The 48,674-nt window shown below is 72.6% G+C and carries 41 protein-coding genes and 1 tRNA gene (1 of these 42 only partly in view); 5 read left to right on the top strand and 37 right to left on the bottom strand.

The window, feature by feature from the left end; genetic code table 11:
• From ACIA8O_RS29370 to ACIA8O_RS29390, 5 genes are all read right to left on the bottom strand, one after another.
• Nucleotides 1–2,203: the 5' portion of an ATP-binding protein gene (locus ACIA8O_RS29370; RefSeq protein ID WP_396296996.1), read on the bottom strand. Its footprint begins 5 nt before the window's first position; 2,203 of the gene's 2,208 nt are visible here — the first part of the coding sequence; the start codon lies at nt 2,201–2,203; its stop codon lies beyond the left edge, outside the window.
• 380 nt (nt 2,204–2,583) lie between these two features.
• The gene (locus ACIA8O_RS29375; protein WP_396296997.1) at nt 2,584–2,919 is read right to left on the bottom strand and encodes an STAS domain-containing protein; all 336 of its coding nucleotides are present in this window, start codon (nt 2,917–2,919) and stop codon (nt 2,584–2,586) included.
• Nucleotides 2,920–3,165: 246 nt separating this feature from the next.
• Entirely contained in the window at nt 3,166–4,032 is an 867-nt protein-coding gene (locus ACIA8O_RS29380) for a 3-hydroxyacyl-CoA dehydrogenase family protein (protein WP_396296998.1), read from the bottom strand.
• A 144-nt stretch (nt 4,033–4,176) separates the two neighbouring features.
• Complete coding sequence (locus ACIA8O_RS29385) at nt 4,177–4,863, bottom strand: response regulator (RefSeq protein WP_396296999.1); 687 nt, start codon at nt 4,861–4,863, stop codon at nt 4,177–4,179.
• Nucleotides 4,864–4,868: 5 nt separating this feature from the next.
• Nucleotides 4,869–6,068: a sensor histidine kinase gene (locus ACIA8O_RS29390; RefSeq protein WP_396297000.1), complete on the bottom strand. Its 1,200-nt coding sequence runs from the start codon at nt 6,066–6,068 to the stop codon at nt 4,869–4,871.
• Between the two features lie 147 nt (nt 6,069–6,215).
• Here ACIA8O_RS29390 and ACIA8O_RS29395 point away from each other — a divergent pair, with 147 nt between their 5' ends.
• Entirely contained in the window at nt 6,216–6,764 is a 549-nt protein-coding gene (locus tag ACIA8O_RS29395; protein ID WP_396297001.1) for a hypothetical protein, read from the top strand.
• Nucleotides 6,765–6,771: 7 nt separating this feature from the next.
• On the opposite strand, the gene ACIA8O_RS29400 is transcribed toward ACIA8O_RS29395, so the two are convergent.
• The 27 genes from ACIA8O_RS29400 to ACIA8O_RS29530 form a co-directional block, all read right to left on the bottom strand.
• Nucleotides 6,772–7,344 carry a cob(I)yrinic acid a,c-diamide adenosyltransferase gene (locus tag ACIA8O_RS29400; RefSeq protein WP_396297002.1) on the bottom strand — a complete coding sequence of 191 codons (573 nt, stop codon included), beginning with the start codon at nt 7,342–7,344 and terminating at the stop codon, nt 6,772–6,774.
• A gap of 32 nt (nt 7,345–7,376) precedes the next feature.
• Entirely contained in the window at nt 7,377–7,754 is a 378-nt protein-coding gene (locus tag ACIA8O_RS29405) for a VOC family protein (RefSeq protein WP_396297003.1), read from the bottom strand.
• A 95-nt stretch (nt 7,755–7,849) separates the two neighbouring features.
• Entirely contained in the window at nt 7,850–8,350 is a 501-nt protein-coding gene (locus tag ACIA8O_RS29410; RefSeq protein WP_345290116.1) for a DUF2550 domain-containing protein, read from the bottom strand.
• Between the two features lie 135 nt (nt 8,351–8,485).
• A complete protein-coding gene (locus tag ACIA8O_RS29415) occupies nt 8,486–8,866 on the bottom strand; it encodes a F0F1 ATP synthase subunit epsilon (RefSeq protein ID WP_396297004.1) in 381 nt (126 codons plus the stop codon).
• Nucleotides 8,867–9,077: 211 nt separating this feature from the next.
• On the bottom strand, nt 9,078–10,523 hold the full coding sequence (gene atpD, locus ACIA8O_RS29420; RefSeq protein WP_396297005.1) for a F0F1 ATP synthase subunit beta: 1,446 nt from the start codon (nt 10,521–10,523) through the stop codon (nt 9,078–9,080).
• Nucleotides 10,524–10,525: 2 nt separating this feature from the next.
• Nucleotides 10,526–11,440: a F0F1 ATP synthase subunit gamma gene (locus ACIA8O_RS29425; protein WP_396297006.1), complete on the bottom strand. Its 915-nt coding sequence runs from the start codon at nt 11,438–11,440 to the stop codon at nt 10,526–10,528.
• Between the two features lie 32 nt (nt 11,441–11,472).
• Nucleotides 11,473–13,047 carry a F0F1 ATP synthase subunit alpha gene (gene atpA / locus ACIA8O_RS29430; RefSeq protein WP_396297007.1) on the bottom strand — a complete coding sequence of 525 codons (1,575 nt, stop codon included), beginning with the start codon at nt 13,045–13,047 and terminating at the stop codon, nt 11,473–11,475.
• A 152-nt stretch (nt 13,048–13,199) separates the two neighbouring features.
• Entirely contained in the window at nt 13,200–14,015 is an 816-nt protein-coding gene (locus ACIA8O_RS29435; protein WP_396297008.1) for a F0F1 ATP synthase subunit delta, read from the bottom strand.
• The gene (locus ACIA8O_RS29440) at nt 14,012–14,581 is read right to left on the bottom strand and encodes a F0F1 ATP synthase subunit B (protein ID WP_396297009.1); all 570 of its coding nucleotides are present in this window, start codon (nt 14,579–14,581) and stop codon (nt 14,012–14,014) included. The genes ACIA8O_RS29435 and ACIA8O_RS29440 overlap by 4 nt, the downstream gene beginning before the upstream one ends.
• Nucleotides 14,582–14,628: 47 nt before the next feature.
• Nucleotides 14,629–14,862, bottom strand: a complete 234-nt coding sequence (gene atpE / locus ACIA8O_RS29445) for an ATP synthase F0 subunit C (protein ID WP_345290108.1) — start codon at nt 14,860–14,862, stop codon at nt 14,629–14,631.
• 83 nt (nt 14,863–14,945) lie between these two features.
• Nucleotides 14,946–15,776: a F0F1 ATP synthase subunit A gene (atpB, locus tag ACIA8O_RS29450; RefSeq protein WP_345290107.1), complete on the bottom strand. Its 831-nt coding sequence runs from the start codon at nt 15,774–15,776 to the stop codon at nt 14,946–14,948.
• Nucleotides 15,777–16,040: 264 nt separating this feature from the next.
• Complete coding sequence (locus tag ACIA8O_RS29455) at nt 16,041–16,466, bottom strand: hypothetical protein (RefSeq protein WP_396297010.1); 426 nt, start codon at nt 16,464–16,466, stop codon at nt 16,041–16,043.
• A gap of 301 nt (nt 16,467–16,767) precedes the next feature.
• The gene (locus tag ACIA8O_RS29460; protein WP_396297011.1) at nt 16,768–18,060 is read right to left on the bottom strand and encodes an MraY family glycosyltransferase; all 1,293 of its coding nucleotides are present in this window, start codon (nt 18,058–18,060) and stop codon (nt 16,768–16,770) included.
• A gap of 193 nt (nt 18,061–18,253) precedes the next feature.
• The gene (gene glyA, locus ACIA8O_RS29465; RefSeq protein ID WP_396297012.1) at nt 18,254–19,513 is read right to left on the bottom strand and encodes a serine hydroxymethyltransferase; all 1,260 of its coding nucleotides are present in this window, start codon (nt 19,511–19,513) and stop codon (nt 18,254–18,256) included.
• A gap of 117 nt (nt 19,514–19,630) precedes the next feature.
• Nucleotides 19,631–20,272: a protein-tyrosine-phosphatase gene (locus tag ACIA8O_RS29470; RefSeq protein ID WP_396297191.1), complete on the bottom strand. Its 642-nt coding sequence runs from the start codon at nt 20,270–20,272 to the stop codon at nt 19,631–19,633.
• A gap of 47 nt (nt 20,273–20,319) precedes the next feature.
• Nucleotides 20,320–20,967: an L-threonylcarbamoyladenylate synthase gene (locus ACIA8O_RS29475; RefSeq protein ID WP_396297013.1), complete on the bottom strand. Its 648-nt coding sequence runs from the start codon at nt 20,965–20,967 to the stop codon at nt 20,320–20,322.
• A 166-nt stretch (nt 20,968–21,133) separates the two neighbouring features.
• Nucleotides 21,134–22,000, bottom strand: a complete 867-nt coding sequence (gene prmC, locus ACIA8O_RS29480; protein ID WP_345290100.1) for a peptide chain release factor N(5)-glutamine methyltransferase — start codon at nt 21,998–22,000, stop codon at nt 21,134–21,136.
• Between the two features lie 18 nt (nt 22,001–22,018).
• A complete protein-coding gene (gene prfA / locus ACIA8O_RS29485; RefSeq protein ID WP_396297014.1) occupies nt 22,019–23,095 on the bottom strand; it encodes a peptide chain release factor 1 in 1,077 nt (358 codons plus the stop codon).
• 120 nt (nt 23,096–23,215) lie between these two features.
• The gene (gene rpmE, locus ACIA8O_RS29490; protein ID WP_345290098.1) at nt 23,216–23,443 is read right to left on the bottom strand and encodes a 50S ribosomal protein L31; all 228 of its coding nucleotides are present in this window, start codon (nt 23,441–23,443) and stop codon (nt 23,216–23,218) included.
• A 146-nt stretch (nt 23,444–23,589) separates the two neighbouring features.
• A complete protein-coding gene (locus ACIA8O_RS29495; protein ID WP_396297015.1) occupies nt 23,590–24,684 on the bottom strand; it encodes an LCP family protein in 1,095 nt (364 codons plus the stop codon).
• A 160-nt stretch (nt 24,685–24,844) separates the two neighbouring features.
• Nucleotides 24,845–26,926: a transcription termination factor Rho gene (gene rho / locus ACIA8O_RS29500; protein ID WP_396297016.1), complete on the bottom strand. Its 2,082-nt coding sequence runs from the start codon at nt 26,924–26,926 to the stop codon at nt 24,845–24,847.
• A gap of 534 nt (nt 26,927–27,460) precedes the next feature.
• On the bottom strand, nt 27,461–28,378 hold the full coding sequence (gene thrB / locus ACIA8O_RS29505; protein WP_396297017.1) for a homoserine kinase: 918 nt from the start codon (nt 28,376–28,378) through the stop codon (nt 27,461–27,463).
• A gap of 277 nt (nt 28,379–28,655) precedes the next feature.
• Nucleotides 28,656–29,741: a threonine synthase gene (gene thrC, locus ACIA8O_RS29510; protein ID WP_396297018.1), complete on the bottom strand. Its 1,086-nt coding sequence runs from the start codon at nt 29,739–29,741 to the stop codon at nt 28,656–28,658.
• 8 nt (nt 29,742–29,749) lie between these two features.
• The gene (locus tag ACIA8O_RS29515; protein ID WP_396297019.1) at nt 29,750–31,042 is read right to left on the bottom strand and encodes a homoserine dehydrogenase; all 1,293 of its coding nucleotides are present in this window, start codon (nt 31,040–31,042) and stop codon (nt 29,750–29,752) included.
• Between the two features lie 144 nt (nt 31,043–31,186).
• Entirely contained in the window at nt 31,187–32,578 is a 1,392-nt protein-coding gene (gene lysA, locus ACIA8O_RS29520; RefSeq protein WP_396297020.1) for a diaminopimelate decarboxylase, read from the bottom strand.
• A gap of 80 nt (nt 32,579–32,658) precedes the next feature.
• A complete protein-coding gene (gene argS / locus ACIA8O_RS29525) occupies nt 32,659–34,320 on the bottom strand; it encodes an arginine--tRNA ligase (RefSeq protein ID WP_396297021.1) in 1,662 nt (553 codons plus the stop codon).
• Between the two features lie 107 nt (nt 34,321–34,427).
• The gene (locus ACIA8O_RS29530; RefSeq protein ID WP_396297022.1) at nt 34,428–34,853 is read right to left on the bottom strand and encodes a response regulator; all 426 of its coding nucleotides are present in this window, start codon (nt 34,851–34,853) and stop codon (nt 34,428–34,430) included.
• Nucleotides 34,854–35,001: 148 nt separating this feature from the next.
• On the opposite strand from ACIA8O_RS29530, the gene ACIA8O_RS29535 reads away from it, so the two are divergent.
• Nucleotides 35,002–35,073 (top strand) — tRNA-Arg (locus ACIA8O_RS29535).
• A 157-nt stretch (nt 35,074–35,230) separates the two neighbouring features.
• On the opposite strand, the gene ACIA8O_RS29540 is transcribed toward ACIA8O_RS29535, so the two are convergent.
• Both ACIA8O_RS29540 and ACIA8O_RS29545 read right to left on the bottom strand, forming a co-directional pair.
• Complete coding sequence (locus tag ACIA8O_RS29540; RefSeq protein ID WP_396297023.1) at nt 35,231–36,058, bottom strand: trypsin-like peptidase domain-containing protein; 828 nt, start codon at nt 36,056–36,058, stop codon at nt 35,231–35,233.
• Between the two features lie 127 nt (nt 36,059–36,185).
• Entirely contained in the window at nt 36,186–36,899 is a 714-nt protein-coding gene (locus ACIA8O_RS29545) for an ABC transporter ATP-binding protein (protein ID WP_396297024.1), read from the bottom strand.
• Between the two features lie 123 nt (nt 36,900–37,022).
• Here ACIA8O_RS29545 and ACIA8O_RS29550 point away from each other — a divergent pair, with 123 nt between their 5' ends.
• Genes ACIA8O_RS29550 through ACIA8O_RS29560 form a run of 3 tightly spaced genes read left to right on the top strand, consistent with a single transcriptional unit; the run spans nt 37,023 to nt 43,953 of the window.
• The gene (locus tag ACIA8O_RS29550) at nt 37,023–40,268 is read left to right on the top strand and encodes an FtsX-like permease family protein (protein ID WP_396297025.1); all 3,246 of its coding nucleotides are present in this window, start codon (nt 37,023–37,025) and stop codon (nt 40,266–40,268) included.
• Nucleotides 40,265–43,000, top strand: coding sequence for a hypothetical protein (locus ACIA8O_RS29555; protein WP_396297026.1), 2,736 nt, complete (start codon nt 40,265–40,267; stop codon nt 42,998–43,000). The genes ACIA8O_RS29550 and ACIA8O_RS29555 overlap by 4 nt, the downstream gene beginning before the upstream one ends.
• The gene (locus tag ACIA8O_RS29560; protein ID WP_396297027.1) at nt 42,997–43,953 is read left to right on the top strand and encodes an ABC transporter ATP-binding protein; all 957 of its coding nucleotides are present in this window, start codon (nt 42,997–42,999) and stop codon (nt 43,951–43,953) included. Before ACIA8O_RS29555 ends, ACIA8O_RS29560 begins: the two co-directional genes overlap by 4 nt.
• A gap of 238 nt (nt 43,954–44,191) precedes the next feature.
• On the opposite strand, the gene ACIA8O_RS29565 is transcribed toward ACIA8O_RS29560, so the two are convergent.
• From ACIA8O_RS29565 to ACIA8O_RS29575, 3 genes are all read right to left on the bottom strand, one after another.
• Nucleotides 44,192–45,091 (bottom strand): carbohydrate kinase family protein, encoded by a 900-nt coding sequence (locus tag ACIA8O_RS29565; protein ID WP_396297028.1) that lies wholly within the window; start codon nt 45,089–45,091, stop codon nt 44,192–44,194.
• A 94-nt stretch (nt 45,092–45,185) separates the two neighbouring features.
• Nucleotides 45,186–46,673 (bottom strand): MFS transporter, encoded by a 1,488-nt coding sequence (locus ACIA8O_RS29570; protein WP_396297029.1) that lies wholly within the window; start codon nt 46,671–46,673, stop codon nt 45,186–45,188.
• Nucleotides 46,674–46,769: 96 nt separating this feature from the next.
• Complete coding sequence (locus ACIA8O_RS29575; protein WP_396297192.1) at nt 46,770–48,482, bottom strand: DUF885 domain-containing protein; 1,713 nt, start codon at nt 48,480–48,482, stop codon at nt 46,770–46,772.
• Nucleotides 48,483–48,674 lie beyond the last annotated feature (192 nt).

The following is a 48,674-nucleotide window of genomic DNA, read 5'->3' on the forward strand; positions in this document are numbered from 1 at the left end:
ACGCCGAGGGCGATCCCGGCGCCGTACTGCTCTCGGTCGGCGTCGGGGTGGGCGTGGGAGTGGGCGTCGGGGTGGGCGTGGGGGTCGTGCCCGGCGGGGTGGTGGCCGGCCTGGTGGTCGGCGCCTGGGTCGTCGGCTGCGGCTGGCTCGGCTGCTGGCCGGTCGGGGTGGACGAGGACTTGCTCGGGCTCGAACTCGGCTTGCGGGTACCGCTCTTGGACGGGCTCGCGGACGGGCTCGGGCTCTCCGACTCGGTCGGCGAGGGGGACGGCACAGTGGCCGTCGGGCTCGGGGTGGGCGCGGGCGTGGTGCCCGGGGGGATGCTGACGTCACCGGTGTAGACGCCCTCGTCCACCACCCCGTTGCGGCCGCCCCGGCCCGGCTCCTCGCTCCGGGCCAGGCTCAGACCGACCGCCGTGCCGAGCACGCCGACCGCGAGCACCGCCGCCCCGGCCACCACCGCCGCCCGGCGGCGGCCGCCCCGCGGCATCTTGCGGAAACGCAGCGGCACCTGGGCGGCGATCGCCCGCATGACGGGCCGTCGGCCGCCACCCGGACGGCCCGAGCCCTCGATCGCCCGGCCCGTCCCGGCCCGCAGCAGCGCCAGCATCCGGCGCCCGGCCGCGGTGCCCCGGGCCTCGTCCACCGAGGCCCGCAGTGAGAGTGCCGCCTCCAGCTCCCCGATGGCCGGACCGGCCACCCCGGTGCAGGCCGCCAGGACGCCCAACTCCTGGTGGTACCAGGCCTCTTCGGTCGCGGAGCCGATCTCCCGGGCCGCCTCCAGGCCGATCTCCAGCACCTGCTCCCAGGCGCCCCAGCGCAGCGAGAGGGCGAAGGCGGGCGCCGCCGCACGGGCCAGCCGGAGCACCTCCTCCGGCCGTCCGGCCGCCTGGTCCGACAGCAGCGCGCCGATCACCACCTCGGCCTCGGCGGCCAGTTGGGCCGGGCTGACCGAGCTGTGCCCCACCCACCAGGAGAAGTGCCGGGCCGCCCCGAAGGCCACCTCGCCGGTCTCCCAGTGCTCCGCCAGGGTCTCCAACACCCCGTCGGTGAGCCGGTGGTGGCCCCCGATCGAGACCGCGAGACCGCATTCGGTCAGCTCCTGCAGGGCGCTCTCGCCCAGGCCCACGTCGATCAGCGCGGGCAGGTGCGGGGCGGTCGGGCACTCCCCGCCGAGTGCCACCGCCAGCAGCAGCACCGCCCGGGCCGCCTCGCTCAGCCCGGCCGCCAGCCGCAGCGTCGGCGCGGCGGACTCGGCCACCGAGGGCAGCGGCACCGAACGGCGCAGCTCCCCCTCCAGCTCGGCCGGGTCGTCCGGCTGGGCGACCTCCTTGACCAGGCCGAACACCCGCCCCCGGTCCTCGTGTTCGGCCACCAGGGTGTCCACCTCGGCGTCCCGCTGGCGCAGCAGCGCGGCCGCCTGCACGAAGCGCAGCGGCAGTCCCTCGGACTCGAACCAGAGGTCGATCGCCCAGGCCCGCTCGTGCTCGTCCAGCGGGCGGCCCGCCAGCCGGCTCACCAGGTTCAGACAGGCGGGCCGGGAGAGCCCGGCCACCAGGTGGTCCAGCAGCCGTGAACCGGGCGGCAGTTGAGGACTGCCGGGGGCGACCGTGACCAGGAACGCGCAGTCCGGCGCGGCGGCCAGCAGCTCCTCCAGCTCGGGGCCGCTCGGCTCGACGTCGTCGATCACCACCACGGCGCCCAACGGGGCCAGCAGGTCGCGCAGTTGGTCCTGGTCGGGGCGGAACGGAGCCGACCGGTGGGTGGCCGCGTAGAGGTCCTGGAGCAGATCGGCCGAGGTCCGGCGGTGACCGGTCAGCCGCACCACCCCGTCCGGGGCAAGGTCACCGGCGGCATCCGCCACCGCCCCCAGCAGCGCGGTCCGGCCGGAGCCGCCCTGGCCCACCAGTCGTATCGAACGGCCCTCCGCGAGCAGGCCCAGCAGCTGCGCGACGTCCGCCTCGCGGTCCAGCAGCGGCTGGTCCGCGGCAGCGCTCCCCAGTGCGAGCGGCCCCACCGCCGCGGCGGTCGGCCGGTGGCTGTCCGCCACCACCCGCCGCGGCTGCGGCCGCCACTCCGGCGGACACGGCCGGAACTCCGACCCGTCCACCCCGCCCACCGCGAGCAGCCAGTCGCCGGTGACCAGCTCACCACTCCGCTGGCGCGGCGCCTCCTGCCGGACGTCACCGGATGGCTGGTTCACGATCTCGCTCCGCCCCGTCTAGGCCGACTGTCTGACCGGAGACTCTCGCACACCCGCCCACGCCACCTCTACCCGGGGCAGCGGCTGCGGCCCGGAGGGCCGTCAGGGGCGCGGGGAACTGCGCGAATCGGAAGGCGGCCCAGCGTGAGATCGGGGCAGGCGAGCCAGTTGCACGTACTGCCGCTCCTCCGTGAGCGGCTACGTCTCCGGGGGCGCGGGGAACTGCGCGAGTCCGGAAGGCGGCCCGGTGTGGGGTCGGGGCACGTCAGCCGATTGCACGTGCTGCCGCACCCCTGCGCGCCCCGCGGCGGAGCCGCAGATCAGCAGAGCCTCCCGCCCCTGGGTCACTGCCCTACCGGGCGTCCGGCCGGAAGCGCGTCTCAGAGGACGACGGGCAAGGTGGTCCCGTAGGCGTCCGGGACGGTGCCCTCGACGGCGAGGATGCGGTGGAGGCGGGTGGCGACCAGGAGGCGCTGCAGCTGGGCCGGAACGGCGCGCAGCACCAGGCGCCGCCCGAGGCGGCCGGCCCTGCGGTGGGTGCCCATGATGACGCCGAGGCCGGTGGCGTCCCAGAACTCCAGGCCGGCGAGGTCGAGGACCAGGTCGCCCTGCCCGCCGTCGACCGCCTGGTGCAGGCGGGCGCGGGCGTCGGCGGCGCTGCGGACGTCGAGGCGGCCCTGGATGGCCAGGCGCCGGTGGTCACCGGTGATGTGCACGCTCTCCTCCTCCGCATGCGCCCGAGTGGTCAGGACAATCGGAATGCCGTCTCCCCCTCACCCATCTGACGGCGGATCAGCCGCTCAGGTTGCTGGTCCGCGCCGGTTCCGGGCCAACTTCACCCGTCCGGTGGAATAGAGGGAATATACGCAGTCGAGCCCCACACCCACGCTCGATTCCCACCCAAATCACCCGTGCGCGGCGGGGTCGTGAGCAAGCTCACCCACTCCCCCGCCGCCAGGGGCTCACTTCTGGTAGTCGTAGAAGCCCTGGCCGCTCTTGCGGCCGAGGTCCCCCGCGGTGACCATGCGGGCCATGATCTCCGGCGCCGCGAACTTCTCGTCCTGGGTCTCGGCGTAGATGTTGCGCGCCGCGTGCAGCAGGATGTCCACGCCGGTCAGGTCGGCGGTCTGCAGCGGGCCCATCGGGTGGCCGAAGCCGAGGCGGCAGGCGGTGTCGATGTCCTCGGCGCTGGCCACGCCCGACTCGTACAGCTTGGCCGCCTCGACCACCAGGGCGGTGATCAGACGGGTGGTCACGAAGCCGGCCACGTCGCGGTTGACCACCACGACCTCCTTGCCGACGCCCTCGGCGAAGGCGCGGGCGCGGGCCAGCGTCTCGTCGCTGGTCTTGTAGCCGCGGACCAGCTCGACCAGCTTCATCAGCGGCACCGGCGAGAAGAAGTGCACGCCGACCACGGACTCGGGGCGCGCGGTGGCGGCGGCGATCCGGGTGATCGGGATGGCCGAGGTGTTCGAGGCGAGCACGGCGCCGTCCTTGGCGAGCTTGTCCAGCTCGCGGAACACGCCTTCCTTGACGTCGAGTTGCTCGAAGACCGCCTCGACCACGATGTCGGCCTCGGAGACCGCGCCGAGGTCGGTGGTGGTGGTGATCCGGCCGAGCGCGGCCTCCGCCTCGTCGGCGGTCAGCTTGCCCTTGGAGACGAACTTCTCGTACGAGGCGCGGATGCCGTCCAGGCCGCGCTGCAGCGCGGCGTCGGTGACGTCGCGCAGCACCACCTGGTGCCCGGCCTGGGCCGACACCTGCGCGATGCCCGCGCCCATCAGACCCGCGCCGATGACGGCGATCCGCTGGTCCGCTACGTTGCTCATGGCTACCCCTAAGCTCCTGAAGGCGGCTCAGGGCAGGGATCACCCACCGGAGCCGCGCCGCTCACGCGCCGGACTCTAGTGCCCACGGAGCCCGAGTGGTGCGATTGCGCAGTGTGATGCTGCTGACGTGCCCCGGCTCACGCCCTACTCCGGCACCATCCCCAAGTCCTGCGCCAGGATGGCGGCCTGCACCCGGCTGCGCAGCTCCAGCTTGGCCAGGATCCGGCTCACGTGGGTCTTGGTGGTCGCCTCCGCCATCTCCAGCCGCCGGGCGATCTCCCCGTTGGAGAGCCCGGCGCCCAGGCAGGCGAGCACCTCCCGCTCGCGGGGTGTGAGCGCCGCCACCGCTTCCCGGGCCCTGGGCTGGTCGGGGCGCTCGGGCCGGGCGAAGGTGGCGATCAGGCGGCGGGTCACCGAGGGGGCGAGCATGCCGTCCCCGCGGGCGACCGTCCACACGCCCTCGATCAGCGCGTCCGCCTCCAGGTCCTTGAGCAGGAAGCCGGCCGCCCCGGCCCGCAGCGCGCCGTAGACGTACTCGTCGAGGTCGAAGGTGGTCAGCACCAGCACCCGCCCGGCGTCGGCGGCCACCACCCGGCGGGTCGCCGCGACCCCGTCCAGCCGCGGCATCTGAACGTCCATCAGCACCACGTCCGGCCGCAGCTCCAGCGCCAGCCGGACGGCCTCCTCGCCGTCCGCCGCCTCGCCGACCACCTCGATCCCCGGGTCGGTCCGCAGGATCATCACCAGCGCGGCCCGCACGGCCGCCTGGTCCTCCGCCACCACCACCCGCACCCGACCCGCCGCGCCCGTCACACCCACCACGCCCGTCATGCCCGTCACACCCGTCCCCCGGTCGTCCCCGGCTCGCGCGGCAGCACCGCGCGCACCACCCAGCTCCGCTCCACCGGCTCCGCGGCGAAGCTGCCGCCGAGCAGCCCGGCCCGCTCGGCCATCCCGACCAGCCCGGCCCGGGCGCCGGGCAGCCCGCGCCCCTCGCCGGCCCGGTACGGGCTCTCCACCCGGATCTCCAACTCCTCGGCCCCGTAGGCCAGCAGGACCTCCACCGAGCCCGGGGCGGCGTGCTTGAGCGCGTTGGTGAGCGCCTCCTGGACGATCCGGTAGGCGGCCAGCTCCACCGGGGCCGGCAGCTCCCCGCGCTCGCCCCGCTCGGTCAGCCGGAAGCCCAGCCCGGCGGCCCGGCCGCTCTCGGCGGCCTTGGCGACCAGGGCGTCCACGGCGTCCAGCCGGGGCGCGGCGTGGCCGTCCTCGGCGTCCCCGGCGCGCAGCAGCCCGATCATCCGGCGCATCTCGGTGAGGCCCTGCACGCTGTTCTCCCGGATCACCGCCATCGCGGCGAGCAGCGGGTCCTCCGGGTCGCGTTCCTGACGGCGCGCCAGGGCCTGGGCGCCGGTGGCGTGGATGGCGATCGCGGACAGGTGGTTGGCCACCACGTCGTGGAGTTCCCGGGCCATCCGGGCCCGCTCCGAGACCACCGCCTCGCGCCGGTCCAGTTCGGCCAGCAGCGCCGTCTGCTCGGCCCGCAGCCGCTCGGTCTCGGCCCGGTCCCGGTGCTTGCGCACCAGGTCCGCGGTCCACACCGGCCCGAGGAAGACCAGCACGCAGACCACCACCGCGAGCAGCGCCTGCGCCACCGAGGTGGTGTACAGCCCGGCCCAGGAGCCGAGCACCACGGTGGTGCCCATCCCGGTCAGGTGCAGCACCTTGGACATCCGGGGCGAGCCGTAGAGCACCGCGGCGTAGAGCAGGTCGGTGTACATCACCAGCGAGGCCGCCAGCGAACCGGCCCACACCACCGCACCGATCAGCAGCCCGCCCACGCTGACCGTCCAGACCGGATGGGTCCGGCGGAACAGCTCCAGCACCGCGAGGGCCACCAAGGGGACCAGCACCGCCCAGACCGGCAGCGTGGCGGAGCGGTCGTACGCGCCGAAGGCGATCAGCACCAGTCCGCCGAGCAGGCCGCCGAGCGCGATCGCCCGGTCCTCCTGGCGCGGGGTGAGGTCGAGGTTGAACACGGCCCCATCTCACCATCCCGCCACCCCGGCCACCGACCCGCCGCATGGAGGAGCCCCGTACATCGAAAGGTGCAGGCCGCCCTCGGCGCCGGCGACGATGCCCCGCACCCGGCCCCGCTGGGAGCCTGGGAGGCAGGGAGGTACACCGTGATCGTCACACTGATCGTCGCCGGCGAGGTCGGGTTCTGGGTCCTGCTCGCCCTCGCCCTGGCCGTCCGCTACCTGCTGAAGTGGCGGACCGTCAGCAACGCGCTGCTGCTCGGCCTGCCGCTGATCGACCTGGTGATCCTGGCGCTCACCGTGGTCGACCTGCGCGGCGGCACCACCGCGAGCTGGACGCACGGCCTGGCCGCGAGCTACGTCGGCTTCTCGGTCGCCTTCGGGCACTCGCTGGTGACCTGGGCCGACGGCCACTTCCAGCACCGCTTCGCCGGCGGGCCGCGGCCCCCGAAGGCACCGAAGTACGGCGCCGCGAGGGCCGCGCACGAGTGGAGGATCTTCGTCCGCACCGCGATCGCCGCGGTCATCACCGTCGCCCTGATCGCCGGCGTGACCTGGCTGGTCGGCGACGCCGAGCAGACCCGGGCGCTGAACGCCTGGTACCAGCGGATGGGCCTGGTCACCGGCATCAACCTGGTGATCGCCGCCAGCTACACGGTCTGGCCCAAGAAGGAGAAGGCCCCGAGCGGGGCCTGAGGGACCGTCAGCGGTTCTCGCCCGGCACCCAGAGCACGTCGCCGCGCTCCTTGTTGGCCGCCCGGGCCAGGATGAAGAGCAGGTCGGAGAGGCGGTTGAGGTACTTGGCGGTGAGCGGGTTCACGGTGTCCCCGTGCTCCTCGATCGCCGCCCAGGTGGCCCGCTCGGCCCGGCGCACCACGGTGCAGGCCAGGTGCAGGTGGGCGGCGCCGGCGGTGCCGCCGGGGAGGATGAAGCTGCGCAGCTTCTCCAGCTGCTCCAGGTAGTGGTCGCAGTCCCCCTCCAGCCGGTCGATGTAGGACTGCAGCACCCGCAGCGGCGGGTACTTCGGGTCCTCCACCACCGGGGTGGCCAGGTCCGCGCCGACGTCGAAGAGGTCGTTCTGAACCCGCGTCAGGACCGCGGCCACGTCCTCCGGGAGCTGCCCGACGGCCAACGCCACCCCGATGGTGGCGTTGGCCTCGTTGGCGTCCGCGTAGGCGACCAGCCGGGGATCGGTCTTGGTGGTGCGGCTCATGTCGCCGAGCGCGGTGGTGCCGTCGTCGCCGGTCCGGGTGTAGATGCGCGTGAGGTTGACCATGCGCCGCAGCCTAACGGGCCGCCCGTGGCGCGTTAATGCTCCCAGTGCATGAGACAGAGCACGTTTCCCTCGCTGTCCTTGAACCACGAGGACTCGCCCTGCGGCCAGCTGGCCACGCCGTCGGTGGTCTTGAGACCGGGCATGTCGTAGTCCTCGAAGACCACGCCCTTGGACCGCAGGTCGGACATCTCGGCCCGGAGGTCGCCGACCTCGAAGTCCATCTGGGTGTGGCCGGCCCGGTCGGTGATCGAGGTCTCGAAGAGGCCGAACTTGCCGTTGGCGGTCTCGTAGAGGGCGCCGCCGTCGAACTCGCCCACCGGGTCCATGCCGAGCTTGTCGTGGTACCAGCGCTTGGCCCGGGCCATGTCGGCGACCGGAAGCTGGGTGTGGAGTGTCGCTTGGGCCAACATCATTGGCCTCCCTCTAGGAGCGAGCGGTCCCCCTGTACCCAGTGTGATCCGGTCAGGCGACGTTCACACATCCCCCACCTGAGGGTCACCAGTCGCTACGCGACGTTGACCCTCTGTCCGGGGGGCGCGGCCTCCAGCCAGGCCAGGAAACCGGTGAGGGCGTCGTCGCTCATCGCCAGCTCCAGCGGGGCACCGTTGTGCAGGCAGCGCAGCACCACCGAGCCGGAGAGCAGCGCCAGCTCCTCCTGGCCCTCCGGGTAGCGCCGGCCCAGCACCTCGATCTCCCGGCGCGGCAGCACCCGGCGCGGGCGCGGGGCGTAGGAGAACACCCGGAACCACTCGATCGAGTCACCGCTGTAGCGGCCGATACCAAAAACCCACCCCTTGCCGTCGGTCACCGGGACCGGGGCGGAGGTGGGTTGGCCGTTCTCGTCGAGATCGGGCTGCGTCGAGGCGTCGGCGGGCATTTTGAGGCGGTAACTGCAGTCGAACGTTCCGCCTACTCGCTGGATCACCCGGCGGCGGACCGCGAAGGCCACCAGTCCGAGCACACAGAGCGCCACTACCGCCGCGCACACCAGAAGGGCGAGGACCATGCTCACCGACCTCCTCGCTACCCGCATCCCCGTTTGCCGGTCGTATCAACGACCCGGCACTGACCTACCAACTGATACGACAGTCCCGGGGTCACGCTCTCGCGTCCCCGGGACCGTCGGTCGTACTGATGGAACTCAGGCGGCCTTGCGGCGGCCGGCCGCGACGAGGCGGACCTCGGCACGGCGCTCGGCGTGCGCGTCGAGCTCGCTCTTCGCGTTCTCCAGGGCACGCTCGGCGCGGGCGACGTCGATCTCGTCCGCGAGCTCGGCGATCTCCGCCAACAGCGACAGCTTGTTGTCGGCGAAGGAGATGAAGCCGCCGTGCACGGCCGCGACGACGGTGCCGCCGTCGGTGGTGCGGATGGTGACCGGGCCACTCTCCAGCACGCTCAGCACCGGGGTGTGACCCGGCATGATGCCGGTGTCACCGGAGGCCGTACGGGCGACGACGATGGTGGCCGCACCGGACCACACCTTGCGGTCGGCTGCGACCAGCTCGACGTGCAGCTCAGCCAACGTGGGCTCCTAGGCTCTTGCAACCACCGGATGACCCGGCGATTGCGGTAAGAATAACGGGCCCGCGGCCCCGGCAGGAAACCAAGGACACGGAGATGACCGGGATCACAGCAGGAACTCCGGTCACACGGCGGGCTGTGTGAGCCGTGAGGGGTGGCCCCCAGGGACGGGGACCACCCCTCACGGTCAGTCAGCCATCAGGCCGGGCTGGTTACTTCTTGGCCAGCTCGGCGGCGTTGCGCTCGAGGTCCTCGATGCCACCGCACATGAAGAAGGCCTGCTCCGGGACGGAGTCGTACTTGCCGTCCGCGATGCGGTTGAAGGCCTCGATGGTCTCCGACAGCGGGACGGTCGAGCCGTCGACACCGGTGAACTGCTTCGCCACGTAGGTGTTCTGCGAGAGGAAGCGCTCGATCCGACGCGCGCGGTGCACGGTGATCTTGTCGTCCTCGGACAGCTCGTCGATACCGAGGATCGCGATGATGTCCTGGAGGTCCTTGTACTTCTGCAGGATCCCCTTGATGCGCACCGCGGTGTCGTAGTGGTCCTGCGCGATGTAGCGCGGGTCCAGGATGCGGGACGTGGAGTCCAGCGGGTCGACGGCCGGGTAGATGCCCTTCTCCGAGATCGGACGCGACAGAACCGTGGTCGCGTCCAGGTGGGCGAAGGTGGTGGCCGGCGCCGGGTCGGTCAGGTCGTCCGCGGGGACGTAGATCGCCTGCATCGAGGTGATCGAGTGACCGCGGGTCGAGGTGATGCGCTCCTGCAGGAGGCCCATCTCGTCGGCCAGGTTCGGCTGGTAGCCCACCGCGGAGGGCATGCGGCCGAGCAGGGTCGACACCTCGGAACCGGCCTGGGTGAACCGGAAGATGTTGTCGATGAACAGGAGCACGTCCTGCTGCTCGACGTCACGGAAGTACTCCGCCATGGTCAGCGCGGAGAGCGCGACGCGCAGACGGGTGCCCGGCGGCTCGTCCATCTGGCCGAAGACCAGCGCGGTCTTGTCCAGAACGCCCGAGTCGACCATCTCGTGGATGAGGTCGTTGCCCTCACGGGTGCGCTCGCCGACACCGGCGAACACCGACACACCACCGAAGTTCTCGGCGACGCGGTAGATCATCTCCTGGATCAGAACAGTCTTGCCGACACCGGCACCACCGAACAGACCGATCTTGCCACCCTGGACGTACGGGGTGAGCAGGTCGATGACCTTGATGCCGGTCTCGAACATCTCGGTCTTCGACTCGAGCTCGGAGAAGTTCGGGGCCTTGCGGTGGATCGGCCACTTGACCTCGACCTGGGCCTCGAACTCGGCCTTGTCGACGTTCAGCACCTCACCGAGGGCGTTGAAGACCTTGCCCTTGGTGATCTGGCCGACCGGGACGGAGATGGCCGCACCGGTGTCGGACACCTGGGCGCCACGGACCAGGCCGTCGGTCGGCTGCATCGAGATGCCGCGGACCATGCCGTCGCCGAGGTGCTGGGCGACCTCGAGGGTCAGGGTCTTCTTGCCGGTGCCGTCGGGGTTGTCCACCTCGACGTGCAGGGCGTTGTACATGTCCGGAATCGCGTCGACGGGGAACTCCACGTCGACGACCGGGCCGATGACCCGGGCGACGCGGCCCGTGGCCGTCGCGGTCTCAACAGTGGTGGTCATACTCATTCGCTCCCGCGGCTAGCGTCAGCAAGGGCGTTGGCACCGCCGACGATCTCGCTGATTTCCTGGGTGATCTCGGCCTGACGGGCCGAGTTGGCAAGCCGCGTGAGCGACTTGATGAGCTCTCCCGCGTTGTCGGTCGCGGACTTCATCGCGCGCCGGCGGGCGGCGTGCTCCGAAGCGGCCGACTGCAGCAGCGCGTTGTAGATCCGGCTCTCGACGTACCGCGGCAGCAGGGCGTCCAGGACGCCCTCGGCCGACGGCTCGAAGTCGTACAGCGGGAAGATCTCGGCCTTGGCCGGCTTCTCCGTGCTGAGCTGGACCTCGTCCAGCTTCAGCGGCAGGAGACGCGCGTCCTGGGCGGTCTGCGTCAGCATCGACTCGAACTTCGTCGACACCAGGTGCAGCTCGTCCACGCCACCGACCTCGGCCGTGAAGGCCTCGATCAGGTCGCTCGCGACGGCCTTGGCGTCACCGTAGGTCGGCTTGTCCGAGAAGCCCGTCCACGACCCCGCCACCTCAAGGTTGCGGAAGTTGTAGTACGAGACGCCCTTGCGGCCGACGATGTACGTCGCGACGTCCTTGCCCTCTTCGCGGAGCCGCGCGGTGAGCGCGACGGCCGCCTTGATGGCGTTGGTCGAGTAGCCACCGGCCAGACCGCGGTCCGCGGTGATCACCAGGACGGCGGCGCGCGAGGCGCCGGCCTTCTCGGTGGTCAGCGGGTGCTTGGCGTTGGACCGGGTGGCCACCGCCGTCACCGCACGGGTGAGCTCATCGGCGTACGGAGTGGAGGCGGCCACCGCGCGCTGCGCCTTGACGATGCGCGACGCGGAGATCATCTCCATCGCCTTGGTGATCTTCTTCGTCGCGGTGACAGAGCGGATCCGGCGCTTGTAGACCCGAAGCTGTGCTCCCATGGGTCGTTACGTCCTTTCCCTCGCTACCGGACTCAGGCCTGCTCGCCGAGCAGCTTGCCGTCGGCGGTGGTGAAGCCCTGCTTGAAGGAGGCCACGGCCTCGGTCAGCGCGTCGATGGTGCCGTCCTCGAGCTTCGAGGTCTCGACGATGCCCGCCAGCAGCTCCTTCTTGGAGGTGCGCAGGAAGTCGAGGAACTCGCGCTCGAAGCGACGGATGTCGGCGACCGGGACGTCGTCCAGCTTGCCGGTGGTGCCGGCCCAGATGGAGACGACCTGCTCCTCGACCGGGAACGGCTGGTACTGACCCTGCTTCAGCAGCTCGACCATGCGGGCGCCGCGCTCCAGCTGGGCCTTCGAGGCCGGGTCCAGGTCGGAACCGAAGGCGGCGAACGCCTCCAGCTCGCGGTACTGGGCCAGGTCGAGGCGCAGACGGCCGGCGACCGACTTCATGGCCTTGATCTGGGCGGAGCCACCGACGCGGGAGACCGAGATGCCGACGTTCACGGCCGGGCGGATGCCGGCGTTGAACAGGTCGGACTCCAGGAAGCACTGGCCGTCGGTGATGGAGATGACGTTGGTCGGGATGTACGCCGAGACGTCGTTGGCCTTGGTCTCGATGATCGGCAGACCGGTCATCGAGCCGGCGCCCAGCTCGTCGGAGAGCTTGGCGCAACGCTCCAGGAGGCGCGAGTGCAGGTAGAAGACGTCACCCGGGTAGGCCTCGCGGCCCGGCGGACGGCGGAGCAGCAGCGACACGGAGCGGTACGCCTCGGCCTGCTTCGACAGGTCGTCGAAGATGATGAGGACGTGCTTGCCGTCGTACATCCACTCCTGGCCGATGGCCGAACCGGTGTACGGAGCGAGGTACTTGAAGCCGGCCGGGTCGGAGGCGGGAGCAGCCACGATGGTGGTGTACTCCAGCGCGCCGGCCTCCTCCAGGGCGCCGCGGACGGACGCGATGGTGGAGCCCTTCTGGCCGACGGCGACGTAGATGCAGCGGACCTGCTTCTTCGGGTCGCCCGACTTCCAGTTGTCGCGCTGGTTGATGATCGTGTCGATCGCCACCGCGGTCTTGCCGGTCTGGCGGTCGCCGATGATCAGCTGACGCTGGCCACGGCCGATCGGGGTCATCGCGTCGATGGCCTTGATGCCGGTCTGCATCGGCTCGTGCACCGACTTGCGGACCATGACGCCGGGGGCCTGCAGCTCCAGGGCGCGACGGCCGGTGGCGGCGATGTCGCCCAGACCGTCGATCGCGTTGCCCAGCGGGTCCACGACGCGGCCGAGGTAGCCGTCGCCGACCGGGACGGAGAGGACCTCGCCGGTGCGGTGCACCGTCTGGCCCTCCTCGATGCCGCTGAACTCGCCGAGGACGACGACACCGATCTCGCGCGCCTCGAGGTTCAGCGCGAGGCCGAGGGTGCCGTCCTCGAACTTCAGCAGCTCGTTGGCCATGACCGAGGGCAGACCCTCGACCTTGGCAATACCGTCCATGGCCTCGGTGACCGTACCGACCTCTTCACGCGAGGCGGCGTCCGGCTGGTACGACTGGACAAAGCCGGCCAGCGCGTCCCGGATCTCCTCCGGACGGATCGTAAGCTCCGCCATCAGGCTTCCCTGCTCTCCTAGTTTGCGATCCTCGGCCCGCCATTGAGGGCCGCAAGTATTCGACTCTCGGCCGGGTCGTGCGAACCGGCCGTACGTTTTGCCGGCTCCATGCGGAACCGGTTCCCGACCGAGGGTCGGATGGTGCTGGTGCGTCAGCCTTCGAGGGCCTGACGAGCGCCCTCGAGGCGGCTCGACACGGTGCCGTCGATGATCTCGTCACCGATCTGCACCCGGACGCCGCCCTGGACCGCGGGGTCCACGTCGATGTTCAGGTGCACCTGGCGGCCGTAGAGCCGGCCCAGCGAGTTCGCCAGGCGGTCCTTCTGACCGTCCGACAGCGGAACGGCGGTGGTGACCAGGGCCACCACGCGGTCCCGCCGGGCGGCGGCGAGCTTGGAGTAGAACTCCAGGCCCTGCTCCAGGCTACGGCCACGCGGGTTGGTGACCAGGGCGGTGACCAGGCGGACGGTGCCCGCGTTGGCCCGGCCGCCGAGCAGCTTCTTGATCAGCTCCGCCTTGGCGGCGGGGCCGGCCTTCGGCTCGGTCAGGGCGCCGCGCAGCTCGTGCGAGCCGCTGACGATCCGTCCGAAGCGGAACAGCTCGTCCTCGACGTCGTCCAGCTGGCCGACCTTGTCGGCCGCGATGACCTCGGCGTACGCGGCGAGCTCCTCGACCGCGTCGACCAGGTCACGGCCACCGGACCAGCGGGACCGGACCAGGCCGGACAGCAGGTCCACGGTCTCGCCGGAGACCTGGCCGGACAGCAGCGTGCCGACGAACTGCGCCTTGTCCTGGCCGTCCCGCGCGGGGTCGGTCAGCACCCGGCGCAGCGAGACCTCGCGGTCCAGCAGCGCCGTCACGGCGGTGAGCTCCTCGGCCAGCTTGACCGCGGACACCGAGGTGTCGTCGGTCAGGCTCTGGAGGTTCTCCCGGCCGGCGGCCAGGGCCTCACGGCTGGCGCCGATCACTTGGACGCACCCTGGGCCGCAGAGGCCTTGGCCTCCAGGTCGTCCAGGAAGCGGTCGATCACGCCGCTCTGCCGGGCGGAGTCCTCGAGGGACTCGCCGACGATGCGGGAGGCGAGCTGCGCGGCGAGCGAGCCGACGTCCTGACGCAGGACCGCGGTGGCCTGCTTCTTGTCGGCCTCGATCTGCGCGTGACCGGCGGCGACGATGGCCTCGCGCTGACGCTGGCCCTCCTCGCGCATCTCGGCGATCAGGGCGGCGCCCTGCTCACGAGCCTGCTCGGTGATGCGAGCGGCCTCGTGACGCGCCTCGGACAGCTCGGCACGGTACTGCTCAAGCAGGGCCTGGGCCTCGGCCTGAGCAGCGTCCGCGCGCTCCATGCCGCCCTCGATCGCGTCCCGGCGGTCCGCCAGCACCTTCTCGATGCTGGGCAGGAGCTTCTTGCCGAGGATGCCGAAGACGATGAAGAAGCAGAGCAGGCCGATGACGATCTCGGGCCACGCGGGAAGCAGGGGGTTCATCTTCTCCCCCTCCTCCGACGCGAGGAGGAGAGCCACGGAGGCGCTCATATCTGAACCTTTCGTCGAAAAGGGCTACGACAGGTAATTACGGAGAATTACTTGCCGGCGCCGAAGACGAACGGCATGACGATGCCGATGAGGGCGAGCGCCTCGGTCAGCGCGAAGCCGATGAACATGTTGGAGCGGATCAGGCCGGCAGCCTCGGGCTGACGGGCCATGGCCTGCACACCGTTGCCGAAGATGAGACCGACGCCGATGCCGGGGCCGATCGCGGCGAGGCCGTAACCGATGGAGGCGACGGAACCGTAGACCTCAGCGAGCTGCGACATTTCATGTCCTTTGCGGGGTGGTGAGCCGGTGGTGGTTGGCCACCGGGCGATCTTGGGGAGTGTGCAGCCGGCGGCTGCGGGGCTCAGTGCGCCTCTTCGAGGGCACCGGCGATGTAGCTGCTGGCGAGCATCACGAAGATGTAGGCCTGCAGGAACTGGACCAGCAGCTCGAAGGCGGTCAGGCCGATGGTCACCACGAAGGAGACCGAGCCGTACAGCGCGCCGATGCTCGGGCTGAGCAGGTACCAGGAGGCGATGGAGAACATCACGATCAGCAGGTGGCCCGCGAACATGTTCGCGAAGGCTCGGACCGCGAGCGTGAAGGGGCGCACGAAGATGTTCGAGAAGAACTCGATCGGCACCAGGATGAACATGACCCAGCCCGGGATGCCCGACGGCCAGCAGAGGTTCTTGAACCCGCCCACGAAGCCGTGGGTCTTGAAGGTCAGGAACATGTAGGTGAACCAGACCACGGCCGCCAGGCCCGCGGGGAAGGCGATCGCCGACATCACCGGGAACTGCGCGAACGGGATGATCGACATGATGTTCATGATCCAGATGAAGAAGAACATCGAGACCAACATCGGGACGTACTTCTCGCCCTTTTTGCCGATCGTCTCCAGGACGATGGACCGCTTGACGAAGTCGTAGCCGATCTCACCGACCAGCTGCAGCTTGCCCGGGAGCAGCTTCGGCTTGGCGAACGCGGCCCAGAAGAAGGCGATCACCAGGAAGGCGCAGATGAACGCCAGCAGCATCGGCTTGTTGAACTCGACGCCGCCGACGGTGAAGATCGGCTTGAACTGGAACTCGTTCAGACCCGGGGCAGGGAAGCCGCAACCGGAGAACAGGTGGCACCCGGCCTCAGAGGCGAGCTGCTTCACGTCAGCAGACACCACAGACTCCTTCGTCATGACGCATGGTTACGGCAACCTCGGTGTGTCGGCGTGGCCTGCGGCCACGGTGCGGCACTGGAACTTGATGGGGATCTCGCCGACCGCGCGCGGTGTCCTCGGGAACCGCGGGATCGTTGAAGACTGTCTGAGTTCGGGGGGCGATCCGTCCGCTGGGCGGAGGGACCAGGCCGCTTCCCGTACTCGTTCGTCGCGACGGACGATAGCAGTCCGTCAGGAGGGCATAAACACCGCCCCCCTCGTGAGAGGGACAGGCAGGCCGGCTCACGGCTTGTCGTCCTTCTTCGCCGAGGAGGTGGTCTCCACGTAGTAGAGCTTGGCCTTCATCCCGGCGCGGACCTGGAAGCCGGTCCAGATCAGAACGCAGCCGAGCAACGTGAAGGCGAACACCTTGGTGTCGAAGAGCGTCGTGTCCTTGAACACCGCGAGCACGATGCCGACCAGCAGGATCTGCGTGGTGTACACCAGCAGCGCGGCGGCCATCAGCATCTGCGGGTTGTTCCTGGTCAACCGCTCCAACGCGACCTGGCCGAAGGCGAAGAACGCCAGCACCAGCAGGGTCGCGAAGAGAGCACCGATCAACCCCTTGCTGCCCACCACCACGGCGGAGATCGCAGTGGCGAGGGCCCCGGCGACCGCAGTGGGGATTGCGGCGCCGCGGAGGGGGATCCGGGCGTCGTGGGACGGCATGTCGGCAACTCCGGCGGCATGTCGAGAACGGGGGACGGCGCTTGGGACGCGGTGTGGGACCGTACCGAGAACGTCCAGCCGCTGACCCGGCCGCCCGACGGCGAGCCCGTCGAGGAAGCCTGCCCAGGGACGGAAGTCCTCCACCTGTCAGGTCTTTCGGCGCGTACTCGGTACTCGTGAACGGTATCACAAACTATTTGATGAGAGCTTTACCATGCCGGTGTGGCACCTGTCACACCAAGGGAGCAAGGGTGCCGCCGTACGGGTGACGGCAGTTGACGGACCGTCAGACGACGCGGCGTCAGCCCTGCCCGCCGTGGCGGACGCCGCCCACCGCGGTCGCGCCGGTGCCCAGCCGGCCCAGCAGCTCCTCGTCCTCGGCCGACAGCGCGGCCTCCGCCGGGACCTCGGTGACCTGCGGCTCGGGCGCCTTGCGGTACCGGGGCGGCACGAAGGCCTGCACCGCGCGGGGGGCCCGCGGGCGGAACCGCGGCATCAGCAGCACCACGATGCCGAGCAGGCAGAGCCCGGCCATCCCGAGCACCAGGGCGCGGCCGCGGCCCGGCACGGAGAAGGCGACGGTGCCGAAGGCGATCAGCGCGGCCCAGAAGTACATGATCAGCACGGCCCGGCTGTGCGAGTGGCCGACCTGCAGCAGCCGGTGGTGCAGGTGCTGCTTGTCGGCGGCGAACGGCGACCTGCCGGACCAGGTGCGGCGCACCACGGCGAGCAGCAGGTCGGCCAGCGGCAGCGCGATCACGGTGAGCGGCAGCAGCAGCGGGATGTAGATCGGCACCAGCTCGTGCACGGTGGCGGTCTGCGACAGGGTCTGCGCGGTGATCAGGTCGGGGTCGACGCGGCCGGTGATGGAGATGGCGGCCACCGCCAGCATCAGGCCGAGCATCATCGAGCCGGAGTCGCCCATGAAGATCCGGGCCGGGTGCAGGTTGTGCGGCAGGAAGCCCAGGCACATCCCGATCAGCACCGCGCTGAACAGCACCGCGGGGGCCGCGTCGTTGATCCCGTAGCCGTACCAGAGCCGGTACGAGTACAGGAAGAACGCCATCGCGGCGATGCAGACCATGCCGGCCGCCAGGCCGTCCAGGCCGTCGATGAAGTTCACCGCGTTCACCATGACGACCACCAGGGTGACCGAGATGATCATGCCCATGGTGGGGGTGACCGCCACCGGGCCGACGCCGGGCACCGGGATCGAGATCACCGTGACGCCCTGCCAGACCATCACGCCGGCCGCGATCATCTGGCCGCCGAGCTTCACCAGGGCGTCCACGCCCCACTTGTCGTCCAGCACGCCGAGCAGCCACATGATGCCGGCCCCGGCGAGCAGCGCGCGGATGTCCGCCGACTGGATGAACAGGCCGCTCAGCTTGGTGAGTTGGGAGGCCACCAGGAGGCCCGCGCAGAGCCCGCCGAACATCGCGATGCCACCGAGGCGGGGGGTCGGCTCGCGGTGCACGTCGCGCGCCCGGACCGGCGGCATGGCGCCGGCCAGGATGGCGAACTTCCGCACCGGGCCGGTCAGCAGGTACGTGACGGCCGCGGTGACGAACAGCACCAGCAGATACTCACGCACCACTGGCCTCCGGTGTGACGGTCTGACGGTCGGATACCGAAGGTACCCCCGTGGCTGCCCGGGATTCGAGGTGCGTCGTCGTCACGGAGCACACCTTATTGAGTCCGACGCGCCGCGTGTGCACCGCGGTTCGCCTTACCGGGTGCCGAATCCGGAATCGCCGCCCGATCGCCGCGGGCCGGCCGCCGCTCCGTCAGTTCCGGGCGAGCTCCCCGGCGATGCTCCGGACCCGGGCCCCGACCGCCGGATCGGGGCCCGCCGTGAGCAGCCGCCCGATGAGTCCGCCCAGCTCGGCCATGGTCTCCACGGCCATCCCCTGGGCCGCCACGGCCCCGGTGCCGAGCCGGATCCCGGAGCCGACCGAGGCCGGCTCCGGGTCGTACGGGAGTGCGCACTTGCCGAGCACCAGTCCGGCGGCCGCGCAGCGGCGCTCGGCCTCCAGGCCGGTCAGACCGAGCGGGCCGACGTCGGCGGTCACCAGGTGGGTGTCGGTGCCGCCGGTCAGCGGGGCAGCCCCGGCCAGGCCCAGCTCCCGGGCCAGGGAGCGCGCGCCGTCCACCGCACGCCGGAGGTACACACCGAACTCCGGCGTGTCCGCCTGCGCGAACGCCACTGCCTTGGCCGCCACCTCGTTCATCGCCGCCCCGCCCTGGCTGAACGGGAAGACCGCCCGGTCCACCCGCTCGGCCAGCTCCTCCCCGCACAGCAGCAGCCCGCCGCGCGGCCCGCGCAGCAGCTTGTGGGTGGCCGCCACGGTGACGTCCGCGTACGGCACCGGCGAGGGCGCCAGCCCGGCCGCCACCAGGCCGGTCACCTGGGAGACGTTGGCGATCAGGTAGGCGTCCACCTCGTCGGCGATCTCCCGGAAGGCCCGCCAGTCCAGGTGCCGGGGGTAGGAGATGCCGCCCGCGATGATCGCCTTGGGGCGGTGCAGCCGGGCCAGCTCCCGCACCTGCTGGTAGTCCACCAGGTGGTCCTGCTCGTGGACGCCGTAGCCGATGAAGTCGAACCACCGGCCGGAGAAGTTGGCCTTGGAGCCGCAGCTCAGGTGCCCGCCGTGCTCCAGCGACATCGCCAGCACCACGTCGCCCGGCCGCAGCAGCGCCGCGTACGTCGCCAGCACGGCCGAAGTCCCGGACCGGGGCTGGACGTTGGCGTGCTCGGCGCCGAACAGCCGCTTGGCCCGGTCGACCGCGAGCAGCTCTGCGGCGTCCGCCAGCGAGCAGCCGGCGTGGTGGCGGCGGCCCGGGTAGCCCTCGGCGTACTTGTCCACGAGTGGCCCGGTGAGGGCGGCCAGCACCGCCCGGCTGGTCAGGTTCTCCCCCGCCAGCAGTTGGACGCTCTCGGCCCGGCGCCCGGCCTCGGCGGCCAGCAGGTCGGCCAGCTGAGGGTCCGCCAGCCGCAGCGCGGCGGGCGCCTCCCAGGAGAGCTGCACATCGGAGGTGACGGTCATGGGGTGCTCCCGGGCGGCACGGTGGGGCGGCACCCCCAGCGTAGGACGGCCCGCACCCGACGGCCCGTCAACGCACCCAACCGGGCCCCGCCCGGCCCGGCCGCACCGGCCGGGACCTCAGCGGGCGACGCCGGTCAGCGCCGTCACCACCGGGTCCAGGGCGTCGAATATCTCCTCGCCGCAGTTGCGGAACATCCCGATCGGCGCGCCGTACGGGTCGTCCACCTCGTCCGACTCCGGGGTGGAGGCCAGCAGCCAGCCGCGCAGCGCGGCGGCCGAGCGCACCAGCGCCCTGGCCCGCTCGGTGGCCTGGGCGCCGCCGCGCGGGTCCGGCAGGGTGGACGGGTCGATCCGCCGCACCAGCCGGGTGAACTCCTTGATGGTGAAGGTGCGCAGGCCCGCCGCGTGGCCCATCGAGATCACCTGGGCCCGGTGGTCCAGGGTGGCGGTGAGCACCAGGTCCGCGTCGATCACGTGCTCGTCGAGCAGCTCGCGCCCGGCGAAGTTGTCCGCCGCGACCCCGTACTCACCGAGCACGGTGACGGCGTGCGCCTCCATCGGCGCGCCCTCGTGGCCCCACGTCCCGGCGCTCTCCACCACGAACCGCCCGGCGGCCACCGCGGCCAGCCGGGCGTCCAGCTCGTGCCGGGTGAGCCGCTCGGCTATCGGCGAGCGGCAGACGTTGCCCGTGCAGACGAAGAGGATGCGGAAGCTGTCCAGCGGCCGGGGCGCCACGGTGACGTAGCCGGGCCCGGGCAGCGCGCCGCCGGGTATGGCGGCGTCGACCCCGTACAGCGAGGCCGCTGTCAACTGCCGGCCTCCAGGTCCGGGACGACCTCCCTCAGCTGCTCGGCGCTGATCGCGCCGGCCCGCAGCAGGACCGGGACCTTGCCCGTGACGTCGACGATGCTGGACGCCTGGCCGAAGTCGGCGTTGCCGCCGTCCAGGTAGACCGCGACCGAGTCGCCCAGCTGGTTGTAGGCGTCGTCGCAGGTGGACGGCGAGGGGCCGCCGGTCTTGTTGGCGCTGGAGACGGCCATCGGGCCGACGTTGTTCAGCAGCTCCAGCGCGACGGGGTGCAGCGGCATCCGGACGGCCACGGTGCCCCGGGTGTCGCCCAGGTCCCAGCGCAGCGAGGGCTGGTGCTTGGCGACCAGGGTCAGCCCGCCCGGCCAGAACGCGTCCACCAGCTCCCAGGCCTGCTCCGAGAAGTCGGTGACCAGCCCGTGCAGGGTGGTCGGCGAGCCGACCAGCACCGGGGAGGGCATGTTCCGGCCGCGGCCCTTGGCCTCCAGCAGGTGGGAGACCGCCTCCGGGCTGAAGGCGTCCGCGCCGATGCCGTAGAGCGTGTCGGTCGGCAGCACCACCAGCTCGCCCCGGCGGACCGCCGAAGCGGCCTCGCGCAGCCCGGTCTCGCGGTCGGCTGCGTCTGCGCAGTCGTAGCGGCGGCTCATCGGTGCGGTCCCCTCTCGGAAAGCTGACAGGTCGTCAAATGACGCTTCACAGCGAGGCCCCGCGGGCCGTGGCGCTGTGCCGGATGTTCACGACGCCCTTCGGGCGGTCGTGCTGTGCGCGGTGTTCACGACGACGCCCTTCGGGCGGTCGTACTGTGCCGGCTGTTCACAACGACGCCCTTCGGGCGGTTGTGAAGCGCGGCCGGTTGTTGAGGTCCCGGTGGTCGGCGGCGTCGGTCCAGCCGCTCTCCTCGCGGAACACCCACGGCACCTGGCCGCCCTGGGTGTCGGCGTGCTCGATGACCACCACTCCCCCGGGCCGCAGCAGCCGGGCGGCCACCCGCTCGATGCCGCGGATGGCGTCCAGGCCGTCCTCGCCGGAGAACAGCGCCATCTGCGGGTCGTGGTCGCGGGCCTCGGGCGCGACGTACTCCCACTCGGTGAGCGGGATGTACGGCGGGTTGGAGATCACCAGGTCGAAGCGGCCGTCCCAGGAGCGGTCGTCCTCGAAGGCGCGGGTGGCGTCGCCCTGGTGCAGCACCACGCGGGCCCGGTCGGAGCTGGCCTCGACGTTGCGCCGGGTGTAGGCGAGCGCGCCCTCGTCCAGCTCGAAGGCGTGCACGGTGGAGCGCGGCAGCTCCTGTGCCAGGGCGAGCGCGATCGCGCCGGAGCCGGTGCACAGGTCGACCACCAGCGGCTCGGCCACGTCCATGTCGCGGACGGCGTCTATGGCCCACTCGACCACGGTCTCGGTCTCCGGCCGGGGCACGAACACCCCGGGGCCGACCTCCAGCTCCAGGTAGCGGAAGAACGCCCGCCCGGTGATGTGCTGGAGCGGCTCGCGCGCCTCACGGCGCGAGACGGCCTCCCAGTACCGGGCGTCGAAGTCGCCGTCCTTCACCGTGTGCAGCTGGCTGCGCTTGACGTTGTGGACGTGGGCGGCGAGCTCCTCCGCGTCGAAGCGCGGCGACGGCACCCCGGCCGCGGCCAACCGCTGGGTGGCCTGGGCCACCTCGGCGAGCAGCAGGTTCATCCGTCCACACCCCTCGGGTCAGTTCTCCTGCGCGGCGGCCAGCTTGGCCGCAGCGTCGGCGTCCACGCAGGACTGGATCACCGCGTTGAGCTCGCCGTCCAGCACCTGGTCCAGGTTGTACGACTTGAAGCCGGTGCGGTGGTCCGAGATGCGGTTCTCCGGGAAGTTGTACGTCCGGATGCGCTCCGAGCGGTCCACCGTGCGGACCTGGCTGCGCCGGGCGTCCGAGGCCTCCTGCTCGGCCGCCTCCTGCGCGGCGGCGAGCAGCCGCGAACGCAGGATGCGCATGGCCTGCTCCTTGTTCTGCAGCTGGCTCTTCTCGTTCTGGCAGGACGCCACGATACCGGTCGGCAGGTGGGTGATCCGGACCGCCGAGTCGGTGGTGTTCACGGACTGCCCGCCCGGGCCGGAGGAGCGGTAGACGTCGATCCGCAGGTCGTTGGCGTGGATCTCCACCTCGACCTCCTCGGCCTCCGGGGTGACCAGCACGCCCGCCGCCGAGGTGTGGATGCGGCCCTGCGACTCGGTGGCCGGGACGCGCTGCACCCGGTGCACGCCGCCCTCGTACTTGAGCCGGGCCCAGACGCCCTGGCCGGGCTCCGCGTTCCCCTTGGTCTTCACGGCGACCGAGACGTCCTTGTAGCCGCCGAGGTCGGACTCGTTGGCGTCGATGATCTCGGTCTTCCAGCCGACCCGCTCGGCGAACCGCAGGTACATCCGCAGCAGGTCCCCGGCGAACAGCGCGGACTCCTCGCCGCCCTCGCCGGCCTTCACCTCGAGGATGACGTCCTTGTCGTCGTTGGGGTCGCGCGGCACCAGCAGCAGCCGCAGCTCCTCGGTCAGCTCCTCCTGGCGGGCCTCGGACGCCTTCGCCTCGGCGATGAAGTCCGAGTCCTCGGCGGCCAGTTCACGGGCCGTCGCGATGTCCTCCCCGGCCTGCTTCCAGGCCAGGTACGTCCGGGTGATCGGGGTCAGCTCGGCGTACCGCTTGGCCAGCTTGCGGGCGTTGGCCTGGTCGGCGTGGACAGCGGGGTCGGCCAGCCTCTTCTCGAGGTCGGCGTGCTCGGCGAGGAGCTCTTCGACTGCCTCGAACATCGGGTGGGCCTACTTCCGGGTGGTGAGGGGGAGGGTGCTGCGGGGAGGGGAGAGACGCGAACGGCGCCGGTCCGGACGCACCCACGGATGGGTACGACCGGAACCGGCGCCGTACGGACGCTAGTCGTCCTGCTTGACCGAGAGCTTCTTGCCGAAGCGGGCCTCGAAGCGGGCGACACGGCCACCGGTGTCCAGAATCTTCTGCTTACCGGTGTAGAACGGGTGGCACGCGGAGCAGACCTCGGCGCGAATGACGCCGGACGTCTCGGTCGAACGAGTGGTGAACTCGTTGCCGCAGGTGCAGGTGACGTGGGTGACCACGTACTCGGGGTGAACGTTGGGCTTCAAGGGGTTCTCCTAGTGATCGGGAGGGCACCGGGTCGGCGGCTGACAGCCGCACGTGAACCGGGACCGACGGACCAGTCTGCCAGGACTGGGCGCATCTTCCCAAACCGGGTTGCGCCCCCGGGTATTCCGGCCCCGCCGGGAGGGCCTCAGCGCTTGGCGCGGGAGGCCTTCGGGCTCGCCGAGGGGGTGGCCTGGGCCGGGTTCGCGGGCTGCTCGGCCAGCACCTGGGCTGGCACCGGCTGGTCCTCCTCGAGCGCCTTCCAGAGCTGGGCGGCCCGGGGCTCGGCCGGGACGACCCGGTTGGGGTCGGCGGGGGCCGTGACGACCGGCAGGGTGACCATGCTCAGCTCGTCCGGGCCGATCTTCTTGAGGCTCTCCGCGAGACCGGTCAGCGCGCTCACCGAGGCCAGGTCGGAGTCGGTGGTGACGGACCTGGTGAGCCGGTCGGCCACCGAGAACAGCTTGGCCGGGTTGGTGGTCAGCCCCAGGCTCTTGGTCTGGGCGAGGATCGACTTCACCATCTGCTTCTGCAGCTCGATCCGGCCCAGGTCGCTGCCGTCGCCGACGCCGTGCCGGGTGCGGACGAAGGCCAGCGCCTGCTCGCCGCCCAGGTGGTGCGCGCCGGCCGCCAGGTGCAGGCCGCTGTCCTTGTCGTCGATGGGCACCGTGGTGGTCACGTCCACCCCGCCGATGGCGTCGATCAGCCCGGCGAACCCGGCGAAGTCGATCTCGACGTAGTGGTCCATCCGCAGCCCGGTGAGCTGCTCGGTGGTCTTCACGGCGCAGGCCGGACCGCCGCTCTCGAAGGCGGAGTTGAACATCACGCCCTTCGCGGCGGGCACCGCCTTGCCGGCCGTGGAGGTGCAGGCGGGGCGGGACACCAGGGTGTCCCTGGGTATCGAGACCACCTGCCCGGCGGTGTGGTCCTGGTTGACGTGGACCACCATCGCGGTGTCGGAGCGGGCGGTGCCGTCGGTGTTCCCGCCGGCCAGGTTCCCGTTGGCACCGCCGCGGGAGTCGGAGCCCAGCACCAGGACGTTGAAGGAACCGTCGGTCGCGGCGGGCGGACGGGCGGTGCCCAGCTGGGCGTTGATGTCGACGCCCTTGATGTTGCCGTTCAGCTTCCAGTACGCGTACCCGGCGGCGCCGCCGCCCAGCACCAGCAGCCCGGCGACGCCGCACACCACGGTCCGTCGTAGTCGGACCTTCCGGGGGACGACCTTGCGTCGGTGCTCGGCCATATCGCCTCTCGTCCTCACTCTCAGGGGGGCTCTGGTCGGTATGACCTCAATCCGAGCATAAGCGAACCGGATTCCGATAAGTCCCTTTCCCAGAACTGCCCGAGAAGACGCGAGGACCCCGGGTCGCGGTTGCGTCCCGGGGTCCTCGGTGTGCGGATCGTCAGTCGCCGGAGCCCGGCGTGCTCTTGGCGATCTGCATCAGGAACTCGGCGTTGCTCTTGGTCTGCTTGAGCTTGTCCAGCAGCAGCTCCATGGCCTGCTGCGAGTCGAGCGCGTGCAGCACCCGGCGGAGCTTCCAGGTGATCGCGAGCTCCTCGCTGCCCAGCAGGATCTCGTCCTTGCGGGTGCTGGAGGCGTCCACGTCCACGGCCGGGAAGATGCGCTTGTCCGAGAGCTTGCGGTCGAGCCGGAGCTCCATGTTGCCGGTGCCCTTGAACTCCTCGAAGACGACCTCGTCGGCGCGCGAGCCGGTCTCCACCAGGGCGGTGGCGAGGATGGTCAGCGAGCCGCCGTTCTCGATGTTGCGCGCGGCGCCGAAGAACTTCTTCGGCGGGTAGAGCGCGGTCGAGTCGACACCACCGGACAGGATGCGGCCGGAGGCCGGCGCCGCCAGGTTGTAGGCGCGGCCGAGGCGGGTGATCGAGTCCAGCAGGATGACCACGTCGTGGCCCAGCTCCACCAGGCGCTTGGCGCGCTCGATGGCCAGCTCGGCGACGACCGTGTGGTCCTCGGCCGGGCGGTCGAAGGTCGAGGAGATGACCTCGCCCTTGACCGACCGCTGCATGTCGGTGACCTCTTCCGGACGCTCGTCGACCAGGACGACCATCAGGTGGCACTCGGGGTTGTTGGTGGTGATCGCGTTGGCGATCGCCTGCATGATCATCGTCTTGCCGGTCTTCGGCGGGGCGACGATCAGACCGCGCTGGCCCTTGCCGATCGGCGAGACCAGGTCGATGATCCGGGTGGTCAGGATGCCCGGGTCGGTCTCCAGCCGCAGGCGCTCCTGCGGGTAGAGCGGGGTCAGCTTGCCGAACTCCGGGCGGTTGCGCGCCTGGTCCGGGTCGGTGCCGTTGACGGAGTCCAGCCGCACCATGGCGTTGAACTTCTCGCGGCGCTCGCCGTCGCGCGGCTGGCGCACCGCACCGGTGATGGCGTCACCCTTGCGCAGGCCGTTCTTGCGGACCTGGGCGAGCGAGACGTAGACGTCGTTCTGCCCCGGCAGGTAGCCGGAGGTCCGGACGAAGGCGTAGTTGTCGAGGATGTCCAGGATGCCCGCGACCGGGATCAGGACGTCGTCGTCGTTGACCTGCACCTCGGCCGGGCCGGCCTCGAAGCCGTCGCGGCGGCCGCTGCGGCCGCGGCGGTCGCGGTAGCGGCCCCGGCGGCCGCGGCGGCCGTCGCCGAACTCGTCGTCCTCGAAACCGCCCTGGGCGGCCTGCGGCTGCGACTGCGGCTGCGCGGCGGGCTGACGGCTCTGCTGCTGGCCGCCGTCCTGCTGCTGGGTCTGCTGGCCGCCCTGCTGACGGTCACCGCGCTCGGCGCGGTCCCGGCGGTTGCGGCGCTCGCGGCGGGACTCGCGGCCCTCGCCGTCCTGACCCTCGGCCACCTCGGTGCGCTCGCCGCCCTCGCGGCGGTCACGCCGGTCGCGGCGGTCGCGGCGGGTCTCGGTGCGCGCCTCGCCGTCGGCGGTGCGGGTCTCGGTACGGGCCTCGGCGACCACGGTGCCGGCCTCGGGGGCCTCGGCGGCCGGGGCGCCGGCGGCCGAGGTGGCCCGGCGGCGGGTGCGCTCGGTCCGGGCCGGGGCGGCACCGGTCTCGGCGGCGGCCTGCACCGGGATCTCGATCTGCGCCTGCGGCTCGGCGGCCGGGGCCGCGGCGGCCTTGGCCGTGCGGCGGGCCGGCTTCTCGGCGGCCGGAGCGGCCTCGGCGGCGGGCGCCTCGGCAGCGGCGGCGGCCTTGGTGGTCCGCTTGGCGGCCGGGGCCGCGGCCGGAGCGGCGGCACCGGCGAGCAGCGGGTCACCGCCGCTCTTCTCCTTGATGGCCTCGATCAGCTGGCTCTTGCGGAGGCGTCCGGTACCGCTGATCCCGAGGGTCGAGGCGAGCTTCTGCAGCTCGGCCAGGACCAGGCCGTCCAGGCCCGCGGCGGCGGTACGACGGCGCCGCGCCGGGGCCGCGGGGGCGGTGGCCGCGTCCGACGCCTCGGCGTCCGGGCGCGCGCCCATCAGATCGGTGGAGTCGCTCACTAAGGGTCCTTCCCTGGAGCGGACGTCGGCCTGTCTGGCTCGGCGACCGGTTGTGCTGTCCTGACCAACGCTCGACTGCGTCGGTCCGAGGCGGTGATCCCCCGAACGGCGCTGCCTATCGGGGAAGAGCTGTGATGTGCACTGTGGTGCGAAGTGGCGCGGGCCGGGCTTCGTGCCGACCCCGCTGCCCGCGATTCCCGGGCCCCCGTCGCGTGTCGGCGACCGGGCCCCATCCGGGCGCGGTGCTACGTGGGAGGCCGCGGGAGGGAGTCAGGTGCCGTCACGGCTTCGGGATACGGCCGCATCCGCGCAGGCAGGCTGCGTACGCGCTGCGGAGGGCTCCCGGAGGATCGTGGTCCCGTTCGGCCACGGCCCCACTCGTGCGGACTGGCCGCAGCTGTGGGAGGGCGGGATCGGGACGCGGCGCACCGCACCCCGGAGGGCATCTGGTGCAGCAATGAGGTTAACACTACCGACCCCCTGACACATTCCCCGGCCCTGTTCTCGTCAATCGTGTCCGCGCGGGCGAACCGCTCAGCCGTCCAGCGGCAGCACCTGGGCGCCGTTGGCGTCCAGGTCGAGCCGGTGCGCGGCGAAGTCCGGCCCCGCGAAGGAGAGCAGCTTCTCGGCCCCGGCCTCGTCCGCCAGCGCCAGCACCGTGGGGCCGGCGCCGGAGATCACGGCGGGCACGCCCTCGGCGCGCAGGGCGCCCACCAGGGCGGCGCTGCCGGGCATGGCGGAGGCGCGGTAGTCCTGGTGCAGGCGGTCCTCGGTGGCGGCCAGCAGCAGTTCCGGACGGTTCGTCAGGGCCTCGACCAGCAGGGCCGCGCGGCCCGCGTTGACGGCCGCGTCACCGAGCGGGACGGTCTTGGGCAGCAGGCCGCGGGCGGTCTCGGTGAGCACCTCGGTGGAGGGGATGAAGACCACCGGGACGACCCGGGAGGACGGCTCCAGGCGGACGGCCTTGGCGGACTCCTCGTCCGTCCAGGCGATGGTGAAGCCGCCGCGCAGACAGGCCGCGACGTTGTCGGGGTGGCCCTCCAGCTCGGAGGCGAGGGCCAGCAGGGCGTCGTCGTCCAGCGCGGACGGGCCGCCGATGGTGACGGCGCGGGCGGCCACGATGCCCGCGCAGATGGCGGCGGAGGAGGAGCCGAGGCCCCGGCCGTGCGGTATCCGGTTGGCGCAGACGACCTCCAGGCCGCGCGGCTGGCCGCCCAGTCGGTCGAAGGCGGCGCGCATCGAACGGACCATCAGATGCCGTTCGTCACGCGGCAGGGAGTCCGCCCCCTCGCCGGCGATGTCCACCGAGAGGCCGCTGTCGGCCACCCGGACCACCACGTCGTCGTACAGGCCGAGGGCGAGTCCGAAGGCGTCGAAACCGGGGCCGAGGTTGGCACTGGTCGCGGGGACCCGGACCCGGACGGCGGCAGCACGAAACGCGGGACCAGCCATGGTGGTGGGACTCTCCTGAGGGATGACGGCCCGGTTGGGGGGCGGGCCTGCGGTGGTACGTGTGCGGGGCCTGCGGTCGGCGCCCCGGCGGGCGGGCACGGCGCACGGCACGGCCCACTGCGGTCCAGACTATCGAAGACAGGTTCCAGAGCGGTACACCTCGTACCCCTCCGATCTGCCGTGTTGCCGAATCTGGCCGGAAATTGTGCGGCTCCGCGCACGGAACGGACACCGCGGGCCGACCCCCGAAAGGGTCGGCCCGCCTGTTGACGCGACGTCAGTCCAGCAGCCCCAGGCGGCGGGCGGCCGCCTCCGGGTCGATCGGGACGATCTGCGGCTGCGGCGCGCCGGCCACCGCCCAGTCCGGGTCCTTGAGGCCGTTGCCGGTCACGGTGCAGACGATCCGCTGGCCCGGGTCGACCAGGCCGGCCTCCGCCTTGGCCAGCAGGCCGGCCACCGAGGCGGCCGAGGCGGGCTCCACGAAGACGCCCTCCTGGGAGGCCAGCAGCCGGTAGGCGGACAGGATCTGACGGTCCGTCACCTTGTCGATGAGGCCGCCGGACTCGTCCCGGGCGGCCAGCGCGTAGTCCCAGGAGGCCGGGTTGCCGATCCGGATCGCGGTGGCGATGGTCTGCGGCTTGAGCACCGGGGCGCCGTCCACGATGGGGGCCGAGCCGGAGGCCTGGAAGCCCCACATCCGCGGGGTGCGGGTGGCGAGGCCGTCCTTGGCGTACTCGGTGTAGCCCTTCCAGTAGGCGGTGATGTTGCCCGCGTTGCCGACCGGGAGGACGTGGATGTCGGGGGCGTCGCCGAGCATGTCGACGATCTCGAAGGCGGCGGTCTTCTGGCCCTCGATGCGCACCGGGTTCACCGAGTTGACCAGGGCGACCGGGTACTTCTCGGAGAGTTCACGCGCCAGGGTGAGGCAGTCGTCGAAGTTTCCGTCCACCTGGAGGATCTTCGCGCCGTGCACCAGGGCCTGGCCCATCTTGCCGAGCGCGATCTTGCCCTGCGGCACCAGCACGGCGGAGACCATGCCCGCGCGCACCGCGTACGCGGCGGCGGAGGCCGAGGTGTTGCCGGTGGAGGCGCAGATGACGGCCTGGGCGCCGTCCTCCTTGGCCTTGGAGATGGCCATGGTCATCCCGCGGTCCTTGAAGGAGCCGGTCGGGTTGGCGCCCTCGACCTTGAGGTAGACCTCGCAGCCGGTGCGCTCGGAGAGGACCTGGGCCGGGACGAGCGGCGTGCCGCCCTCCAGCAGGGTGACGACGGGGGTGTCGGCGGTGACCGGCAGACGGTCGCGGTACTCCTCGATGAGCCCGCGCCACTGGTGGGTGTGACCGCTCTGGACTACGGCGTTCATGGTGCTTCCTACTCCCCTTCAACCCGCATGATGCTGGCCACGCCGCGCACGCTGTCGAGTGCGCGGAGCTTGTCGACCGTCGCCGACAGCGCGGCGTCGGTGGCGCGGTGGGTGACCACGACGAGCGAGGCGTCGCCGTCGCGGCCCTGCTGGCGGACGGTGTCGATGGACACCCCGTGCTCGGCGAAGACCGAGGCGACCTGGGCGAGCACGCCCGCGCGGTCGTCCACGTCCAGGCTGACGTGGTACCGGGTGATCACCTGGTCCATCGGCTTGGCGGGCAGCTGGGTGTAGACCGAGTCGCCCGGGCCGGTGGCACCGTTGATCTTGTTGCGGCAGACCGCGACCAGGTCGCCGAGGACCGCCGAGGCGGTCGGCGCGCCGCCGGCGCCGGGGCCGTAGAACATCAGCCGGCCGGCCGCCTCGGCCTCCACGAAGACCGCGTTGTACGCCTCGCGGACGGAGGCCAGCGGGTGGCTGAGCGGGATCATCGCCGGGTGCACCCGGGCGGTGACCGACTCGCCGTCGGCGGCCCGCTCGCAGATCGCCAGCAGTTTGACCACGCAGCCCATCTCCTTGGCGGAGGCGATGTCGGCGGCGGTGACCTCGGTGATGCCCTCGCGGTAGACGTCCGCGGCGGTGACCTCGGTGTGGAAGGCGATGCCGGCCAGGATCGCGGCCTTGGCGGCGGCGTCGAAGCCCTCCACGTCGGCGGTCGGGTCGGCCTCGGCGTAGCCGAGCGCGGTGGCCTCCTCCAGCGCCTCGGAGTACCCGGCGCCGGTGGAGTCCATCTTGTCCATGATGAAGTTGGTGGTGCCGTTGACGATCCCGAGCACCCGGTTCACCTTGTCGCCGGCCAGCGACTCGCGCAGCGGGCGGATCAGCGGGATGGCGCCGGCCACGGCGGCCTCGTAGTAGAGGTCCACCCCGGCCGCGGCGGCCGCGGCGTGCAGCTCGGTGCCGTCCTTGGCGAGCAGCGCCTTGTTGGCCGAGACCACCGAGGCGCCGTTCTCGAAGGCCTTGAGGATCAGGCTCTTGGACGGCTCGATCCCGCCGACCACCTCGATCACCACGTCGATGTCGCCACGGCCGACCAGGGCCTCGGCGTCGGTGGTGAGCAGCTCCTCGGGGACCCCGGCGCGGGCCCGGCCGGCCCGGCGGACCGCGATGCCGGCGAGCTCGACCGGAGCGCCGATCCGCGCGGCGAGGTCGGCGCTGTGCGTCGTCATGATGCGCGCCACCTCGGAGCCCACCACACCACAGCCCAGCAACGCCACCTTCAGCGGGCGCGTACGCATCATCCGACTCCGCTCTGCTTTCTCGGGGATTCCGGCGGGCTCCATGGTCGGCGGTTGCCGTTGCCCGCAGGGTATTCGGTCCGTACCAGTCTCCGGGACCAGCCGCACGGATCTACGGCCGGTCCAGGATCTGAGACGAGGATTTCTCTATCCGATATCGAGACGCAGGAGATCCTCCTCCGTCTCGCGCCGGACGATCACCCGGGCCGAGCCGTCCCGGACGGCCAGCACGGGGGGCTTGAGGGCGTGGTTGTAGTTGCTCGCCATCGAGCGGCAGTAGGCCCCGGTCGCCGGGACCGCGATCAGGTCCCCCTCCGCCAGGTCGGCGGGCAGGAAGGCGTCCCGGACCACGATGTCGCCGGACTCGCAGTGCTTGCCGACCACCCGGACCAGCATCGGCGCCGCCTCGCTGGTGCGGGAGACCAGGGCGACCGAGTACTCGGCGTCGTACAGGGCGGTGCGGATGTTGTCCGACATCCCGCCGTCGACGCTGACGTAGGTGCGCAGTCCGTCGAGGGGCTTGATCGTACCGACCCGGTAGAGCGTGAACGCGGTCGGGCCGACGATCGCCCGGCCCGGCTCCACGCTGAGCCGCGGCGCGGTCAGCCCGGCCGCCGCGCACTCCCGGCGGACGATCTCGGCCAGCGAGGCGGCGATCTCGGCGGGCGTGCGCGGGTCGTCCTCGCTGGTGTACGCGATGCCCAGGCCGCCGCCCAGGTCGATCTCCGGCAGCTCGACGCCGTGCTCGTCCCGCACCTCGGCCAGCAGGCCGACCACCCGGCGGGCGGCCACCTCGAAGCCGGCCGTGTCGAAGATCTGCGAGCCGATGTGCGAGTGGATGCCGCGCAGCTCCAGGCTCGGGTGGGCGAGCGTGCGGCGGACCGCCTCGGCCGCCCGGCCGCCGTTCAGCGAGAGACCGAACTTCTGGTCCTCGTGCGCGGTGGCGATGAACTCGTGGGTGTGCGCCTCCACGCCGACCGTGACCCGGATCAGCACCGGCTGCCGGACGCCCTGGCGCTCGGCCACCGCGGCCAGGCGCTCGATCTCCTGGAAGGAGTCCAGGACGATGTGCCCGACCCCGGCCTTGAGCGCCTGCTCCAGCTCCTCGGTGGACTTGTTGTTACCGTGCAGCGCGATCCGCTCCCCCGGCATCCCGGCCGCCAGCGCCACCGCCAGCTCGCCCTGGCTGCACACGTCGAGGTTGAGCCCCTCCTCGTGCAGCCAGCGGACCACCGCCTTGGAGAGGAAGGCCTTGCCCGCGTAGTAGACGTCCGCCCCCGGGCCGAACGCGTCCCGCCAGGCCCGGGCCCGCTCGCGGAAGTCGGCCTCGTCCATCACGTAGGCCGGGGTGCCGTGCTCCGCCGCGATCGCTTTCACGTCCAGCCCGCCGACGGCGACGACGCCGTCGGCGCCGCGCGAGACGGTGGACGACCAGACCTTCGGGTCCAGCGCGTTCAGGTCGGCCGGGGGCGCCAGGTAGTGGCCCTCGGGCAGCACGTCCCCGTGGCGGGGACCGGCGGGGTGGGCGGAGCGGCTCATCTGCGTTTCCTTACGAGGAGGGGCGGTGACGCGTCCTGACGGACCGTCACCGCCCCCTGGGTTCTCGGGGGTTGGTGCGTCTACATCCGCTCGGGCGTCGAGACGCCCAGGAGCGTGAGCCCGTTGGCGATGACCGTGCGCGTGGCGTCGGCCAGCCAGAGGCGGGCGTGCGTGAGGTCGGTGACCTCCTCGTCGCCCTTGGGCAGGATCTGGCAGTTGTCGTAGAAGCGGTGGTAGTCCCGGGCCACCTCTTCGAGGTAGCGGGCCACCCGGTGCGGCTCGCGCAGCTCGCCGGCCGCGGCCAGCACCCGCGGGAACTCGCCGAGCTGGCCGAGCAGGGTGGACTCCCACTCGGTGCTGAGCAGCTCGGGCTTGAAGTCCTCGGCCGCGGCCTTGGTGATGCCCTTCTGCTCCGCGTTGCGCTGCACCGAGCACATCCGGGCGTGCGCGTACTGGACGTAGAAGACCGGGTTCTCGTTGGTCTGGCTGGTCAGCACGTTGATGTCGAGCGTGATGGTGGAGTCGGTGGGGTACCGCACCAGCGAGTAGCGGGCGGCGTCCACGCCGACCCACTCGATCACGTCGTCGATCGTGATGATGTTGCCCGCCCGCTTGGACATCCGGACCTCTTGGCCGTCCCGGACCATCTTCACGAACTGGCCGATCATCACCTCGATGTTCTTGTCCATGTCGTCGCCCGCGCAGGCGGCGATGGCCTTGAGGCGGTTGACGTAGCCGTGGTGGTCGGCGCCGAGCATGTAGACCGAGACCTCGCTGCCGCGGTCCCGCTTGCTCAGGTAGTAGGCGGCGTCGGCGGCGAAGTAGGTGGTCTCGCCGTCGGCCTTGATCAGGACGCGGTCCTTGTCGTCGCCGAAGTCGGTGGTGCGCAGCCAGATCGCACCCTCCTGGTCGAAGACGTGGCCCTGCTCGCGCAGCCGCTCGATGGACTTCTCCACCGCGCCGGAGTCGTGCAGGGTCTTCTCGGAGAACCAGACGTCGAAGTCGGTGCCGAACTCGTCCATCGAGCGCTTGATCTCGGCGACCATCAGCTTGAGGCCCTCGGTGCGGAACACCTGGACCTGCTCGTCCTCCGGGAGGTCGAGCACGCCGGGGACGTTCGCCACCAGGGTCTTGGCGATGTCGACGATGTACTCGCCGACGTAGCCGTCCTCCGGCGCGGGCCGGCCGTTCGCGGCGGCCTGCAGCGAGGCGGCGAACTTGCCGATCTGCACGCCCGCGTCGTTGAGGTAGTACTCGGTGGTCACCTCGGCGCCGGTCGCCTTGAGCACCCGGGCCAGCGAGTCGCCGACGGCCGCCCACCGGACGCCGCCGATGTGGATCGGGCCGGTCGGGTTCGCCGAGACGAACTCCAGGTTGATCTTCAGGCCCTTGAGTGCGTCGTTGCGGCCGTACGCCGGGCCGGCCTCGACGATGGTCCGCGCCAGCTCGCCCTGGGTGGCGGCGTCCAGCGTGATGTTGAGGAAGCCCGGACCGGCGATGTCCACCTTCGACACACCGGCGATCTCTCGGAGGCGTCCGGCCAGGACCTCCGCGACGGCTCGCGGCGGCTTGCCGGCCGGCTTCGCGAGCTGGAGGGCCACGTTGGTGGCGTAGTCGCCGTGGTCCCTGTTCTTGGGCCGTTCGATCGTCACGTGCTCGGGCACGGCGACGGTCAGCTCGCCCGCCTCGACGGCGGCGCTCACTGCGGCCTGGACTGCCTGGGAGAGATCTGCGGGTGTCACGGGCCCAAGCCTAGGCGAGAGGGGGCCGGGGGCCGCACCTGGTTTGCCGGTTGAGACGTGCGCGCCGCCACTGCGTTCGCTCTCGGCGAACGTCTTCTCCTCTTCCGCTACTCCCCGAAACCGTGCGCGAACCGCTGCCGCCGGCCCGGGTCGCTCACCTTCATCGCCATCAGCCGGCGCACCAACGCCACCAGGTCCGCCGGATCGAAGGGCTTCCCCAGGTAGCCGTCCACCCCCACCGACCGGCCCTGCCTCAACTCGGCCGGGGCGCAGGCGCTCACGATCGCGATCGGCAACCGCGCGGTGGCCGGCGCCGCCCGCAGCCGGGCCGCCGTCCGCAGCCCGTCGAGCCTCGGCATCATCACGTCCAGCGTCACCACGTCGGGCGCCACCCGGCGGACCACCTCCAGGCACTCCGCACCGTCGGCGGCCGTCACCACCTCGAAGCCCTCAAGCTCCAGGTTGACTCTGATCAGCTGGCGGATCACCTCGCTGTCGTCCACCACGAGGACCCGCCCGGAGGCTCCTGACACCTCACCGAGGGTAGCCGCGCACCCACCCACCCGTCCGCCCTTTTCCCCACATCCGTCTCACCTTCCGCCGCCCCCCTCCCAAACCCGTGCACGGACCACGTCCACGACCTGGTAACGTTCTCTCCGTCGCCGCAAGGGGACACAGCAGGCCCCCGTAGCTCAGGGGATAGAGCACCGCCCTCCGGAGGCGGGTGCGCAGGTTCGAATCCTGCCGGGGGCACTTCGCAAGAAGTGCTGCAGAGGCCCAGATTGACCATCGGTCAGTCTGGGCCTTCGTCATGTTCCGGCTGCGGGAAGGTGCGGGATCGCGCCGGAGGGGTCCCGGGCGCCGACCGTGGAGGGGACCGCGTTCGGCAGCCGGGCGGACTCCGGGGCCGTCAGGTGGTGACGTCCTCGTAGAGGGTTCGGAGGGCGGCGCCCAGGGCGGGGCTGTAGGAGGTGTCCTCGGTGTCGCCGCCCTGTTGGTGGCCGCCGATGATGCCGATGAGGTGGCCGGTGGTGGTGTCGACGAAGGGGCCGCCGCTGGTGCCGCCGGGGTAGGACGGGCAGTCGATGCGGCGTTGGGTCGGGGACTGGGCGGTGGTGGTGTTGGTGCAGAGGATCGGGGTCTCGGTGCGGGCGGGGTAGCCGTAGAGGCGGGCGGTGGCGGTGAGGGGGGCGGCGAAGTCGACCGGGGTGCCGCCGAGGACGGACTGGACGGTGCGGCCGGTGGCGGGGTCGGGGGCGATCTCCAGGAGGGCGAAGTCCGCGTCGGGGTCCTCGGAGTCCTGCCAGGCGTCGGTGGTGTGGACGGCGGTGACGGTCCAAGTGCCGTACGGGGCAGTGCCGTTGCGGTAGGCCGGGGTGAAGGTGACGCCCTCGGGGGTGTCGAGGCAGTGGGCGGCGGTGAGGGCCAGGGTGCCGCCGGGGCTGTCGATGACACTGGCGGTGCAGAAGTGGTGGCCGCCGGAGGAGAGGACGCCGACGCGGTCGGCCTCGGGGCCGGGCGGGGCGGTGGCGGTGGTGCCGTACACGACGGCGGTGGCGCTGGGGGTGGGGACGGGGGTGGAGACGGAGGAAGGGACCGGCACCGGGGTCGGGGCGGGGGCCGCGGACTGCGGGGTGGGGGCGGTCTCCGGGGGCGTGGCGTTGCGCGCGGCCGCGGGCGTGACGGCGAAGAGCAGGCTGAAGACGGCGGCCAGGCCGAGGCGGTGCCAGAGGGTCAAGGCTGCGCTCCTGCCGAGAGGGGTCCGGGGGTTCCCACCTTGGGCTGCGGTTCTGAGGATCGGATGATCCACCGCCTTGAACAGCCTGGGAATCCCCCGGACGGAACCTGGGAGCGACTACCTGAGGTCAGTCCGACAGTGCCGGTTCGACGATGCGGCCGTCGTGGAGTTCGAGGACGCGGTCGGCCTGGGACATCAGGGTGGGGTCGTGGGTGGCGACGACGGCGGTGACGCCCTGGGAGTGGACGACGGCGCGCAGCAGGTCCATGACGGCGAGGCCGGTCTCGGAGTCGAGTTGGCCGGTGGGTTCGTCGGCGATGATGAGGGCGGGGTCGTTGGCGAGGGCGCGGGCGATGGCGACGCGTTGCTGCTGGCCGCCGGAGAGTTCGGAGGGGAGCTGGTCGGCGTGGCCGGCCAGGCCGACCAGGGCGAGGAGGGTGTGGACGCGCTCCTCGCGTTCGGCGGCGGGGAGGCGCCGCAGCCGCATCGGGACGCCGACGTTCTCGGCCGCGGTGAGCACCGGCAGCAGGCCGAAGGACTGGAAGACGAAGCCGATGCGGTCGCGCCGCAGGGCGAGCCGGCCGTTCTCGTCGAGCGCGGCGAGGTCGGTGCCGTCGATGACGATGTTTCCGCTGGTGGCGCTGTCGAGGCCGCCGACGAGGTTGAGCAGGGTCGTCTTGCCGGAACCGGACCTGCCCTTTAGGGCAGTGAGTTCCCCCCGTGCGGCCATAAACGAAACGCCCCTCAGGGCATGGACGGCATTGGGCCCACTGCCGAAGCTCCGCCGCAGGTCAGAGACCTGGACCATCGGTTCGAGCTGGTGCTCCGTCATATTCGGCATCCCCCTGGCAGTGTGACGAGTGAACGATTCTGCCCATCATCATCTCGATTCGCGCAAGACCCTTCCCGCAACGAACGATCTCTGACAGAGTCGTCCGCTATCCGGGACGGGGGTTTACGGGGAATGGTCTCGTTCGTTCTGCGGCGCCTGCGTGGGCGGCTGCCGCTCGCTGCTGCCGTGCTGCTCACGGTGCTCACCACGACCACCGTGCTGACCGCACTGGCGGCCTTCGACCGCACCGTCGGCGAGGCCGGCCTGCGCCGTGCGCTGACCGGGGAGCCCCGGGCCGCCGCGCTGGTGGGCACCGACCGGCAGACTCCGCGCGAGAAGGACGACGCCGCGGTGGCCGCGTTCGGCCGGGAGGTGTTCGACGGGCTGCCGACGACCACGCAGAGCGTGGCCCGCAGCAAGGCGTACGGACTTCCCGCCAAGCAGGCCCAACCTGCCGACGCGCAGCCGGACTTGACGGTACTGGCCGCCCTCTCCCCCGACCGGGTGGAGCTGGTGGCGGGCCGCCTGCCGAAGGCGCCGCAGGCGGGCGCGCCCGTCGAGGTGGCCGCGCCGCAGAGCGCGCTGCCCCGCCTGGGCCTGGCCGCCGCCGCGCTGCCCGCGAAGCTCACCGTCGTCGACCGCTACACCAACGAACCCTTGGACGTGCTGGTCACCGGCGTCTACCGGGCCGCCGACCGCTCCTCCGGCTACTGGCGGCTGGACCCGCTGGGCGGTCGCGAGGTGCAGGTGAAGGGCTTCACCACCTACGGGCCGATGCTGGTGGACGACGCCGCGTTCACCGGCGGCCGGGTGGCGCAGGGCGGCCGCAGCTGGCTGCTGACCACGGACTTCTCCACCGTCACCGCCGAGCGGATGACGGCGCTCCAGCGCCGGCTCCCGCAGCTGCGGGAGGACTTCCAGCAGAGCAGCGGCCTGCAGGCCGAGACCGGCCTGGCGGAGCTGGTCGGCGAGCTGCGCTCGGCCGCGCTGGTGGCCCGTTCGACGCTGCTGATCGGGGCCCTCCAGCTGGTGGTGCTGGCGGTGGCGGCGCTGCTGCTGGTGGTGCACCTGGTGACCGAGCGCCGCGCGGGCGAGAACGCGCTGCTGACCGCGCGCGGCGGCAGCCGGGCCCAGCTGGCCGGGTACACGGCGGTGGAGTCGGTGCTGCTGGCCCTGCCCGCCGCGCTGCTGGCGCCGGTGCTGGCCGGCCCGGTGCTGCGGGTGCTGGGCCGTCAGGATGCCTTGGCGGGGCTGCCGTTGGACACCACCAGCTGGTGGCAGCGCTGGCCGGTGGCACTGGTCTGCGCGCTGGTCGGCGTGGTGCTGACCTCGCTGCCGAGGGGCGGCGCGCAGCGCGCCCGGTCCCGGCGGCAGGCGGTGGTGAGCACCGCCGCGCGCTCCGGAGCGGATCTGGCGCTGCTGGTGCTGGCGGTGCTGGCCTACCGTCAGCTGGCGGGCCGCACCGGCGGGTTGTCCACCGACGCGAACGGCGAGCTCGGGGTCGACCCGGTGCTGGTCGCGGCGCCGACCCTGGCGCTCTGCGCGGGCACCCTGCTGGTGCTGCGGCTGCTGCCGTTCGCGGCCCGTTGGGGGGCCAGGACGGCGGCGCGCGGCAAGTCCCTGGGCCCGGCGCTGGCCGGCTGGCAGCTGGCCCGCCGCCCGGGGCGGGCGAACGGACCGGTGCTGCTGCTGGTGCTGGCGGTGGCCACCGGTGTGCTGGCGCTCGGTCAGCACACCGCCTGGAGCCGCTCGCAGCAGGACCAGGCCGACTTCACCACCGCCGGCGGCCTGCGGATCTGGGGCTCGGCGATCACCGCCCTCGGCCAGGCCGGCCGGTACGGCTCGCTGCCCGGCGGCGAACGGCTGATCCCCGCCTCGCAGGTGGACCAGAGCCTGCCCGGCGGCAAGGCCGGCAAGCTGCTGCTGCTGGACGCGGCCAAGGCCGCCGAGGAACTGCCCGTCCGCCCCGACCTGTTCGACGGCCGGACGGCCCGCGACGTGCTCGGCCCGCTGGCGGGCAAGCCGGGCGGCGTGCCGCTGCCCGGCAGCCCGGTGCGGATCGACCTGACCGTGGACGTGGAGCTCGGTCAGCTGCCGGTGACCGACCACCCGCCGGAGACGGTCCAGGGCCCCGGGCTCACGCTGATGCTCCGTGACCGGTACGGCCTGGTGCACCGGGTGGCGGCGCCCTCGCTGGGGACGTCCGGCGAGCGGACCGTCCAGGTGGACCCGACCGCACTGGCCGGGCCGCCGGTCGGCTCCGTCGCCACCCCGCTCACCCTGGCCGCCGTGCTGGTCACCTACCCCAGGAACGCCCTCCAGCCGGACGGCGAGCTGACGCTCCGCCGGCTCGCGGTGGCCGACACCGCCGACGGCCCGGCCACCCCGGTGGCGCTGCCCGGCGCCGGCTGGCAGCCGCGCCAGGAGGTGGAGGTCCGGCTCGGTGAGCCCAAGCCCAAGACCGGGCTCAAGCTGCTGCCGGGCCCCGAGGGCGGGCTCGCGATGGCCTACCAGCCCTCCGGTGCCTCGTCGTTCGGCCTCGACTCGGTGATGCTGACCCCGCCCGGGGCCCGGCCCGACGGCCGCCCGGACGACGGGCCGCTGCCCGCCGTGGCCACCCGCGACTACCTGGCCTCGGTCGGCGCAAAGGACGGCGACACCATCGAGGTCCTGGTCGGCGGCGTGAGGCTGCCGGTGCGGATCGGCCGGGTGGTGGAGGCACTGCCGGTGGCCGGGGCCACCGCGATCGCCGTCGACCTGCCCGCCGTACACGGCCGGCTGGGCGCCCGCGGGCTGGAGGCGAGTGCGCTGATGGAGTGGTGGCTGCCCGCCGCCGGGCCGGGCGACCGTACCCCGGCCGAGGCCGCCGCCGCCCTGCGCGGCGGGCCCGGTGTCCAGCAGCTGGAGCTCTCCGGCGAGCGCGCCGACGCCCTGCTGCGCGACCCGCTGAGCGCCGCCCCGCAGGGCGCGCTGGCCGCGCTGGCGGTGGTCGCCGCGCTGCTGGCCGCGATCGGCTTCGCCGCCTCCGCCGCCGCCTCGGCGACCGAGCGGGCCGGCGAGTCCGCCGTCCTGCTCGCGCTCGGCACCCCGCGGCGGCTGCTCACCCGGGCGGTGGCCGCCGAACAGGCCGTCCTGGTGCTGCTCGGCACCGGCGTCGGCCTGGTGCTCGGCGCCGCCCTGGTGCAGCTGGTGGTTCCGCTGCTGGTGCTCACCCCGGCCGCCCGGCCGCCCCTGCCCGAGGTGCTGGTCGGCCTGCCGCTCTGGCCCACCCTGGCGCTGACCGCCGCCACCGCCGGGCTCCCGCTGCTCACGGCCGCGCTCGGCGGCGCCCGTCGAGGCGGCCCGGCCGCCGGTCTGCGCCGCCCGGAGGAGTCATGACCGCTCGACCGACCATCACCGTGGACGAGCCGGAGCCGGAGAAGGCCCCGGCCGGCGCCCCCTGGGTCCGCACCCGCCTGCGGGCCATGCCCGCGGCCGCCGTGCTGACCGCCCTGCTCGCGCTGGTCACCGCCTTCCTGGCCGCCGCCCTCCCGCTCTCCGCGGACCGGGGCGCCGACCGGGCGCTGCGCGGCTACCTGGCCGACGCCGGGGAGGACGCCACCAGCCTGCACGTCGGCGCGCCCGGCCGCAGGGGCAACGAGATCGCCACCCTCGACTCGGTCGCCAAGCTGCTCACCGAGCAGATCGGCGCCGAGCTGCCGCTCGCCCCGGGCGGCCCGGTGTACGGCACCGGCGGCGTCCACTGGCAGGGCCTCGGCGACCCGGGGCTGTCCGCCCCGGACGGGGTCCCGCCGGAGCTCACCCTGCTGTACCTGCACGAGGCCGAGAAGCACGTCCGGGTGACGCAGGGTCAGTGGCCGACCGGGCGCCCGCAGGAGGGCGAGCCCTGGCCGATCGTGCTCGCCGAGGCGACCGCCAAGACCCTGAACGTCCGGCTCGGCCAGGTGCTGCACTCGGGACCGGACGCGCGCGACACCGGCAGGACCCCCCGGGTCAGGGTGGCCGGCCTCTTCACGACCGATCCGAAGGACCCGTTCTGGATCGGCCACGGCTGCGCGCTGAAGGCCTGTCAGACCGTCACCCGGGTACCGCCGTACGACATGTACTGGCAGGCCGGCGCGCTGGTCAGCCCCGACTACGTCCAGGCGGTCAGCGCCTGGGGCGCCGGCTCCATGGACTTCTGGCGGCTGCCGGTCAGCACCGAGGTGCTGCGGGCCGACCGGCTCGCGGAGACGTCGAGCTCGCTGGCCACCGTCACCTCGGGCCCGGTCGCCGCTGCCCTGGTCTCCGAGAGCCGCCGCGCCGACCTGCGGGTGGAGTCCCAGCTGCGTTCCCTGATCGACTCGGCCCGGGCCCGGCAGACCGCCGCCACCACGCTGACCGCGGTCGGCCCCGCCGGAGCCGCCGGCGTGGCCGCGGTGGTGCTCTGCCTGGCCGCCGCACTGGCCGCCGACCGCCGCACCGCCGAGCTCCGGCTGCTCCGGGCGCGCGGCGGCAGTGCGGGCGGGCTGGCCCGGCGCCTGCTCGCCGAGGGTGCCGTCACCGTGCTCCCCGCCGCCGTGCTCGGCGCCACCACCGCCCTGCTGGCCTTCCCGACGTACCGTCACACCACCGCGCTGGTCGCGGCGGTGACGGTCACCCTGCTCGCCTGGCTGGCCTTCCCGGTCCGGGCCCTGCTCGCGCTGCGGCCCCCGAAGCACGGCGGCCGCCGCCGGCTGATGGCCGAACTCCTCGTGCTGGCCGCCACGGTGGCCGCCGTGACCCAGGCCCGCCGCCGGGGCGTCACCCCGGTGGGCGAGGGCATCGACCCGCTGCTGGTCGCCGCACCACTGCTGCTCGCGCTCTCCGGCGCGGTGCTGCTGGCCCGGCTCCAGCCGCTGCTGATCGGCCTGCCGGCCCGCTGGACCGCCCGCCGCTCCGGTGCGATGGCGTTCCTCGGGCTGGCCCGGGCCGCCCGCGGCGGGCCCGGCGGACGCCCCTCGGTACTGCCGCTGCTGGCCCTGCTGCTCGCGGTCGGCTGCGCCGCCTTCGGCTCCACCGCGCTGACGGGGGTGACCACCGAACGCCTCGCCGCCGCGCGCTACCAGGTCGGCGCCGACGCCACCGTCCGGGCCCTGACGCCCGGCACCCTCCCGGACGGCTTCGCCGAGACCGCCGCCCGGCTGCCCGGCGTGCGCACCGCCGTCCCGGTGCGGACCGAGGACGACGTGACGATGACCTCGGAGAACGGCGGCTCGGCCCGGGTCGCCGTGGTGGCCGCCGACCCCGCCCCGTACGCGGAGGTGGCGCAGGTCGCCGGGCGCGGCACCTTCGACCCGGCCCTGCTCGGTCCGGCCCGGGACGGCGTGGTGCCCGCCCTGGTCAGCCCCTCGCTGCCGCAGGGCGACTACCGGATCTACCTGCCCGGCGGAATGCTGCGGATCCACACCGTCGGCACGGTGGGCATCAGCCCCGCCGTGCTGGGCAGCTCCGTGCCGATCGTGCAGATCGCCGCGGTGGAGGGCACCGAAGCGCCGAACGGCTGGCTGGCCACCGGCCCGGTCGACGAGGCCGCCCTGCACGCCCTCGTCGAGCGGAGCTTCCCCAAGCCCGACGCCGACGCGCCACCCGACCTGCAGAGGCCCGGCCACAGCCTGCACACCAGTGCCGCGACCGTGCGCGAACTCGGCGAGGACCCGCTCCAGGCCGCCGCCGAACGGACCTTCTGGGCCGCCGTCGGCACCACCGCGCTCTACGCGGTGCTCGCCGTCCTGCTCACCCTGGTCCGCGCGGTGCCCGAACGGGCCGCGCTGCTCGCCCGGCTGCGCACCATGGGCCTGCTGCCCCGTCAGGGCCTCGCCCTGGTGCTCGCCGAATCGCTGCCCCCGGTGCTGCTGGCCGCGGCCGGCGGAGCCGGGGTCGCGGTGGCCGCCGTGCTGCTGCTCGGCCCGGCCGTCGACCTCGGCCCGCTGGTCGGCGCCGCCGTCGAACCCGGCCTGCGGCTGCTGGCCGGCCCGGTCGCCGTCCAGGCCCTCGGCCTGGCCGCGCTCGCCACCCTCGCGGTGCTGGCCGAGGCCGCCGTCACCGCCCGACGCCAGATCACCACCGAACTGAGAGCAGGTGACCAGTGACCACCACCCCACCGCCCAGCCTGGCCGACCTCCGGGCCAAGGCGCTGGCCGCCGCCGCCCCGGCGGCCCCCAAGGCCGACGCCGCCATCGTCTGCGAGCGGCTGGTCCGGATCTTCACCACCGACAAGGTGGAGGTCCAGGCCCTCCAGGGCCTCGACCTGACCGTCGACCGCGGCGACCTGGTCGCCCTGGTCGGCGCCTCCGGCAGCGGCAAGTCCACCCTGCTCAACGTGCTGGCCGGGCTGGACAGCCCGACCGCCGGCTCCGCCACCGTGGCCGGCTGCGACCTGCTCACCCTCGGCGGCAAGGACCTGCTGCGCTACCGCCGCGAGGTGGTCGGCTTCGTCTTCCAGCAGACCGCGCGCAACCTGCTGCCCTTCCTGACGGCAGCTCAGAACGTCGCCCTGCCGATGCAGCTGCGCGGCGGCTCCCGGAAGTCCGGACGGCAGCAGACCACCCGGGTGACCGAACTCCTGGAGGCCCTGGAGATCGGCGAGTTGGCCGGCCGCCGGCCCTCCGAACTCTCCGGCGGCCAGCAGCAGCGGGTGGCCATCGCCGTCGCCATGGCCAACGACCCGGCCGTCCTGCTCGCCGACGAACCGACCGGCGAGCTCGACTCCGAGACCGCCGCCGGCGTCTTCGAGGCCCTGCGCACCGTCAACCGCGAACTCGGCGTCACCGTGGTGGTGGTCACCCACGACCCGATGGTGGCCGGCGAGGTCCGCCGCACGGTCGCCATCCGCGACGGCCGCACCAGCAGCGAGGTCCTGCGGCGCACCGTCACCGACGAGGACGGCCAGGAGACCGTCAGCGAGCGCGAGTACGTGATGCTCGACCGCACCGGCCGCGTCCAGCTGCCCGCCAAGTTCGTGGCGGCCCTCGGCATGGAGCACCGCGTCGCGGCCGACCTGGCAGTGGACCACATCGAGATCCGCCCGGACGACCACGCCTGAACGGAGGGGCGCGAGGACGTACGTGGTGATGCCGGGGGCGCGAGGACGTAGGTCGTGATGCCGGGGGCGCGAGGAACTGCGCGCGGGGGAACAGCAGCACGTGCAACCGGCTGACGGTGGGTCAGTTGCCGGTGAGCCGTCTTCCGATTCGCGCAGTTCCTCGCGCCCCCGGTGTAACCACGTACGTTCCTCGCGCCCCGGGGTGACCACGTACGCCATCGCACCCCGGGGTGGCTGCTTACGCCAGGGCGGCCGCCAACGTCTCGGCGTCGATGAGGGCGGTGTGGGTGCCGGCCGCCGTGCAGGCGTACGCGCCGGCGACGGCGCCCGCGCGGGCGGCGTGCAGGGGCGGGTGGCCGGCCAGCCAGGTGTGGAGGAAGCCGGAGACGTAGGCGTCGCCCGCGCCGTTGGTGTCGACGACGGGGCGGCCCGGGTCGGTGGCGGGGACGTGGTGGACGGTGGCGGGGTCGTCGCGGGTGAGCAGCCGGCTGCCGGCCGCGCCGTCGGTGGCGCAGACCAGCCGGGCCCGGCCGTCCGCCAGGACGCGCCGCATCAGGGCCTCCGTCCGCCCCTTGCTGCCCGCCGCCGAGAGGAAGACCAGGTCGGCGTTGAGCGCGTAGTGCAGGTGGTGCGGGTTCTCGCCGTCCCAGTCGTGCAGGTCGGTGGAGCTGGTCAGCCCCAACCGCCGGACGTCCTCGAACATGTCGCGGTTGACGCCGGTGATCGAGAGGTGGACGTGCCGGCTGCGCTCCAGGTGCGGCAGGTAGAACGAGGGCGGCAGCCGCAGCTCCGCCGGGTGCCGCCCGTCGTAGAAGGAGAACCGGCGGCCGTCGGTGTCCACCAGGTTGACCGAGCGCGGGGTGCCGTCCGGGGAGACCAGGTGGTCGAACGGCAGCCCGTGGCGCCGGAATTCGGCCAGCAGCAGGGCGGCCTGGGGGTCGTCGCCGAGGTAGTCGACGAAGGCGGTGCGCAGCCCGAGCCGGTGCGCGCCGAGCGCGACGCCGGTGCCGGTGTGCGCGGCGTAGTCCCGTACCGGCGGGACGTGCAGTGAGTCGGCGTCCGGCAGGTGGAGCCGGTCCACCCGGACGATGGTGTCGACGCCGGCTCCGCCGACCACCAGCAGGTCGTTCTCGGTCATGCCGGGAGTCAACCAGGGCCACCCGCACGACGGCAATCCCTTGCGAAAGCTTTCTGCAAGGGATTGCCGGGAGTTGACGGGGGATCAGAAGGACTCAGACCACCGCGTGCGCGGTCGTGGCGGACTCCGCCTCCCCCGGGGCCGGTCTGTGGTCGATCATCAGGAAGGAGATCAGCGCCGCCGCCAGCAGGATGCCCATCGCCACCGCCGTCGCGACCGAGTAGCCGTGCACCGCCCCGTTCGCCTGGACCACCTGGCTGCTCGCGTCCCGGCTCGCCAGGTAGGTGGCGGTGACGCTGGCCGCGATGGTGTTGAGCAGGGCCGTGCCGAGCGAACCGCCCACCTGCTGGGCCGTGTTGATGACGGCGGAGGCGGCGCCGGTCTCGTGCGGGGCCACCCCGAGGGTGGCCAGGCTCATGGTCGGCATGAAGACCAGGCCCATGCCGAGGCCGAGCAGGATCTCGCTGGGCAGCACCATGGTCGCGTAGGAGCTGCTCGCCTTCATCGGGATCAGCCAGGCCATGCCCGCGGCCGCCAGCAGCAGGCCGGGGACCACCAGGACGCGGGACGGCACCCTGGTCATCAGCCGGGACGCGATGCCGGTCGCGCTGAGGATGATCGCGCCGGTCATCGGGAGGAAGGCGACGCCGGCCATCACCGGCGAGTACCCCTTGATCACCTGCAGGTAGTAGGTGAGGAAGAGGAACAGGCCGAACATCCCGATCATCGCCAGTCCGACCGCGAGCGCGGCCCCGCCCCGGTTGCGGTCGCCGACGATGTGCAGCGGGAGCAGCGGGTGGGTGGTCCGGCGTTCGACCTGGACCAGGGCCACCAGCAGCAGGGCCCCGAGTGCCAGGCAGCCGAGCACCAGCCAGTCGCCCCAGCCGCGCCCGGTCGCCTCCGAGGTGCCGTACACGATGGCCAGCAGGCCGCCGCAGCCGAGCACCGCGCCGGGCAGGTCGAGCTTCACCCGGTGGCCCTTCTCGATGTGGTCCCGCTGGAGCAGGTAGAACGCGCCGATCGCGGCGCCGACGGCGATCGGGATGTTGACGAACAGGCACCAGCGCCAGTTCAGGTACTCGGTGAGCAGGCCGCCGGAGATCAGGCCCACCGCGGCACCGGTGCCCGCGATGGCACCGAAGATGCCGAAGGCGGTGGCCCGTTCCTTCGGGTCGGTGAAGGTGTTGGAGAGCAACGACAGCGCCGAGGGGGCGAGCACCGCGCCGAACGCGCCCTGCAGGGCGCGGGCCGCGAACAGCATCCAGCCCTCGGTGGCGAAGCCGCCGATCGCGGAGGCGACCGCGAAGCCGAGCAGGCCGACGGTGAAGGTGCGCTTGCGGCCGAACAGGTCGCCGATCCGGCCGCCGAGCAGCAGCAGTCCGCCGAAGGCCAGGGTGTAGGCGGTGATCACCCACTGGCGGTTGGCGTCCGTGATGCCCAGGTCCTTCTGGGCGGACGGCAGGGCGATGTTCACGATGGTCGCGTCCAGCACGATCATCAGCTGGGCGATGCCGATCACGACCAGCGCCCACCAGCGGTGCGCCTCGGCCGTCCGGTCTTCGGGAGCGTGCAGATGAGACACCGTAGGGCCGCCTTCCGGGAGACTCCGAAGAGAGCAGTGCTCTCTCCAGGGAATCCCCCGGAAGGGTGAGCAGCAAGATTTACGGGTTGCGGCCCCCTAGAGCTCCGCGAGCACCTCGACCAGGTCGTCCAGGCCCAGCGAGCCCTGGGACAGGGCGGCCATGTGCCAGGCCTTCTGGTCGAACTCCTCGCCCCGGGCCGCGGCGGCCGCGCGGGCCGCCTCCCGGCCGCGCAGCCAGGCGCGCTCGCCGAGCTTGTAGCCGATCGCCTGGCCGGGCAGGCCGAGGTAGCGGATCAGCTCGCTGTCCAGGAACTCGACGGAGAGCCCGCAGTAGCGGCCGAAGAACTCCCGGGCGTCGTCCGGCAGCATCGCCTCGCCCGGCTTGAACGGGGAGTCGGCCGGGAAGTCCAGGCCGACGTGCATGCCGATGTCCACGATCACCCGCAGCGCGCGCATCATCTGCGCGTTGAGGTAGCCGAGCCGGTGGCCGGGGTCGGTCAGGTAGCCGAGCTCGTCCATCAGGCGCTCGGCGTACAGCGCCCAGCCCTCCATGTTGGCGCTCACCCCGCCGAGGGTGACCTGATAGGTCGACAGCTTGTCGGCGCGGTACGTCCACTGGGCCAGCTGGAGGTGGTGGCCGGGGACGCCCTCGTGGTACCAGGTGGAGACCAGGTCCCAGACCGGGAAGCTCTCCCGGCCGAGCAGCGGCAGCCAGGTCCGGCCCGGGCGGGAGAAGTCCAGCGAGGGGGCGGTGTAGTACGGGGCGGCGGCGCTGCCGGGCGGGGCGATCCGGGACTCGACCTTCAGCAGCGGCTCGGCCAGGTCGAAGTGCACGCCCTGGAGGTCGCTCATCGCCTGGTCCATCAGGCTCTGGAGGTACTCCCGGACGGCCTCCTCGCCCCGGATCGCCGGGCCGTCCTTCTCCAGCCAGGCCATCGCCTCCATCGGGGTGGCCCCGGGGAGCACCTTGCCGGCCTCGGCCCGCATCTGCGCGTCCAGCTCGTGGAACTGGCCCCAGGCCCAGGTGTACGCCTCGTCCAGGTCGAGGTCGGAGCCGGTCCAGTAGCGGACCCAGCGGGCGTACCGCTCGCGGCCCACGGTGTCGGGCTGGGCGGCGGCGGCCGCGCCGTAGACGTCGCGCAGCCAGTCGCGGAGCTCGGCGAAGGCCTCGGCGGCGGAGACGGCGGCCGCCGTCAGGGCCTCCCGCTGCCCGGCGGGGGCGGGCTCGACGAAGCGGCCGAACCAGCCGCCCGGGCCGCCCTCCAGCCACTCCCCCAACTGGCCGACCACGGTGGTGACCTGACGGGGGCCCGAGAGCAGCCCCCGCTCGACGCCCTCGGCGAGCAGCTCGCGGTAGCCGGCCAGGGTGGCGGGCACCCGGGCCAGTCTGCGGCCGATCAGCTCCCACTGCTCCGGGGTCTCGGTGGGCAGCAGGTCGAAGATCTCGCGGACCCCGTGCAGCGGGGAGGAGAGGTTGCGGACGGCGCGGTAGTCCTCGCCCGCCTCGTGGACGGCGAGCTCGGCGGTGAGCCGCTCGCGCAGCAGCCGGGCGCAGCGGCGCTCGGCGTCGTCGGCGGCGGTCCCCGCCGCCTCGGCCGCGTCCAGCCGCGCGAGGGTCCGGCGGGCCAGCTCGGCCACCGCGGCCTGGCCGGCCGGGGAGAGGTCGGGGAGCCGGTCGTCGTCCTCCGGTCCGAGCCCGAGGTAGACCGCGGTCAGCGGGTCGAGGGCGACGAGGTCGTGGACGTACGCATCGGCGATGCGGCGGGGGGTGGCGCCGTCGCCGTCGGAGTTGATCAGTTCTTCAACCATCCGGCCATCCTTCCGCAGGCGGGCCGGTTTGCAAGCCCCCCGAGGAGGGTTGCCGGGCCGCCGCCCGGCCGCCCCCGCCCCGCCCGGGGGGGGGGGCCCGCGGGGGCCCCCCGGCGCCCCGGGCGCCCCGGCCCAACCCCGGGCCCCAACACGCGGCCCCCCGCCCACCCCGCGAACAAAAACCCCCACACC

The sequence above is a fragment of the Kitasatospora sp. NPDC051853 genome (assembly GCF_044452665.1).
Classification (GTDB): domain Bacteria; phylum Actinomycetota; class Actinomycetes; order Streptomycetales; family Streptomycetaceae; genus Kitasatospora.

Excerpts from the sequence above, each read along its gene's own strand:
- ACIA8O_RS29380 (WP_396296998.1), bottom strand. The coding sequence starts at position 4,032 with ATGAGCAACGTAGCGGACCAGCGGATCGCCGTCATCGGCGCGGGTCTG.
- ACIA8O_RS29385 (WP_396296999.1), bottom strand. The coding sequence starts at position 4,863 with ATGACGGGCGTGGTGGGTGTGACGGGCGCGGCGGGTCGGGTGCGGGTG.
- ACIA8O_RS29400 (WP_396297002.1), bottom strand. The coding sequence starts at position 7,344 with ATGGTCAACCTCACGCGCATCTACACCCGGACCGGCGACGACGGCACC.
- ACIA8O_RS29405 (WP_396297003.1), bottom strand. The coding sequence starts at position 7,754 with ATGTTGGCCCAAGCGACACTCCACACCCAGCTTCCGGTCGCCGACATG.
- ACIA8O_RS29410 (WP_345290116.1), bottom strand. The coding sequence starts at position 8,350 with ATGGTCCTCGCCCTTCTGGTGTGCGCGGCGGTAGTGGCGCTCTGTGTG.
- atpD (WP_396297005.1), bottom strand. The coding sequence starts at position 10,523 with ATGACCACCACTGTTGAGACCGCGACGGCCACGGGCCGCGTCGCCCGG.
- ACIA8O_RS29425 (WP_396297006.1), bottom strand. The coding sequence starts at position 11,440 with ATGGGAGCACAGCTTCGGGTCTACAAGCGCCGGATCCGCTCTGTCACC.
- atpA (WP_396297007.1), bottom strand. The coding sequence starts at position 13,047 with ATGGCGGAGCTTACGATCCGTCCGGAGGAGATCCGGGACGCGCTGGCC.
- ACIA8O_RS29440 (WP_396297009.1), bottom strand. The coding sequence starts at position 14,581 with ATGAGCGCCTCCGTGGCTCTCCTCCTCGCGTCGGAGGAGGGGGAGAAG.
- atpE (WP_345290108.1), bottom strand. The coding sequence starts at position 14,862 with ATGTCGCAGCTCGCTGAGGTCTACGGTTCCGTCGCCTCCATCGGTTAC.
- atpB (WP_345290107.1), bottom strand. The coding sequence starts at position 15,776 with ATGACGAAGGAGTCTGTGGTGTCTGCTGACGTGAAGCAGCTCGCCTCT.
- ACIA8O_RS29455 (WP_396297010.1), bottom strand. The coding sequence starts at position 16,466 with ATGCCGTCCCACGACGCCCGGATCCCCCTCCGCGGCGCCGCAATCCCC.
- glyA (WP_396297012.1), bottom strand. The coding sequence starts at position 19,513 with ATGACCGTCACCTCCGATGTGCAGCTCTCCTGGGAGGCGCCCGCCGCG.
- ACIA8O_RS29475 (WP_396297013.1), bottom strand. The coding sequence starts at position 20,967 with ATGAGCCGCCGCTACGACTGCGCAGACGCAGCCGACCGCGAGACCGGG.
- prmC (WP_345290100.1), bottom strand. The coding sequence starts at position 22,000 with ATGAACCTGCTGCTCGCCGAGGTGGCCCAGGCCACCCAGCGGTTGGCC.
- prfA (WP_396297014.1), bottom strand. The coding sequence starts at position 23,095 with ATGTTCGAGGCAGTCGAAGAGCTCCTCGCCGAGCACGCCGACCTCGAG.
- ACIA8O_RS29495 (WP_396297015.1), bottom strand. The coding sequence starts at position 24,684 with ATGGCCGAGCACCGACGCAAGGTCGTCCCCCGGAAGGTCCGACTACGA.
- thrB (WP_396297017.1), bottom strand. The coding sequence starts at position 28,378 with ATGGCTGGTCCCGCGTTTCGTGCTGCCGCCGTCCGGGTCCGGGTCCCC.
- thrC (WP_396297018.1), bottom strand. The coding sequence starts at position 29,741 with ATGAACGCCGTAGTCCAGAGCGGTCACACCCACCAGTGGCGCGGGCTC.
- ACIA8O_RS29515 (WP_396297019.1), bottom strand. The coding sequence starts at position 31,042 with ATGATGCGTACGCGCCCGCTGAAGGTGGCGTTGCTGGGCTGTGGTGTG.
- lysA (WP_396297020.1), bottom strand. The coding sequence starts at position 32,578 with ATGAGCCGCTCCGCCCACCCCGCCGGTCCCCGCCACGGGGACGTGCTG.
- ACIA8O_RS29545 (WP_396297024.1), bottom strand. The coding sequence starts at position 36,899 with ATGCCGAATATGACGGAGCACCAGCTCGAACCGATGGTCCAGGTCTCT.
- ACIA8O_RS29550 (WP_396297025.1), top strand. The coding sequence starts at position 37,023 with ATGGTCTCGTTCGTTCTGCGGCGCCTGCGTGGGCGGCTGCCGCTCGCT.
- ACIA8O_RS29555 (WP_396297026.1), top strand. The coding sequence starts at position 40,265 with ATGACCGCTCGACCGACCATCACCGTGGACGAGCCGGAGCCGGAGAAG.
- ACIA8O_RS29565 (WP_396297028.1), bottom strand. The coding sequence starts at position 45,091 with ATGACCGAGAACGACCTGCTGGTGGTCGGCGGAGCCGGCGTCGACACC.
- ACIA8O_RS29575 (WP_396297192.1), bottom strand. The coding sequence starts at position 48,482 with ATGGTTGAAGAACTGATCAACTCCGACGGCGACGGCGCCACCCCCCGC.